This window comes from Mucilaginibacter roseus, assembly GCF_021215455.1.
GTDB classification, from domain to species: Bacteria; Bacteroidota; Bacteroidia; order Sphingobacteriales; family Sphingobacteriaceae; genus Mucilaginibacter; species Mucilaginibacter roseus.
The window spans coordinates 1-57671 of the sequence record NZ_JAJPWV010000006.1 but is presented as its reverse complement, the minus strand read 5'-3'; the positions used below and the strand labels follow the sequence as shown (position 1 = coordinate 57671).

At 44.2% G+C, this 57671-nt stretch carries 45 protein-coding genes, 2 tRNA genes and 1 pseudogene (1 of these 48 running past the window's edge); 19 read left to right on the top strand and 29 right to left on the bottom strand.

Annotation, left to right across the window (positions count from 1 at the left end; translation table 11 throughout):
• Positions 1-223 carry the 3' portion of a gliding motility lipoprotein GldB gene (gene gldB, locus LT679_RS16880; RefSeq protein ID WP_449560089.1) on the top strand. Its footprint begins 812 nt before the window's first position, so the window shows 223 of its 1035 coding nt (coding positions 813-1035); the start codon falls outside the window, past its left edge; it ends in the stop codon at positions 221-223.
• Positions 224-290: 67 nt separating this feature from the next.
• Here gldB and LT679_RS16875 read toward each other — a convergent pair whose 3' ends face one another.
• Positions 291-1430: a PQQ-dependent sugar dehydrogenase gene (locus tag LT679_RS16875; protein WP_232178844.1), complete on the bottom strand. Its 1140-nt coding sequence runs from the start codon at positions 1428-1430 to the stop codon at positions 291-293.
• A 265-nt stretch (positions 1431-1695) separates the two neighbouring features.
• On the opposite strand from LT679_RS16875, the gene LT679_RS16870 reads away from it, so the two are divergent.
• Complete coding sequence (locus LT679_RS16870) at positions 1696-3918, top strand: ATP-binding protein (protein WP_232178843.1); 2223 nt, start codon at positions 1696-1698, stop codon at positions 3916-3918.
• Here LT679_RS16870 and LT679_RS16865 read toward each other — a convergent pair.
• The 3 genes from LT679_RS16865 to LT679_RS16855 are packed head-to-tail and all read right to left on the bottom strand — an operon-like array spanning position 3915 to position 5802.
• Positions 3915-4481: a biliverdin-producing heme oxygenase gene (locus LT679_RS16865; RefSeq protein ID WP_232178842.1), complete on the bottom strand. Its 567-nt coding sequence runs from the start codon at positions 4479-4481 to the stop codon at positions 3915-3917. The genes LT679_RS16870 and LT679_RS16865 overlap by 4 nt on opposite strands.
• Positions 4482-4531: 50 nt before the next feature.
• Positions 4532-4987, bottom strand: a complete 456-nt coding sequence (locus LT679_RS16860; protein WP_232178841.1) for a phosphatidylglycerophosphatase A family protein — start codon at positions 4985-4987, stop codon at positions 4532-4534.
• The gene (locus LT679_RS16855) at positions 4987-5802 is read right to left on the bottom strand and encodes a TerC family protein (RefSeq protein WP_232178840.1); all 816 of its coding nucleotides are present in this window, start codon (positions 5800-5802) and stop codon (positions 4987-4989) included. Before LT679_RS16855 ends, LT679_RS16860 begins: the two co-directional genes overlap by 1 nt.
• A gap of 167 nt (positions 5803-5969) precedes the next feature.
• Between LT679_RS16855 and LT679_RS16850 the strand changes: the two genes are divergently transcribed.
• Both LT679_RS16850 and LT679_RS16845 read left to right on the top strand, forming a co-directional pair.
• The gene (locus LT679_RS16850; protein ID WP_232178839.1) at positions 5970-6302 is read left to right on the top strand and encodes a hypothetical protein; all 333 of its coding nucleotides are present in this window, start codon (positions 5970-5972) and stop codon (positions 6300-6302) included.
• An 88-nt stretch (positions 6303-6390) separates the two neighbouring features.
• Positions 6391-6819 (top strand): tail fiber domain-containing protein, encoded by a 429-nt coding sequence (locus LT679_RS16845; RefSeq protein WP_232178838.1) that lies wholly within the window; start codon positions 6391-6393, stop codon positions 6817-6819.
• Between the two features lie 133 nt (positions 6820-6952).
• Here the strand turns inward: LT679_RS16845 and LT679_RS16840 are convergent, their stop codons facing one another.
• The 9 genes from LT679_RS16840 to LT679_RS16800 all read right to left on the bottom strand — a co-directional run bounded on the left by LT679_RS16840 (position 6953) and on the right by LT679_RS16800 (position 25492).
• Positions 6953-8836: an alpha-amylase family glycosyl hydrolase gene (locus tag LT679_RS16840; protein WP_232178837.1), complete on the bottom strand. Its 1884-nt coding sequence runs from the start codon at positions 8834-8836 to the stop codon at positions 6953-6955.
• Between the two features lie 14 nt (positions 8837-8850).
• Positions 8851-11304 (bottom strand): glycoside hydrolase family 31 protein, encoded by a 2454-nt coding sequence (locus LT679_RS16835; RefSeq protein WP_232178836.1) that lies wholly within the window; start codon positions 11302-11304, stop codon positions 8851-8853.
• Positions 11305-11392: 88 nt separating this feature from the next.
• Complete coding sequence (locus LT679_RS16830) at positions 11393-12484, bottom strand: SusE domain-containing protein (RefSeq protein ID WP_232178835.1); 1092 nt, start codon at positions 12482-12484, stop codon at positions 11393-11395.
• Positions 12485-12509: 25 nt separating this feature from the next.
• Positions 12510-14084: a RagB/SusD family nutrient uptake outer membrane protein gene (locus LT679_RS16825; protein WP_232178834.1), complete on the bottom strand. Its 1575-nt coding sequence runs from the start codon at positions 14082-14084 to the stop codon at positions 12510-12512.
• A 22-nt stretch (positions 14085-14106) separates the two neighbouring features.
• Positions 14107-17073, bottom strand: a complete 2967-nt coding sequence (locus LT679_RS16820) for a SusC/RagA family TonB-linked outer membrane protein (RefSeq protein ID WP_232178833.1) — start codon at positions 17071-17073, stop codon at positions 14107-14109.
• A 153-nt stretch (positions 17074-17226) separates the two neighbouring features.
• The gene (locus tag LT679_RS16815; protein ID WP_232178832.1) at positions 17227-19089 is read right to left on the bottom strand and encodes a glycoside hydrolase family 13 protein; all 1863 of its coding nucleotides are present in this window, start codon (positions 19087-19089) and stop codon (positions 17227-17229) included.
• Between the two features lie 307 nt (positions 19090-19396).
• Complete coding sequence (locus LT679_RS16810) at positions 19397-21037, bottom strand: DUF6377 domain-containing protein (protein ID WP_232178831.1); 1641 nt, start codon at positions 21035-21037, stop codon at positions 19397-19399.
• A gap of 126 nt (positions 21038-21163) precedes the next feature.
• Positions 21164-22717, bottom strand: a complete 1554-nt coding sequence (locus tag LT679_RS16805; protein ID WP_232178830.1) for an MFS transporter — start codon at positions 22715-22717, stop codon at positions 21164-21166.
• 264 nt (positions 22718-22981) lie between these two features.
• Positions 22982-25492 (bottom strand): M14 metallopeptidase family protein, encoded by a 2511-nt coding sequence (locus LT679_RS16800; protein ID WP_232178829.1) that lies wholly within the window; start codon positions 25490-25492, stop codon positions 22982-22984.
• Positions 25493-25653: 161 nt separating this feature from the next.
• Between LT679_RS16800 and recQ the strand changes: the two genes are divergently transcribed.
• The 4 genes from recQ (at position 25654) to LT679_RS16780 (ending at position 30963) form a co-directional block, all read left to right on the top strand.
• Positions 25654-27798 (top strand): DNA helicase RecQ, encoded by a 2145-nt coding sequence (gene recQ / locus LT679_RS16795; protein ID WP_232178828.1) that lies wholly within the window; start codon positions 25654-25656, stop codon positions 27796-27798.
• A 132-nt stretch (positions 27799-27930) separates the two neighbouring features.
• Positions 27931-29355 (top strand): glycogen synthase, encoded by a 1425-nt coding sequence (locus LT679_RS16790; RefSeq protein WP_232178827.1) that lies wholly within the window; start codon positions 27931-27933, stop codon positions 29353-29355.
• Positions 29352-30617 (top strand): glucose-1-phosphate adenylyltransferase, encoded by a 1266-nt coding sequence (locus tag LT679_RS16785; protein WP_232178826.1) that lies wholly within the window; start codon positions 29352-29354, stop codon positions 30615-30617. The genes LT679_RS16790 and LT679_RS16785 overlap by 4 nt, the downstream gene beginning before the upstream one ends.
• 163 nt (positions 30618-30780) lie before the next feature.
• Positions 30781-30963, top strand: coding sequence for a hypothetical protein (locus tag LT679_RS16780; RefSeq protein ID WP_232178825.1), 183 nt, complete (start codon positions 30781-30783; stop codon positions 30961-30963).
• A gap of 60 nt (positions 30964-31023) precedes the next feature.
• Here LT679_RS16780 and LT679_RS16775 read toward each other — a convergent pair whose 3' ends face one another.
• From LT679_RS16775 to LT679_RS16745, 7 genes and pseudogenes are all read right to left on the bottom strand, one after another.
• Positions 31024-31476 carry a low molecular weight protein-tyrosine-phosphatase gene (locus LT679_RS16775; RefSeq protein ID WP_232178824.1) on the bottom strand — a complete coding sequence of 151 codons (453 nt, stop codon included), beginning with the start codon at positions 31474-31476 and terminating at the stop codon, positions 31024-31026.
• Positions 31477-31565: 89 nt separating this feature from the next.
• On the bottom strand, positions 31566-32360 hold the full coding sequence (locus tag LT679_RS16770) for a S1/P1 nuclease (RefSeq protein WP_232178823.1): 795 nt from the start codon (positions 32358-32360) through the stop codon (positions 31566-31568).
• A gap of 67 nt (positions 32361-32427) precedes the next feature.
• Positions 32428-32940, bottom strand: a complete 513-nt coding sequence (locus LT679_RS16765) for a fumarate hydratase (protein ID WP_232178822.1) — start codon at positions 32938-32940, stop codon at positions 32428-32430.
• 70 nt (positions 32941-33010) lie between these two features.
• Positions 33011-34408, bottom strand: coding sequence for a class II fumarate hydratase (gene fumC / locus LT679_RS16760; protein WP_232178821.1), 1398 nt, complete (start codon positions 34406-34408; stop codon positions 33011-33013).
• 60 nt (positions 34409-34468) lie between these two features.
• Entirely contained in the window at positions 34469-35305 is an 837-nt protein-coding gene (locus LT679_RS16755) for a tetratricopeptide repeat protein (protein WP_317206555.1), read from the bottom strand.
• A gap of 558 nt (positions 35306-35863) precedes the next feature.
• A pseudogene (locus LT679_RS18740) lies at positions 35864-36334 on the bottom strand (tetratricopeptide repeat protein); the annotation flags it as partial.
• A 19-nt stretch (positions 36335-36353) separates the two neighbouring features.
• On the bottom strand, positions 36354-37367 hold the full coding sequence (locus LT679_RS16745) for a tetratricopeptide repeat protein (RefSeq protein ID WP_232178818.1): 1014 nt from the start codon (positions 37365-37367) through the stop codon (positions 36354-36356).
• Positions 37368-37489: 122 nt separating this feature from the next.
• On the opposite strand from LT679_RS16745, the gene LT679_RS16740 reads away from it, so the two are divergent.
• A complete protein-coding gene (locus LT679_RS16740) occupies positions 37490-38089 on the top strand; it encodes a hypothetical protein (RefSeq protein WP_232178817.1) in 600 nt (199 codons plus the stop codon).
• Between the two features lie 4 nt (positions 38090-38093).
• Here LT679_RS16740 and LT679_RS16735 read toward each other — a convergent pair whose 3' ends face one another.
• The gene (locus tag LT679_RS16735) at positions 38094-39029 is read right to left on the bottom strand and encodes a hypothetical protein (RefSeq protein WP_232178816.1); all 936 of its coding nucleotides are present in this window, start codon (positions 39027-39029) and stop codon (positions 38094-38096) included.
• Positions 39030-39230: 201 nt separating this feature from the next.
• Here LT679_RS16735 and LT679_RS16730 point away from each other — a divergent pair, with 201 nt between their 5' ends.
• Positions 39231-40439, top strand: coding sequence for a serine hydrolase domain-containing protein (locus LT679_RS16730; RefSeq protein WP_232178815.1), 1209 nt, complete (start codon positions 39231-39233; stop codon positions 40437-40439).
• Positions 40440-40588: 149 nt separating this feature from the next.
• A complete protein-coding gene (locus LT679_RS16725) occupies positions 40589-40894 on the top strand; it encodes a YbaB/EbfC family nucleoid-associated protein (RefSeq protein WP_232178814.1) in 306 nt (101 codons plus the stop codon).
• 92 nt (positions 40895-40986) lie between these two features.
• Here the strand turns inward: LT679_RS16725 and LT679_RS16720 are convergent, their stop codons facing one another.
• Positions 40987-41898 (bottom strand): DUF6607 family protein, encoded by a 912-nt coding sequence (locus LT679_RS16720; RefSeq protein ID WP_232178813.1) that lies wholly within the window; start codon positions 41896-41898, stop codon positions 40987-40989.
• A gap of 195 nt (positions 41899-42093) precedes the next feature.
• Between LT679_RS16720 and LT679_RS16715 the strand changes: the two genes are divergently transcribed.
• The 3 genes from LT679_RS16715 (at position 42094) to LT679_RS16705 (ending at position 47370) form a co-directional block, all read left to right on the top strand.
• Complete coding sequence (locus tag LT679_RS16715; RefSeq protein WP_232178812.1) at positions 42094-43119, top strand: LacI family DNA-binding transcriptional regulator; 1026 nt, start codon at positions 42094-42096, stop codon at positions 43117-43119.
• 319 nt (positions 43120-43438) lie between these two features.
• The gene (locus LT679_RS16710) at positions 43439-46567 is read left to right on the top strand and encodes a ligand-binding sensor domain-containing protein (RefSeq protein ID WP_232178811.1); all 3129 of its coding nucleotides are present in this window, start codon (positions 43439-43441) and stop codon (positions 46565-46567) included.
• A complete protein-coding gene (locus LT679_RS16705) occupies positions 46552-47370 on the top strand; it encodes a response regulator transcription factor (protein WP_232178810.1) in 819 nt (272 codons plus the stop codon). The genes LT679_RS16710 and LT679_RS16705 overlap by 16 nt, the downstream gene beginning before the upstream one ends.
• A gap of 42 nt (positions 47371-47412) precedes the next feature.
• Here the strand turns inward: LT679_RS16705 and egtD are convergent, their stop codons facing one another.
• Genes egtD through LT679_RS16670 form a run of 7 tightly spaced genes read right to left on the bottom strand, consistent with a single transcriptional unit; the run spans position 47413 to position 54295 of the window.
• Positions 47413-48396, bottom strand: coding sequence for an L-histidine N(alpha)-methyltransferase (gene egtD / locus LT679_RS16700; protein WP_232178809.1), 984 nt, complete (start codon positions 48394-48396; stop codon positions 47413-47415).
• A gap of 20 nt (positions 48397-48416) precedes the next feature.
• Entirely contained in the window at positions 48417-49568 is a 1152-nt protein-coding gene (gene egtB, locus LT679_RS16695) for an ergothioneine biosynthesis protein EgtB (protein ID WP_232178808.1), read from the bottom strand.
• Between the two features lie 4 nt (positions 49569-49572).
• Complete coding sequence (locus LT679_RS16690; protein WP_232178807.1) at positions 49573-51144, bottom strand: ABC transporter permease/substrate-binding protein; 1572 nt, start codon at positions 51142-51144, stop codon at positions 49573-49575.
• Positions 51137-52102 carry an ABC transporter ATP-binding protein gene (locus LT679_RS16685; protein ID WP_232178806.1) on the bottom strand — a complete coding sequence of 322 codons (966 nt, stop codon included), beginning with the start codon at positions 52100-52102 and terminating at the stop codon, positions 51137-51139. Before LT679_RS16685 ends, LT679_RS16690 begins: the two co-directional genes overlap by 8 nt.
• Before the next feature lie 5 nt (positions 52103-52107).
• A complete protein-coding gene (gene lpdA, locus LT679_RS16680) occupies positions 52108-53490 on the bottom strand; it encodes a dihydrolipoyl dehydrogenase (protein ID WP_232178805.1) in 1383 nt (460 codons plus the stop codon).
• Positions 53487-53768 carry a DUF427 domain-containing protein gene (locus tag LT679_RS16675; RefSeq protein ID WP_232178804.1) on the bottom strand — a complete coding sequence of 94 codons (282 nt, stop codon included), beginning with the start codon at positions 53766-53768 and terminating at the stop codon, positions 53487-53489. The genes lpdA and LT679_RS16675 overlap by 4 nt, the downstream gene beginning before the upstream one ends.
• A 14-nt stretch (positions 53769-53782) precedes the next feature.
• On the bottom strand, positions 53783-54295 hold the full coding sequence (locus LT679_RS16670; RefSeq protein ID WP_232178803.1) for a nucleoside deaminase: 513 nt from the start codon (positions 54293-54295) through the stop codon (positions 53783-53785).
• Between the two features lie 171 nt (positions 54296-54466).
• Here LT679_RS16670 and LT679_RS16665 point away from each other — a divergent pair.
• The 5 genes from LT679_RS16665 to LT679_RS16645 all read left to right on the top strand — a co-directional run bounded on the left by LT679_RS16665 (position 54467) and on the right by LT679_RS16645 (position 57558).
• Positions 54467-54538 (top strand) — tRNA-Glu (locus LT679_RS16665).
• A 65-nt stretch (positions 54539-54603) separates the two neighbouring features.
• A tRNA-Glu gene (locus LT679_RS16660) sits at positions 54604-54678 on the top strand.
• 147 nt (positions 54679-54825) lie between these two features.
• Positions 54826-56124: a DNA methyltransferase gene (locus LT679_RS16655; RefSeq protein ID WP_232178802.1), complete on the top strand. Its 1299-nt coding sequence runs from the start codon at positions 54826-54828 to the stop codon at positions 56122-56124.
• 2 nt (positions 56125-56126) lie between these two features.
• Positions 56127-56921 carry a hypothetical protein gene (locus tag LT679_RS16650; protein WP_232178801.1) on the top strand — a complete coding sequence of 265 codons (795 nt, stop codon included), beginning with the start codon at positions 56127-56129 and terminating at the stop codon, positions 56919-56921.
• Between the two features lie 73 nt (positions 56922-56994).
• Entirely contained in the window at positions 56995-57558 is a 564-nt protein-coding gene (locus LT679_RS16645) for a DUF4256 domain-containing protein (protein ID WP_232178800.1), read from the top strand.
• The last annotated feature ends 113 nt before the right edge of the window (positions 57559-57671 follow it).

The window sequence follows — 57671 nt, the reverse complement described above, 5'->3', positions numbered from 1 at the left end:
GCTTTATAATGCCGACTATCTGCAAATACAAAAGTATTTAACGGAGGCGCCTTTCACGCCGGGGCTGGGAGAACAAAATGAGTCGGCACCTAAACTGGCTGTTTGGACGGGCTGGCAGATTGTACGCCAGTATATGGACAAACACACTGACCTAAGCCTGCAACAACTCATGGCCGAGCGCGACGCTCAGAAAATATTGAACGAGTCGAAATACCGCCCGTAAAATATCGGAAAACAAAAGCGGCTGCCCGATGATCGAGCAGCCGCTTTGTTTTCAATCTTTTAAATGATTATTTCTTGTTCGGTATTAGCTTTAACAAAGCGCCGGGACCTTCGGTAACGGCATAAATGTAACCGTCAGGGCTTTCAGTAACGTAACGGAAACGGCCTTTGTTCTGCAACAGGCGCTGCTCTGATTTATACTCGGTACCGTTAAGCGTAACGCGGTTAATATGCATCAAAGCAAGTGCACCTACCAACAGGTTGCCCTTCCAGCCCGGATATCTATCGCCCGTTACGATGCTCAAACCACAGGTAGCAATTGAAGGTACCCAATAATGTTTGGGGTTCTCTATACCAGGTAACTCTTTATTAGGTGTTAAAACGGTGCCATCGTAATTAATACCGTATGAAGTTTTTGGCCAGCCATAGTTTTTACCTTTTTCTATCAGGTTAAGCTCATCGCCACCTTTAGGGCCATGTTCAACTTCCCATATACGATTGTTAACCGCGTCGTAAACCATACCTTGCGGGTTACGGTGCCCAAGCGTCCAGATGGAGCCATGTGCACCTGGTTGCCCCACAAAAGGGTTATCCTGCGGTATGCGGCCATCATCAAACAAGCGGTGAATTTTACCATGGTCGTTATCCAATTCCTGAACTTTTGGCTGGGTGCCTCGTTCGCCGGAGCTTACATACAGGTAACCATCCTTATCAAACACCACGCGGCTGCCAAAGTGAAAATCGGCTGATATGTATGGCTTTGCTGTATAAATATCGGTCAGGTCCGTAATGGTATTGCCGTTTAATTTGAAACGTGCAAGCGCTGTTGTTGCGCCCCCCTCAACCGGCTTGGCATAGGTAATGTATATCCAACCATTCTTTTTATAATCGGGATGCAGCTTAATGTCCATTAAACCGCCCTGACCTTTGTTGAATACCGCCGGAACGCCTTTAAGCTTTTCGCCGGTAAATTTATCATTCTTAAAAACTAATATCTCGCCAGCGCGCTCGGTAACCAGCAGGCGGCCGTCCGGCAGCCACACCATCCCCCATGGGTTGCTTAGTTCACTGTAAATGGTTTTTACGGTAAAACCGGTGCTGTCGGCCACAACAGGCTTTTCTTTCGCTACGCTATCAGCAGGATTGGTGCTGCATGATAGTAATATGATTGCCGACGCAATCAATGCCGGCAAAAAGGCTCTTTTCATAACTGATTTTAAAAGGTGATGATTCATGACTATAAAGCTACAGCATATATTTATACTTAGTATGTACTTTTTTGGCAAAAGCACAAATTGTATCAACCAAATTACCTGTTATACAATCTATTTGTTTATTGCCGCTTTAAGAATTCATTCATTATAGTTGAGATTACTTTAGGTGCATTGCAAAAACATTTTGAATTTATTTCGCTTTATTGTTTCAGTTATTTTTTCATATTTGTTATAATACTTTACTTATAAATAATTCCCTATGCCGTTTAACGTTGATCTGACCAATTGTGATAGAGAACCTATTCACATTCCCGGCCAAATTCAGCCATATGGTTTTCTGATCGCAATTGATAATGACTTCATTATACGTTATCATAGCGAAAATGTGAGCGACCTGATACCAGGCTTACCTTCGCTTTTATTAGGTAAAGAATTAAGTGAAGTAGAGTATGCCTTAAGCCCTAACGAGCCGATGGGCTTCATCAGCCAGCTAATAACATTTGGCAAAACAACCAAAAGCTTTGAGCAGATCAACCCTTTTCAACTGGAGCTGGATGGTAAAAGCTATTACATGATCATTCATCATAGCGACGGTTTATTTGTGCTGGAGTTTGAGCCCGCTACTGCCGAAACTACCACCGACATGCAAAGGATGATCGGGCGGTCGATCTCTGAAATGCTGGCCGACAAAAACCTGCAAAACCTGTTGAATAATTCAGCCGAGCAGGTAAAAAAGGTGATTGGATATGATCGTGTAATGGTTTACCGCTTTGCTGCCGACGGACACGGCGAGGTGGTAGCCGAAGCCAGGAACGAGGATCTGGAATCGTGGTTGGGTTTGCACTATCCCGCGTCAGATATTCCTAAGCAGGCACGTGAGCTTTACAAAATTAACCGTACACGTATTATAGCGGACGTAAACAGTAACCCGTCAAAAATAGTAACCCTGGCCAGCGGCGAACCGCAACCATTGGATCTTACCTGCTCACAGTTACGCGCTGTATCGCCCATACATATACAATACCTTAAAAACATGGGTGTTGCATCAAGCTTTAGTATATCGCTGATGTATAAAAATGAGCTTTGGGGACTGATTGCCTGCCATAATTACACCCCACGATACATTGACTACAAAGCACGTGAATCATCAAAACTGATCGGCCAGATACTGTCGTCGGCACTTGAATTCAGGCAGGATGAAGAAAACCAGCAGCTACAGGACCAACTGTTTGCCAGCGTTGAAAAACTATCCAAACAGATGCAGCGCAGCAACAGCCTGGAAGATGCGCTTACCGGCGACGAGGTGAGCATACTTGATGTTACTTATGCCGATGGCGCTATACTAACATACGAGGGCAATACCTTTAAATTTGGCAAAGTACCAAATGACGACCAGTTGGCCGGACTGCTGCAATGGATAAAAACCGATGTTACAGATACTTTTTTTTGCACCGATCACCTTTCAGACAAATATGCGCCGGCGCTAACCTATAAGGATGTAGCGAGCGGCATTATCGTGTCGGCTATATCAAAGGAAATGGGCGAATACATGATCTGGTTTAAGCCCGAGCAACTAAAGCAGATTACCTGGGCCGGCAACCCCGACAAACCGGCTGAGATTGATAATAATGGACTGTTGACCTTATCGCCACGTACATCATTTGAAGCATGGGCCGAAACAGTTACCGGGCGTTCGGCCACATGGAGTAATGAGGAAATTAAAGCCGTTATTCGTTTAAAGGAAGAGCTTACTTACGCCATCAACCAAAAGGCGAGTGCCATCCGCCAGCTTAACGAAAAGCTTAAACAAGCATACGAGGAACTGGATACCTTTAGCTTCACGATATCGCACGACTTGAAAAATCCGATATCGGTGATCAAAAGCTACGCCCAGTTACTTACCCGCGATGCATCCATCCGCCCCGAAGCATTACGTGTAATTGACCGTATTGTGGACCGCGCCGACAAGATGAATCACATGATAAATGAGGTGTTAGATTACTCACGCATCGGCCGTTCAGAGATCGACTTTATGGACGTGAAAATAGGGCCGATGGTGAATGATATTATCAAGGACCTATCATTAGTGTATGATACCACTAAATTGAATGTAACAATAGGCGAAACTCCCGTGGTAAAAGGCGACCCAGTTATGCTGCTGCAGGTTTTTGCTAACCTGTTGAGTAACGCTATAAAATATTCTCAACGCGCCGATCCGCAACAGATAAGCATTGAGGGTAAGGCTACCGAAACCGGCATACTTTACCAGATAAAGGATAACGGGTTGGGTATCGATATTAAGCAACTACCCCGCATTTTTGAGCTGTTTAACCGCACCGATAATGTAAAGGACATTGAAGGCAGCGGTGTTGGCCTCGCTATAGTAAAGCGCATAGTTGAGAAACACCGCGGCAAAATATGGGTGGACAGCGAGTTGGGCAAAGGCTCAACCTTTTACGTAGAATTTAGCAATCCGGCTTAATTGTAGCGTGCAATCCAATCTGCAAAGTGCCTGAAGGTGTTGTTGGCTGATTCGGTTACCGTAGCTTTTTCAGCTTCGGTTTGTGCCTGGTTATTCATTTTTTCTTTAAAGCTGTTCCACATCTTCATGGTATCATCACCATAACTATTGAAAAACGAAAGAGCTTCGCCGTGCAATGGATCAAGCTTCTGCGCGATCATCTTACTGATAATTTTACCGCCAAGGGTTGAGCCTTCAATAACATACAAAGCGCCTAAAGCCTGTAAATGGCTGGTTATTTCAGGCAGATCACCGCCCTCAGCAACAGCCGGCACATCGGCGTTTAACGCTTCCAGGTCTTCAGCTATAGCTGAAGTTTTGCGGCGTTGGTGATAATCGTCCATCAGCGAGGTGTCAATAGCGTTATCGATATGCTTTTCAAGCCCGCCGAAATAGCCGTAAAACATCTTTAATAATGAGGCATAATCCTCTTTATCGCTTATAGCCTTTATACGGCCAATTAAGGCCACTTCTGTTTGGTGGTGGTATGTTTTGGTTTCTTCTTTTAGTTTTTCCGACAGCATCTTTTCTTTTTGGGGGATATTTGTTTAATAACAACTGTAAAAGCAAAAGTTTATTTCAACAGGCCAGAAAATACAATAACCTGCAGAACGATGTTAGCATAAACACCCGCAAGCACGTCGTCCATCATTACGCCCAGGCCACCTTTCAGGTTTTCCATGCGGCGCACGCCCAGGGGTTTTACCATATCAAAAAAACGAAACAGGATCAATCCAGCTATGAGTAATTTGATGTTGTTGATAGGCACAAACAACATGGTTATCCACATGCCGGCTACTTCGTCAATCACTACACGGTAGCTGTCCTTGCCCCAAAATGGTTCCACCTTATTACCGGTGTATATGCCAATAAGCAGTATGGCCAAACCAATCAGTACGTTGGGTAAAGGCATCAACACTGCCGGAACCTGCCATAAAAAATAAAGCACAACACAAGTAACTATAGAGGCATAAGTACCGCCCCCTTTAAGGTAACCTATGCCGAATATGGATGCTATCAGTTTATTCATCAGCTTTTTTTAAGCACATCTTCGGCATTCTCAGCCACCTCAGGCTCAATGGTGTGCCTTTTAGGAAAATTGAATAATATGGACGTAACTACCGGTATAACAAATATGGCCACGGTGAATATGGATACGAACAGATCAGTTTGCTCGCCTTCAATGGCGTGCGCCAATGGCGTTTCCGGGTAAAAATGGGTGTATAATGATGATGACAATTTAATACCCAAAACACCGATCACGATAAAGGCGATGGTTTCCAGAAAGGTGAACTTTTCCATCAGCTTAACAAACGCCTGTGCCACAAAACGCATAGCCAGTATACCGATGAATACACCGGTGTAGATTAAAAAAACATGATCAGTAAAGGCCACAGCCGCGAATACGTTATCTATAGAAAAAGCAAGGTCCATCACCTCAACCAGCGCTACAGTTGCCCAAAAGTTACCTATTAAACCAACGGTTGATTTATATATCCAGCTTTCGCTTTTATTTACAGATTCGTCTTCATCCTTATCTCCGCCGGCTTTTCCTTTAAAATAATTAAAAGCCAGGTATAGCAGGTATAAACCGCCAAGTGGTTTTAACCACCATATTTTAACCAGCCAGGCCGCTAAAAACAAGCATATGCCTCTGAATACGTAAGCGCCGATGATGCCGTAGCGCAGGGCTTTATTACGCTGCTCTTTCGGCAGATCGAGCACCATGGTGGCCAGTACGGCAGCATTATCTACAGATAATAAGCTTTCAATAACAATCAGGTTTAAAATAATGAGTAAACCTGCTTTAATATCTTCACCCAAAAGGGTATGTAAAAAATCCATTTATTTATGCCGGTAAATCCGGTGCGTAAAGGTCGTAAATATTTACTTAACTTTTTGGCATTAGCCGGGTTAAGGCTAATATTACATTCGTAATACTATAAACGTAAAAGTTTTAAAAACCAAACCGTTTTTGCTATGTTTGCATAGTAAATACAGTCATCTGATAAATGAGAGTAAGCCTGTTAAGATATCTGATCACCTTTGTGCTCGTTTTTTCTGTAATGGAAAAAACAGGTATCTCCCTGCTCTCTTTGATTAGCCAAACCGGTACCGAGCTTTCTGAAAAAATTTACGCTGATGATGAAGAAAACTCATCGTCGCGCACTGAAAGCAAAGAAACCGTTATGAACGAATTTTGGCTGCACCACCCTGAATGGCTGTTGCCTGCACCGCATTTTAACGCGCGTGCAAATACCTATTTACGTGCCGGTAGCGACGAACTACCTACTTATTTTCCGTCGGTACCTACTCCCCCGCCTAACGGTCGTATTACAGCGTAACCGCTTTTTTAATTTTTACCCCTTGAACTAAACGCGTGCGGCAGCGGTTGTCGCCAACGTTTATTTAACCTTTAATTTTCAATATATCATGACTATCAATAAAATTGGTGTTGCCCTGGCAACCATTGCAAGTGCTTTTGTATTAAATACTGCTTCGGCGCAAACCGTAAGCGATAAACAATTGAAAAAGAATAGCGAACCCATACGCAATTCGCTTAGCTACGTAAATCAGCTTGAACCGCTAAAGTTTGAGTTCGACAAAGACAAATACAAACAACTAAACCTGCCATCAGGTACACAATACGGTTTCTCGGCAGACGATGTAAAGCTGGTACTGCCTGAACTGGTAAAGCAGGATAACAAATGGTACAGTGCCGGTAAAAACAACCAACGCACCGTAACTACCGGCACCGTTGATTACGAAAAGCTGATACCTATACTGGTAGGCGCCATTAAAGAGCAGCAAGCCGAAATAAACGAGCTGCGCAGCCATATACAGCAGTTAAAAAGCAAGTAAACAGTTGAGTTTAGTTATATAGTGCGAGCGCCTTCGGCTAAAGCCGGGGCGCTTTTTTATGCAAAAAAGCCGCTCCCTTACGGAGTGGCTTTTTAACTAATTAAACCAAAGCATTTATCCAAATGCTTATGCTTTATTGCAGCTTGGCTGAGCTGTATATGTGGTACTCGCCCGGTTGCAGGGTGAGGCTCATGCTTGTGCTGGTTACGTTAAGGGTGTTGCCGGTAACATAATCATACCAGGTGCCGGTTTTGGTAAACGCTATTGTAGCGGTTTGGGCCGTTACATCATAGTTACCTACCACCTGTACATCAACACCACTGCCGCTGAGTGCCATATTTTTTACCGCGCCGGTAAGTGTATAGGTAGCGGTATTAGCGCCGAATACCGGGTTTTTTAACTTCATTTTTATGTATTTGGCGTAGGCATTGTACAGCGCTTTGCGCTCGGGCACGTTTTGGTAAGTCCATAGGATAGGCTTGTTGCCGGTACGGCCGTTTTGGTCAATGCTGATATCATAACCCAGCTCGCCAAACTGCCAAATCATTTTAGGCCCCTGTGCAGCCATCAGGAAGGCGGCTGTCATGGCGCCACGTTTAAGTCCGTTGTTCAACAGGCGGGCGTTGTAGCCATCCTGATTGCCATAAGTAACGTTTTTAAACATTACGCGCTCCTCGTCATGGCTTTCGGCATAACCAACCAATGCATCAGATACGGTAAAGGTATGTGCAGCAGGCATCAACCACGAAAGGTCTGACGAATTCATCCATCCCATATTAGCTTCCTGGAAACCATAGGCCACATTATTCCACAGCATCATGCCATCAGCGGCCAGTTCCTTTTCTTCCTGCGCGGCGGCAAAATGCTCCAGTATTACATAAGCATTCGGATCAACGGTTTTAATGAAATTGTTGTAATCCTTCCAGATGGCGATACGGCTGGCATCATAAGCTGACCACGCGTTTACATCATTCGGGTTATTTGTTTGCGTAAACCCTTTCGAAAGGTCAAAACGGTAACCATCTATCTTGTACTCCTTAAGCCAATGGCGCATTACATTTTTTGAGAAATACCTGGTGGCCGCGCTTTCGTGGTTAAAATCGTACCCAACGTTAAAAGGGTGCTTGGCATCCACATTAAACCAGGGATTGCTTGCGGTTGGTTTGCCGGTTGATTGGTCAAAGTACATACGTACCATGGGCGATGAGCCGAAAGCATGGTTAAGCACAATATCCATAATAACGGCTATACCACGCTGGTGGCAGGCATCAACCAGGGCTTTCAGATCGTTCTTGGTACCGTAATATTTATCGGGCGCGAAGAAGAACGAATCATTATATCCCCATGATTCATTGCCTTCAAACTCGGCAACCGGCATCAGCTCAATGGCGTTAACGCCTAAACGACTAATATAATCCAGCGTATCAATAATGGTTTTGTAGCTATGATCGCTCACAAAATCGCGCACCAGTAATTCATATACCACGAGGTCCTTTTTAGCCGGACGGGTAAAGTTGTTCACCTTCCAGGAGTATGCTGGCTGGTTGGCTTGCATAACACTTACTATCGAAGTGGTTTTTCCGGTTGGATACGCTTTCAAATTAGGATATACCGAAGACGGAATATACTTGTCGTTATCCGGGTCAAGTATCTTTTCGGTGTACGGATCAGCTACGCGCAGATTTCCGTTGATGAGGTACTGATAAGCATATTCAGTATTGGCATCCAGGCCATCCACTTGTATCCACCAGCGGGTTCCATCAGTAGTGGTTTTCATTTTGGCAGGTTGCCAATCATTAAAATCGCCGATAACGGATACTGAGATTTTACCAGGCGCGTACAGGTTAAATATTGCCGATTTGCCATCGTTAATAAAGGTAACGCCATCGCCCGCGTTGGCCGGAATTTCCGTATTATTTGGTGTAGGTTCCGGTTTGTTCGTCACCGGGTCACTCTTTTTACACGCCACCCCGGCAAGTAAAAAAGCAACCAGAAATATTTTATATACAGCTTTCATATTCATAGTTGGTTTTAATAGTTTATGATGAACTCACTGCTTTTATTGGGCAATGTTATAGTTTGCGTATTGCTGCCTTCGGCCACGTTAGCCACCCCCTGCGGATCAAACTTTGATACCGGGTTGATAAATGATATGAATTCCGTTTTGGATTGTACCTTTTGTCCGCCCGCCTTTATTTCTGCATTGCCAAACCCGTGCATATACAGGCGCACATATTTGAATTTTGATGCTAACGAGCCATCGGCCTTACCAAAGGTGACTGTTTTTTTAGCGGAGTTATAGCTTATGTTACGTTTGTAAAAGCTGCCTTTTTCGTAATCGTATGTTTCGCCGTCATCCTCGTAATAAACAAAACTGTTGTTTACATCGCCTTTGTAAATGTGTACGTTAAGGGTATCGGTAGGCTTTTCGGTAGTGTTTTGTATCAGCGATTGCATTGGTATGATAGCGCTTTCCTTTACAAAAACCGGTATCGAGGTGTTAACAAGTTTTACAATGGTTTCGCTATTACCGTTGCTTACCGCATCAGAGTATAAGTAATACCATTTGCCTTTGGGCAGATAAATTGTTCCGTAAGCATCGGTACCGGCAAAGGGTGCCACCAAAAACGCATTACCAAACAGGTACTGATTTTGATATTGGTAAACCTTCGCATCATGCGTATAATTAATAGCCAGGGAACGTACTACCGGCAAACCATCCTGCGTGGCCTCATAAAATGTGGAGTACAGGTATGGCAACAATTTATAGCGCAGGTTAATGTAGTTACGGGCAATCTCTAACGCTTCTTCGCCAAACGCCCACGGTTCGGCCGATTTGGTATTTACGCCGGTATGGTTACGAAAGTAAGGACTGAAAGCCCCTATCTGCACCCATTTGGTATAGAGCGCTACGCTGGCATTGCCGGTAAAACCACCAATATCCATACCGGTAAACGGCACGCCACTTAGGCCTAAACTGCTTATTAAACGCACGCCCTGTAACATATGGTCATCTTCGGCACGGTTATCGCCTGTCCATAGCGCAGCGTAACGCTGCAAACCCGCATACCCTGAACGGCTTAAAATAAACGGGCGTTTATTCAAAGCCTTGCGAAAGCCCTCGTAGCTGGCACGCGCCATTTGCATACCATATGCATTACGTGCTTCGGGGTGAGCAGCCTTACGGCCTTCCCAATTAAAGATCACGTTATCGGGCATTTTTTGTCCCCAAGTAGCAATCTCGTTCATATCATTCCATATACCGCTAACGCCGTCGGCAGCGTACTGCTTTATTTCGCCCTGCCACCAATCGCGCCCTTTGGCACTGGTAAAATCCGGGAAATGGCACCAGCCCGGCCATACTTCGCCGGTATAGTTGGTGTTATCGGCATATTTTATAAAGATGTCGTCCTTCAGTCCGCGTTCGTAAACGCCGTAACCAGCCTCGGTTTTTACACCCGGATCAACAATAACCGTGGTTTTAAAACCCATTTCTTTCAGGCGGTTGTTCATTTTTACCGGATCAGGAAAACGGTTCTTATCCCAGGTAAACACTTTGTATTTATCCATATAATGGATGTCGAGCGTAATCCCATCCGCCGGAATTTTCTTTTCACGCAGCGTTTGGGCAATACGGTATACCTCGGTATCAGGGTAATAACTGTAGCGATTTTGCTGGTAGCCCAGGCTCCACAGCGGCGGCAAATTCATGCGACCGGTAAGCGCTGTGTACGAGGAGATGATATCCGCCAGATTTTTATGGTAGATGAAATAATAGTTCATCTCGCCACCACGTGCACCGAATGATGAAAAGCGGTTGTTGCTGGCGCCAAAGTTAAAATCGCTTTGCCAGGTATTATCTAAAAATATACCGTAATTAAGACCGTGGTGTATGCCGATATAGAACGGAATAGTAGAGTACAATGGATCCTGATCAACACGGTAGCCAAATACGTCCGAGTTCCAGTGTGTATAGCCCGAACCGCGGCGATCAAGCCCGCCGGTTTTTTCGCCTAAACCCACAAAACGTTCGCCATCCTGCATTTTTTTGTAGGTGGTTACGTTTTCGTTTACCCATGAAGTGGTTAAACCACTTTCGTCCTGACTGATGATTTTTCCATCAGGCGTATAAAAAGTTACTGCGAATGGTTTTTTACTGATTACAAGTTTAAGCGAATCGGTAATTATACTTACCTCATTATCATTTTGAGTAATGGCCGCCTTTACCTGTTGCGGCCTGGCAACTACCGCGTACGAAAAATCGGGCGCGAGTTCTTTTTTATCAATACGCACCCGTACAACCGATGGCGTATAAACCGTTACCTCGGCGTGGGCATTTTGGGTGGTAAAGTTTACCTGCTGCCCGTTAATCTCAGCCCCGGTAACATCGCCAATGTTTTTTACCGGTGAATTTTGAGCTACCGAGGCAAAATTCAGGGCAAAGCATAGCCCTAAAGTACCAAGTACCTTAAACTGCATCTTCATAAATACGTTAGATTACGATGTTTGAATTGCCCGGATTGATCCGGAAAAAAACAGGGCGAGGCAGTAAGCCACGCCCTGTTTAATCTTTTTATTTTTTGATGAAGACGTATTCAGCGGTCATATCGTTAAAGATGATTGTGTATGAACCAGCTTTAACTTTAAAGTTACCACCGCCGTTACCGCCAACGCCGTAAACATCGCTTGCGGTACCATCGTTAGCTGGCCCCCAGTTTACACTCCAACCTTCGGCTATCCTGAATTTCATTTCGGTGTCACTGTCAAAGGTATGGTCAATAGTCCAAATGTGCGGGTTAAGCGTAGTATTAGTCATTGGTATTATACTACCCCAATCTGTAAACGGACCAATTATACCTATTGAAGCATAAGTTGTTTTTCCGCTGGCATCATAAGGTACATCGGTGTATGTATTGCTGCGCAGGTTCAGCGTCACTTTATGATAACCTGAAGTTATCGGGAAGTTTGCCGGATCAGGATCTGCATCCTTTTCGCGGAACATTACACCGCCACTGCCGTTGCTGCCCCATGATGGATACCACTGCCCAAGTTTGCCCAAAAACTTGAAGGCTCCGTTTGAAAAATTACCGGTGAAGGTAAACACAAAGGCATTTGCCGGATCACGGAAAACAGGGGTAGCTTTATTGTTGTCCCATTGGCCAAATGTGCCGTCGCCTACCAGGTAAAGTGTTTGATAGGCAGGTTTGTCCAGGTATGGGCTAACTACCAGCGGTATACTTTTTGAGTAAACCGGGGCTACACCGCCGCCAATTTCAGATTTTACCCTTACCTCTACATCATTTTGAGCAAAGCCCACCAGGTTAAGCTGGTTAAGCAGGCTATTAAATGCACCTACAGTTAATACCAGCTGAGAATTAGCGCCTGCCGAAACGCTTTTGGCATTAACAAAATTGCTGTCCTTTTTAGCAACCTCAACCGTGTAGCTAATGGCCGCGCTATAACCGTAATCCGCTTTGCTCCATTTAAACATAATGGCTTCAGCGGCAGCGTCCGCTTCATTAAGCACCAAATTTTCGTAAGTAGCGGTGAGTGCCGGCGCTGTAGCGTCGCTCTTAGCTACAACCCGTGTTTCGTCCTTTTTACAGGCTGCAAGCATCAGTACAACCGAGCCAAGCAGTAATATATTTTTTATTAAATTTTTCATGATGAAAATCTATAATTGGTAATGATCAATAGCCTGGGTTTTGTTTCAAGTTAGGGTTAGCTATCACATCTGTTGATGGCAGCGGGAACAGGTTGCGGTACGATTCAACACCACGGCCTGCTTTAACACCGCCTTTATATGGCCATAGGTATGATGCATCAGTATATTTACCAAAACGCACCAAATCAGTACGGCGATGGCCTTCCCAGTAAAACTCACGGCTATACTCATCTAACAGGTCATTTAATACCAAAGAGCTAACGTTACCGGATGAATTGCCATAAGCGCGTGTACGCAGGTTATTTAGGTAGGTAATAGCCGTTGCCTGATTACCTCCGTTACCACCACGTGCGGTAGCTTCAGCATAAATCATATACATCTCAGCCAAACGGAATAATGGAATATCCATCGAGCAAAAAGTACCGCCTACAGATGGGGCTGCAGCACCGGCCTGGGTAATGTTTTTGAATTTAGTTACCGCTAATCCGTCAGTAAACGTAGCGAGATCATCCACCTCGCGCTTCTCACCAAAAAACATGGAGCGCTTATCATTAGCGTTAGTAAACTTGTTAGGCAGGTTTTGGCGGGTACGGTTACCACCCCAGCCACCGTTTGGCACGCCAAACTCGGCCGGTTTCATATCAGCGTTGATAGCGGCATTGATCAGGTAAGTTGAGCCGCCGTAATTTTGTGTTTTAACACCATCGTACGCAATAGCAAATATGGTTTCGGGATTGTTTAAATCGTTATCAGCCAAGAACAGGTTTTTATATTGGCTGTGCAGTGTATAACCCGCTCCAATAACTTTGTTGGCGTAAGTAATAGCATCGCCGTTATGCTCTGTACCGGTATAAACCTGCGCGTTAAGGTACAAGCGTGCAAGTAATGCCCAGGCAGCGGCTTTATCAGCACGGCCATACTCATTGGTACGCGGGTCCTTAAGCAATGTTTCAACCGCTTTCAGTTCTGACTCTACGTAGCTAAACAGCGCAGCCCTTGTTGTTTGCTTCGGTAAATCTTTACCAATGTTATCAGCTTCGGTTATAAACGGTGGATTGCCGTAAAGGTCTAACAACACCCAGTATTGAAAAGCACGTAAAAAACGGGCTTCGGCAACATAATATTTAATCTCGGTGGCGTCATTACCGCTAATGTTACGGCTGGCTAATTTAGCATCGGTACTTTCGCGGATAAACTCGTTAGCCAGGGTTATTTGGTAGATAGAACGGGTATAAAGCCCCTGCAGCATCAGGTTGGTTGATGACCAGGTCATTTGGTCAATTTCGGATACGCCCGGGTCACCCAACCAGGCGCATACGGCCTCGTCTGTCGACAATTCCTGCGCGCCAAAATAGAGACGGAAAAAATCCGACGTACCGGCATCGATACCGCCCAAATCGCCGCTACCGGCACCGCTGTTACCGGTTTGCGCAAAGCTGCCATATACCTTGGCTAAAGCGCCCTTATAGCCTGCCGGCGTGGCGTAAACCACATCGGCGGTTACGTCATTAGTCGGCTTCAGGTTCAGATCTTTAGCACATGATGTTACAGCCACAGCAATTACCATCAGGGCTGCATATATTTTTAGTCTATTTTTCATAAAATAATCTCTTTATAAAAGGTTAAAAACCTACGTTTAAGCCCAATGTGTAAATACGCGGCCTTGGGTAAAGGTTGTAATCTATACCGGTAAACACTTCCGGATCAAGCCCTTTGTACTTGCTTACTACAAATACATTTTGAACGTTGGCTGATACGCTAAGGTTAAATGAATTAGCTACGCGGCCCGCATTGTAGCTTAGGCTCAGGTTATCCATTTTCAGGAACGATGCATTTTTAACATAGTAATCACTGTTATACTGGTTTACTGTAAAGCCCGTATTTAAGAAGTCAACCGGCGCGTTGTTAATGCTTCCGCCTGAATTAAGGATATTTGAACGTGTTGCCAGGTTTGATGAAATATTATCATACATATAGTTGCCTATGCTGGCACGTAACACAGTAGCCACAGTCCATTTTTGATAATTTACCGAGGTAGTAAAACCCATCAAGAACTTAGGTGCCGGGTTTTTGTAGAAGTACCTGTCACTTGCCGTAATGCTGCCATCGCCATCCAGATCTTCATAAACACCTTCTAACGGTTTACCATTATCGCCATATACCTGTTTGTAAACATAAAAGCTGTTTGGTGCCCTGTTAATGGTATGATATTGTATATAGTTACCCGTTGCACCGGTTATAGTTGTTGCCGGAACAAAGTAATCATCATCAGGTACAAGGGTAAGGTTAGTCACCTTATTTTCAAGATAAGTGAAGTTAAAGCCTAAATCCCAGTTAAATGATTTTGATTTAATGGCTGCGCCGTTAATACTGAACTCCACACCCTTGTTTTCCATATTACCCACGTTGGTGAGTAACTGGTTGCTAAAGTTTGAGCCTACCGGAATGTTAACCACCGCTAACAGATCTTTAGTTTTTTTATAAAAAACATCTACAGCACCTGATATACGTCCGTTCAGGAAACCGTAATCAATACCGATGTTTGTAGTTGCTGTGCTTTCCCATCTCAAATCCTTGTCATAAGCGGTTGGGGCATACATGTAGTAAAACTGATTACCAAATTGGTATTGCGATTCATTGGCGCTCAAGCCATATATAGGCTGGTAAGTGTAATTGCCTATTCCATCCTGCTGACCGGTTACACCGTAGCTTACACGCAGTTTAAGATCAGACAAGGTATTGCTGCTTTTCAGCATGGGCTCTTCGCTGATTCTCCAGGTAAACGCGCCTGAAGGGAACACGCCCCAACGATGCCTGTCTTCCGGACTGAACCTTGATGAACCATCGGTACGGATAGTACCAGAAAGGATGTATTTACCGGCGTAAGTATAAATAGCACGGCCGTAGTACGAAAGCAACCTGCTTTGTTGTATATCAAACGGAAATACCGGGTTAGATATGGCCGTAGTACCATCAAAGCGATAACTTGAATAATTATTGGTAGTACGTTTGTTATCATAATAACCGTAACCGGCAATCGCGTCCAGGTTACTGTTTATTGATTTGAAATCCTTTTTATACGCCAGGTAAAACTCAAGCACTTTGTTGGATACATCGTTCATATAACGAGATCTTAAACCCTGGGTTGAGTAGTTTTGTGCAGCAAAATCAGGTACAACGGTTGTACCCTGGCCACGCGAAACATCATAACCAACGTTTAAGTTAGCACGCATTTCGGGTAAAAAGTGGAAGGTATAATCTAACTGCAGGTTACCAAAACTACGGGCGGCACGGCCTTTATCATCTTTTAAATTAATTAAAGCAACCGGGTTACGCGGGGTATTTGGATTTGGGTTTGCGCCGCTTTGCCACTCAAAATAATCGCCATACTTGCTTGAGGTATCGCGCACGGTTTGAGTTGGATCAAACATAATGGCCGAGCCAATAGCGCCTTGGTTAGCAAAGGTTGATTTTGAATAGGTACCCTTTATGTTCAGATCAACTTTTAGGTGCTTATCAAAAAACTTAGGTGATATGCCAATAGCGCCTGATACGCGGTTCATGTTGTCACGCATCAGTATACCATCCTGGTTGAGGTAGCCAATATTTACACGGTAAGGTGTATTTTTAGCAGAGCCTGAAACGCTGAGGTTATTATCAGTAGTATAAGCATTACGAAATATCTCGTTCTGCCAGTTGGTACTTGCATCACCCAGCAAACCTTTTTGCGTTGCATTGCCGTTAGTATTTACATAATCGCGAAGCTGATTTGTTGAAAGTACATTAACTTTGCGGTTAGCTGTAGATAGTGAATTATTGGTGCTGAAGTTGATTTGCGGTTTGCCGCTGGCGCCTTTTTTAGTAGTGATCAAAATTACACCGTTTGATGCACGCGAGCCATATATGGCTGTAGCGTTAGCATCTTTTAAAACAGTGAAAGTTTCAATATCATTCGGGTTAATGAGTGTTAAAGGGTTAGCCACACCTGATATTAAATCAGCATTTAAAGGCACATTATCAACTACGATTAACGGAGATTTACTCGCGTTAAGCGATGCACCCGCACGGATGCGGATTTCGCTGCCTGCGCCCGGCTGTCCGCCGCCTGACACGATCTGTACGCCTGCCACTTTACCGTTAATTAATTGCTCCGGTGAGGTAATAGTACCTTTCTGAAAATCCTTTGAGCTTACGGTGGCAATTGAACCGGTAAGTTCCTTTTTTTGTTGTGTACCGTAGCCAATAACCACCACCTCATTCAGTGATTGTGATTCGGCAGTTAGCAGAAATTCAACGTTTGTGGTTTGGCCTGCTGTAACGGTAACCGTTTTGGTAAGCGTTGTATAGCCAATATACTTGGCTGTAATGGTGTGTGTACCGGCACTTACGCTGTTCAGCTTAAAAGCGCCGTTCATATCAGTAGCCGTGCCAACGGTTGTACCGTCAACAGTAACTGATACGCCAGGCAGGCTCTCGCGCTTGGTATCAAGCACAGTACCGCTTATACTGCCTGATTGCGCAAATGCAAAGCCTGATACAAGCATCAGGGCCAGCAAGAGCACATAGTTTTTTAGATAAAATCTTCTCATACAAATTAAGGTTTTAATGCGTAAAGCTTTATTCAATGGTTACTTAGTTGGTTATAATTGTGTGGTTGAAAAAGTGCCTGAAATTATGAGCCCGTCAGGCGGGGGCGCCTTTTGCTGTTGTCCTCATCATGTTTATTTGGTTTATTTAGTCAGTTAATTAAGCTCGAGTATATATTGGCCCCGGGCGGGTACCGTAAAATTTTTGCTGATGCTGATTACCTTACCCGTTATTACATCGGTACCGCTTGCATGTTTTCCGGCAACATCTGTAAAGCGTGCCATATCCAGCGTTTGATCCTTACCTGAGGCGTTGAGCATTACCAGCACGGTTTTATCGCCATAAATGCGGGCATATACATACACATTGTCATAAGGAGCATAATGTATCAGCTTGCCAACCGTAACCGGTTTATTAGTTTTGCGCCAGTTGAGTAGCTTGCGCAGGTAATTAAATGCTTCATTCTGCTTATCGCTACGGCCTTCAGCGCTAAAGGCATCGGTTTTGTCGCCAGGCCAACCGCCCGGGAAATCCTTACGGATTTGTCCATCGCCCTCGCTTTTGGCGCCTTCCATTAAAATTTCGGTACCATAATATATTTGCGGTATGCCGCGCGTGGTTAGCAGGAAAGCGAAGGCCTGTTTAAAGCGGTCAAGGCTTTTGTCATCCTTACGGGTAAAGCGGCCCAGGTCGTGGTTATCCAAAAACGTGAGGATGTTATTGGGGTCGGGATATAAAAAGTCCTGAGCTATAACTTCAAAAACCTGGTATATGCCTGATTGCTCGCCGCCGTTCTTGTTGGCATCTTCATTAAAGCCCCAGTCAGCCGTAAAGGTCAACGGGAAATCCATCACCGTTTTTAGGTAAGTGTTATTAGGATTGATGGCTGAATTACGCTGCCACCAGGCAATCTCACCCGGTTTACCATACCATGATTCGCCTACAATGTTAAAGTTAGGGTACTCGGCAATCACTTCTTTGCACCAGCGCGCCATAAAGGCATAATCCGGGTAAGGGTAAGTATCCTGGCGGATGCCATCAATACGGGCATACTCTATCCACCAGATGCTGTTTTGTATTAGGTAGGTAGCCAGGTGGCGGTTACGCTGGTTCAAATCGGGCATATCGGGCACAAACCAGCCGTCAAGCAAAATATCTTTTTCAGTTTTTGCTGCATGCGGATCCATAGCCGTAAGCTTGGCGTGGTTGGTTTGAACATATTTTTTCTGATTGTTTATCCAATCAGCAGCAGGTTTGTCCTTCATCCAGGGATGCGCCAGGCCGCAATGATTAAAAATCATATCCATCACTACCTTCATGCCTTTGCTGTGCATGTCGGCGGTAAGTTGTTTAAACTCGGCATTTGAGCCAAAGCGGGGATCGATCTTGTAAAAATCGGTTATAGCGTACCCATGGTACGAGCCATTAGGCATACGGTTTTCCTGAACAGGGTTAAACCAAACGGTAGTAAAGCCTAAATCCTTAATGTAATTCAGGTGATCGGCTACGCCCTTCAGGTCGCCGCCGTGGCGGGCATCCGGGTTTTTGCGGTCAATGCCTACGGCCTCAAGCGCGTCATTCTCCGTACTGCCGTTAGCAAAGCGATCGGGAGTAAGCAGGTAGAGCACATCAGCGCTGTTAAAGCCTTGGGCGCCGCTACGGTCGGTACGGGCTTTAAGCTCGTAGTTAATGGACTTTGCCTCGCCATTAGCGCCTGTGAATTTTATACGCATCAATCCCGGCTTTGCAGATGCAGCAATATCCAGGTAAATAAATAAATAGTTTGGATTATCAGTTTTAGCAACCTCGGTAATCTTAACACCCGGATAGGTAATTACCGGTTTAGCCTTGGCTACACCCGGGCCGTTAACCATAAGCTGTAGCTGCTTATTTTTCATACCGGCCCACCAAAAAGCAGGCTCAACACGGTTTATGCTTACCTGGCCAAATACATTGCCCAATGCGGTAAAGCATAACAGTACTACGAATACAAAACTTTTAGTATAGGTTTTATACATGTGCAGCTCGTTTCAAAAAAATGTTATCGGTTACTCGGATTAAATTGGTTTACACTATTTGCCACAGTGTTTCGATAGATTAATTTTTACGAAACAAGGGCGCTTAGTGTTTTAACTGATACAAATTTGATGAGCTTGCAAGCGTTTAGCTATTTGTTTAGTTAAAATTTAAGCAAAAATCAGAATATTTAAAAATAAAATACTGATTTTCAATGTTTTAATTTTTAATAGAATTTGAAAAATTTAAACAAATTTAGGCTTGTTTATACTGGTAAGGATGTGGAATAATTGCCAAACGGGATATAAATTACACAGTTTCGGTAATTTTTTTACCGCCCCGTGTGTTCTCAACCGCTTTAATGTCCATTATACGTTTATCAAATTCATCCCCCGGAAAAAGCGACTTTGCCTTTAAACGCATCTTGTAAACGTATATGGTTTTTTCGGAATACTCCAGGATTTTTGAGATGGTTTCCGTGTCATTTATGCCCAGCCTGATCAAAGCGAATATACGCAGGTCGGTAGTTAAAACCTCATCGCTCTTTGGCCAAATCTGGTCTTCTTTTTTAAACAGGGCATTAAAGGATGACACGAAATTCGGGAAGATCTTGATGAACACATGATCAAACGTATGGAACAAAGTCTCCCGTTCCTTTTTGATCTGGATATTATCTACAATGAGCTGGATATGGTCATAGCGTTTTTGCGAGAGCTTAAGGTCGACAGAGCGCTTGAGCTTTTCGAGCTTGAGGATATAGCCCGATATCACGTTAAAAAAGTAGCCGATATATTCTTCCTTAATGTGCGTATCTTCCTCAAGTTTATCGTTTATAGCTTCAAGCTCGGCATTGGTTTCCTCGATTATCTTTTCTTTAGCCTTAAGGTTTTTTAGTTGCCTGAACAGCATTACCGATATTACTATAACCAGGGCGGCGAGCACGGATAACGATACAATGAATATCAGGAAACGCGTTTTCTCACGCTCGCTGTACTTCAGCTTTTCAGCGGCGATGATGGGTAATATTGAACTGATCTGCGCGCGACGCTGGCGTGCGCCATAAAAATCAGCGTCGGCCATAGCCTGCTGTATATACTTATATGCGTTCTTGATATCGCCCTGCTTATAAAATATCTCTGCAAGCCAAAAAATGGCCAGCGTTTCTTTGGTTGATGACCGTATGTCGCTGGTAACTGCCTGTATGAGCAGCTCAATTCCTTTTTCCCGCTGCTTGTTTTTTAAGTAAATATCACCAAGTGTTGAGGCCACTATGGCGTGTTGGTGCGCGGTAAGCTTTTGCGTATTTAGCAGGGTCAAAAAATCAGCCTCGGCGGCGGTCGGGTCTCCCTGCTTCAGCTTTTTATAACCAATAAGGTATATATTGTTGTATGAATTGGGTACGCTGATTGCTATGGCCGAATCAATATACTGATTGGCCTTCTCTACGTACTGCGGCGAATACTGATTATCGTTATCGTAATTGGCCAAATCGAAGTTAGCGCGCATCATCAGCCGGTAATACTCGTATCGCATGGTATCGGGCAACTTGCGCGCGTCAATTCCGGAGAGGTTATCAAATGCCTCTTTAAACATGCCCGATGACAGCAGGATAAAGCCAACTTTTACCTTGCTGGTATATTCCCGGCCAACATCGTTAAGCTTTTGGCTTAGCTGCAGCAGTTTGTGCGCGTAAACGTAAGCCGAATCGTATTTGTATGATTTATATTCCTCGTAAAGCTGCGTACAAACATCAAAACTCCGCGCAGGATTGTTGCGTACACGGGCAAATTGTGTTTTAAGCTGTTTCAGCCGTTGCTCCTTTAGGTTATCGTACTCACTCTTGCGGTTAAGTTCGGCATCGAGCTTGTTCAGCAATTCGTCGGTTTTGCCCGGCGCAGCAAAAACAGCATTACCAATTAAAAGCAGCAGAATTAGCAAGGCAGCGCGCATAAACAGGTTTAATTGTTCGCAAAGTAAGCAATAAAAAAGCAAATTGCCTTATTGCTGTTTATGCTATTAATGCTGCCAACTACTATTAATTCAGTTGCTTCAGAAATTAATTTCTTGCCGATATATTTAAGCCGGCGAGGGCCCCTGAGCGCTAACCTCAGTATTAGCTTCAGGTAGATGCACTGCCTTATAACCACCTTTTGACCGGAAGTACAATAACAGCAAAGTATAACAAACCATCAGCCCAAGCGGAAATAAAGCCACCGTTTTCAGCGCTTCTTTTTTAGCGGTCTCCTGCACACCGGTTACGGTAGCTTTTTCAGCTACTGGCGCGGCAGCGAGCTTATCAGCGTCGATAGCCTGGTAGGTGCCAAACATGCTCGACCGTGGTGTTGTAGCGTATGTGCTGTGCAACTCTGTTTTATTTTGGTTGTCGTAAGCCTGTAGTTTATTATCGATGGTTTTATCCTGCACAAATCCTAAAATTACCGCCCCAAGTACACCGGCGCCAATCATACCCACACCGCCGGTAACATTCATGGTAAGTGCGCCGCCTTTAGGGAAACGCTCGGCAACAACACCGAGCATTGTTGGCCAGAAAAAACTTTTGCCGATACCGAAGATCGTAGCGGCCACCAATATCATTACACCGTCTGCTCCGGACAAGAAAAACAAACCCAAAGCCGCTACGCCCGAACATACCGCCAGCAAACCCAATGGTGATATACGATGGATAATGTTTCCTGCGCAAAAACGTAGTATCACCATTATTGCCGAAGTGTAAATAAGTATCCAGCCGCCCTGCAAGCCTATTTTTGACATGGCAGGCGCCATCAAATCTGAGATCCAGCTATCGGTACCTAATTCGGTTATCGCCATCGGCAACATAATCAGCAACATCAGCACAAACAATGGCTTGCCGAAACTGCGTACAAACAAGCCAAACAAACCCACAATGGCTAAAGTGACAATTACGTTTACGGTGGTAGCCCATCCGAATACCGAACCTATCTGGAAAACGATCAAACCTACAATGATAAGTGCACCGCCAATGCCCACTTCTTTCAGCATATCCAGGTAAGATATACCGGCCTTTACCCGCTCATTGATCGGGAATTTATGCGGCAACATTAACAGGCCATAACCAAGGGCTGGGATCAGTACCAGTAATATCTTGAGCTTCCAGTTTGTTTCAGGGCCCATCAACAAGGCCATTACACCACCTAATATTAAACCGGTTGGCCAGCCCGCATGTAAAAAGTTGAGCCATTTGGTTTTTTCCTTAGGGAACATACTCGCTACCGCCGGATTGGTAACCGCCTCAACGGTACCATTACCAAGCGCCATAATAAAGGTACCTATATACAGCATGGTGTACCCTGTAGCAAACCACGTAATAGCTGCTGATAGAATATGACAGATAAAAGCGAAGATCATGGAGTTTTTATAACCTACCTTATCAATTATCAAACTGAACAAAACAATACTGATAGCAAATGGCCAAAGCCCCACGCCTGCAATTTCACCGGTTTGGGTGTTACTGAGGTTAAACTCGGCACTCCATTGCGGCAGTGTTAACGCCCGTAAAATAAACCCGAACGAGGTGGTTACAATAGCCACAAAACAGGCCAGGAACAGCATTTTGTTAGGCGCTTCGGCCGTTTGAGTTGTTGTGCTCATAATTGGTATTTAAGGTTTGTATAATCTGTAGCAATAGCAGGCATAAGCAGCGTAATAAATAAGTCCGCCTGTTAAGCCAAAAATTAATAAGAATGCTAAAATGTTATAATTGGTAAGCCATTCGTTTATGGCTTTGATTGTTTGACTATAACAATCGATTGCATATTTAATACAAAATATTTGTATTTGCAAACAGATCAGTATATAACATAAAACGCCCGGCCAAAATATCAGCCGGGCGTTTTATGTTATATTCATTTGTAATTACTGCACCATAAATACCGCATTACCGAACAGCAGTTTGCCATTTTCCCAAAAGCTGCGGAATAGCGGATCATCAGCCAGGAAAACAACACTGCCCCGGCCAACTGATTGTACGCCGATCAGCATACCGTCAACCAGTTTGGCTTTGCTGTTCTGGCCCACAAAGCCAGAGGTATAACCGTCTTTTTTTAATACGCCTACATTCCAGCCACTGCCCGAGTCCAGGTAATCGTAAACCTCGTCGTTCATTTTAAGGGTATAATAATCAGCAGGCATGCCAAAACCTAAGGGATGCGTATTATCCAGGTGCAGGCGGTAAACCGCGCCGGGTACATTACTCTTTAAAGCCTCTTTGTCACGGTCGGCATAAGCAATTACTTTATCTGCGACTTTGCTTTTATCATCCTTTTTATCTGCTGCAGCCTCTTTTTCGCGTATGCCAAAAAGCTTTTTATCCGCCAGCTGTGCCACAGCATTTTGCATAGCTATCAATTTACCGCCGCTACTAAGCCAACCCTGCATTTTGTCGGTCGGGAAATCGCCGCCGTAATTACCGTCTGCAAATATCATTGCGTCCACATCATTCCAGCGCATACGGCTCAAATCGCTGTAGTTTACCAGCGTAACCGGATAATTTATTTGCTGCTCAAAGTAATGCCAAACCTCGCCAATAGCTTCTGATGAGGTTACATTACCGGCTACTAAAACCACTTTTAACGGACGGATATATTTGATATAGTCCGACCCCATATCGGCGCCTTTATCCACAAAGCCCGAATTTAGCTGCACCAGCGGATGGCTGGTTTCGGCAGCGATGGCTTGTATGGTTTTATCAAAATCCTTTTCCTTATTACCTGACCGGGTGATGAGCAGCGAGCCGGCCGAAAACTTTTTTCCACCGGCTTCAAAAGGCTTTTCTGAATAACGCACCTTTATATTTTTTTGGAGCAAAGCAGCCAAAAACTTAACATCATTTACGGATTGCCATGCCGACACATAAGCATAAGCTGGATTACTACTGTAGGTAGGTGTAGCTACAGCGGGGGCCGACTGCCGTTGCGGTTTGTACGATTCCTTAACCGCCCAGGCTTTTAAGCCGTATGCGTAGGGTAGCGCCCAGCCTGTAATATCATAGGTATTGCTGTCGGCAATAAAGGTTTTGGGCTCGAGCAGCACATTAAGTAACACCGCTTTAGGCTGGTAGGCATTAATCACCAGGTCATTTGCCGCTGGCTTGTAATCTTCAACTTTGCCGGAAACATAGTTCAATCCACGTACCGATCGGTCGAGCCCGTAGCCATACTCAATACCGTTACGTTTAAGCAGGGCGGCGAGGGCGGTTATTTTATCGTTGTTGCTGTTCTGTATCACAAAGGTTTTATACGTTCCCGGCGGATTAGTACGGCCGGCATCGAAATACTTTTTGTATTCTGTTAAAGCCTTTTGCGCATTGGCTGATGCCGCCTCGATAGTACTTAAGCTGTTGGAGTGATGGTGCGCTATACGATCAGCCAGGGTAAGGGTGTCACCGGTGCGGGTTTGCACGGCTAAACCAGCCGCTATACCCCCCTGCTCATACGTCATGCCGATGGAGCCATTGTATAGCGGGTAGGTATCACCATAGGATGGATATAGCAAATCAAAAATCTCCTTGGTAAAATAAGCCCAACCATTTTGGTCAAAATACTTTGCGTTGTTTTTACCGATAATGACCTGGAACTCCCGTTGCCATGGCGTAATGTCCTGATGCACCGGCTCGGCAGCGGGCGCAAAATAGTAAGGCGCGTTATATCCCTGCTCATGGAAATCGACATGTATTTGTGGCAGCCACTGGTTGTACAATGCTACCCTGCCCTGCGTTTCTTTTTGTACCTGCCATGCCCAATCACGGTTCAAATCAAAAAAATAATGGTTGGTACGCCCGGCAGGCCAGGGCTCAAAGTGCTCGCGGGCTGATGGGTTGGCATCCGGCTTTTCACCTTTGGCCGAATTGTAAAAGTTAACGTACCGCTCCCGCCCGTCCGGGTTAAGACATGGGTCAATCACTACGACTGTATTTTTCAGCCAGGCTTTAGTTCGGGTGTTCGCCGGGTCGACCAGATCATACAACGTTTGCATAGATACTTCGCTCGAACTGGGCTCGTTACCGTGTACGTTAAAGCTTAACCATACAATTACCGGTGTATTAGTATTGATGCTGCCTGCGGATTTTTCTATCCCTGCCAAACCCATATTGTTTTGACGAATCTCCTCTAACCGGCCTATGTTATCTGCCGAAGCGATGAACATGGCCATCAGCGGACGCCCTTCATTGGTGGTACCATAAGGCACCAGCTTTACGTTGGTCGCTGTTTTAGCGATGTAATCAAAATATTCGGCAATGCGGGAGTGATGTGTAAACTGTGAACCCAGGCTATATCCCAGAAACTCGTCGGGAGATTGTATTTTTTGTGCCCGGACGTTTATGAATAGACTAAGGCTTAATAACAGAACAAATATTTTTTTCAGCATATAACCGTGTAGAAAATTTTTACGCAATGTGCAGATGTTAAATGTCGATAAATTACAGGTAAAATAGACAAATTTTTGTGTAATTATCCTGAAACAGGTATCGCCACGCAAGCAATAATCCGCACATTTGCACATCAGCATATCCGCACATCTTTATACTTATGACCCCAATCCAGGCCCTGCAAAAATATTTTGGTTACAGCGCGTTCCGGCACCAACAGGAAGCTATTATAGGGCAGGTACTTTCCGGGCATGATGTTATGGCGCTAATGCCCACCGGCGGCGGTAAATCTCTTTGCTACCAATTGCCGGCCGTGCTGTTGCCGGGCTTAACTATTGTTATCTCGCCCCTCATCGCGCTGATGAAGGACCAGGTAGATAGCCTGAACCTTAACGGTATCCCGGCGGCCTATTTAAATTCGGCGCAAACACCCGACGAGCAGCGCGACATCATATCCCGCTTAACAAATAATCAAATAAAGCTGCTTTATATAGCACCGGAACGCTTATTCGGTATAGAAAACAAGCTGATTGATTTTTTAAAATCGTTGCCGGTATCGCTGTTCGCTATTGATGAGGCACATTGTATATCGCACTGGGGACATGATTTTAGGCCCGAATACCTGATGCTGGCCCACCTGAAAGGTCATTTCAACAACATTCCCGTTATAGCCCTTACCGCTACAGCAGATAAACTGACGCAAAAGGACATACTGGAAAAGCTTGCGCTGCACGAGCCTGCCGTTTATGTTTCATCATTTAACCGGGCCAACATCACTTACAGGGTGTTACCTAAAAATAAAAGCTTTAACCAACTGCTTAGCTTTTTGGTCGACAGGAACGATGATTCAGGCATCATCTATTGCTTGTCACGCAAATCAACCGAAGCCCTGGCTGCCGATCTGAAAGATGAGGGTTACAGCGCCGAAGCCTATCATGCCGGACTTGACCACGCGACCAAGGCCCGTAACCAAGAAGCTTTTTTACGCGACGAGGTGAAGATCATGGTGGCAACCATCGCCTTTGGTATGGGCATCAATAAATCAAACGTACGCTATGTGGTGCACATGGATATGCCTAAAAACATTGAGGGCTACTACCAGGAAACCGGTCGTGCCGGGCGCGACGGCTTACCATCAGATGCCATGCTATATTACTCGCCTGGAGATGTTATCAAGCTAAAGAACTTTGTAACACTTGAAAATAACCCAGAGCAAAGCCAGATATTGTTAGAAAAGCTGAATGATATGGCGGCCTATTCCGAACTGCATACCTGTCGCCGCAAATACCTGCTCAACTATTTTGATGAAGAAGCGGCCGACAACTGCGGCTCATGCGATATATGCCTCAGCGAGTTTAAAAAGTTTGACGGTACGCTCATCGCCCAAAAGGCACTATCGGCAGTATACAGGCTGAACCAGCGCTTTGGGTTAGGTTATGTAGTTGATTTTTTACGCGGATCAAAAAGCGAGAAGATCCGCGATGAGCATAAACAGCTAAAAACATACGGCGTAGGTGCCGACATCAGCAAGGCGCAGTGGCAACGTTACCTGCGCGAACTGAATGCCCACGGCTACCTGCAAATAACAGATGATGCCTACCCCACTATTAAGCTGACCCATAAAAGCGAGGCGGTACTTAAAGGCCTTGAAAAAGTTGAGCTGACCGAAGCGCAGATCATTGAAGAAAAAGTTGAAGAGGCTTTACCATTTGAAGCTGTATTGCTGGAACAGCTTAAAACGGTGCGGTTGCACTTCGCAACGCTCGAAAATGTGCCGGCATACATCATCCTGTCTGACGCAACCTTACTGGAAATGGCCACCTACCTGCCACAAAGTATGGATGAACTGCGCCATATCTCCGGTTTTGGCGATGTTAAACTGGCCAAGTATGGCCGCGAGTTCCTGGAAGTGATCAAGCCTTATTGCATTGCCAACGGGCTGTCGTCAAAAGTAAAGCAGCGTGCGCCAAAGCGTCAGTCAAAGCCACGCAGCGAAAAGGTGAACAACACCCAAAAGGAAAGCCTTAACCTTTTTAAGGCGGGTAAAAGCATAACCGAAATAGCTACCGAACGCGGCCTCTCGCCGATGACGGTTGAGGGCCACCTTACCCAATTTATACAAACCGGCGATCTTGAAGTTACTGAATTTGTGAACGAGGATAAAATACCGGCCATACAAAACGCCATTGAGAGTTACGGCGCTGAACGCCTTGCACCGCTAAAGGAAGTTTTAGGCGATGAGTACAGTTACACGGAGATTAAAGCGGTTGTAAGCTGGCTCAAGCGCGAAATCGCATCGAGCTGATGTATTGCTAAACAGTTTTTAATGCTTGGTCAGCAAAGCGTATTTTTTAAAAAATATCACACATTTTTGTGCTTACCGGGTTTGTTTGTTACGGCTTAATGTTAGTAACTTGAAGCCCATTTATAACCTGTGATGAGAATATACCATTTAAGCGCCGAGTGCTTTCCGGTTGCCAAAGTTGGCGGCCTTGCCGATGTTGTAGGCGCGTTGCCTAAATACCAGGTAGCAGCCGGCTTGAAAGCCGCCGTTGTACTGCCTTATTACGACCGCAAGTTTACCCGTGAGCATGAGTTCGATATTGTTTTCCAAGGACTTACCTTACTTGGTACAAGGCGCTTATATTTTGAAATACTGAAAGAAAAAACAAACGCCCTCGGCTTTGAGCTTTATTTGGTAAAGATACCCGGACTGATAGACCGCCAGGAAGTTTATTGTTACCCGGATGAAACCGACCAGTTCATCGCTTACCAGATCGCTTTTCTGGATTGGATAAACTGGAGCGGCCAAACGCCTGACGTTATTCATTGCCATGATCATCATTCAGGGTTGGTGCCTTTTCTGCTGCAGCACTCCAACGCTTACAAGCGGTTGGCGAATATCCCCACAGTATTTACCATACATAATGGCCAATACCATGGCGCTACCGGCTGGGAAAAACTAAGTTACCTGCCCGATATAGACATGACCAAAACCGGCTTGTTAGACTGGGCCGGAGCTTTAAACCCTTTGGCTACCGCGGTTAAATGCTGCTCGGCTTATACCACGGTTTCGCCGAGTTATCTGCACGAGCTTACCATCAACTCCAACGGGTTAGAATACCTGTTTTACATCGAAGGCTACAAAGGCCAGGGTATATTAAATGGTATTGACACCGATGTTTGGAATCCGGCTGTCGATAAGCTGATCGCCTCTAAATATTCAACAACCCGCATTACCCAGGGAAAAAATAAAAACAAGGCCACCCTTTGCCAGCGCTTTGGTTTAAGCACCGAATTACCACTGGTAGTTTTTATAGGCCGCCTGGTGGGCGAAAAAGGTGCCGACTTGCTGGCTCCGGCCATTGAACGCAGCCTGCAGGAAAACTATGGCCACGTTAATTTTTTAATGCTGGGCGCAGGCGATAAAAACACCGAGGCCGAACTGCTTTCCTTAAAAGAAAAATATACCGAACATTACAACGTATTTATTGGTTACGATGAAGCGCTGGCTCATTTATTTTATGCCGGGGCCGACTTTTTGCTGATGCCATCGCGGGTAGAGCCTTGTGGCCTTAACCAAATGTACTCGTTACGGTATGGCACTTTGCCAATTGTACGCAGCACAGGTGGATTAAAAGATACCGTAATTGATTTTGGCGAGCAGGGCGGTTACGGCATCCGCTTTAACCAAGCCAATGTTGATGATATATGTTACTCTGTAAACCGCGCTATTGTACTGTATAATGATATGCCGCGTTTACAAAAATTACGCAAAACAATGATGGCGCTCGATCACTCTTGGGATCGTTCGGCCGCTGAATATGTAACCCTTTATAACCGAATAATAACAGCATCATGAGTTCAAATGTAATAGCAATTGTGCTTGGAGGCGGCCAGGGCAGCCGTTTATCGCCGCTTACAGCTACGCGCTCTAAACCGGCAGTGCCTATAGCGGGTAAATACCGTTTGGTTGATATACCCATCTCCAACTGCTTACACTCAGGCATTGAGCGTATGTATGTGCTTACCCAGTTTAACTCGGCATCGCTAAACAAGCACATTAAAAACACCTACCACTTCAGCAGCTTCAGCGAGGCATTTGTTGACATACTGGCGGCGGAGCAAACCCCGTCGAGCGTATCATGGTTTCAAGGTACGGCTGACGCAGTGAGGCAAAGCTTACACCACCTGATTGTACACGAGTTTGATTATGTGCTTATCCTATCGGGCGACCAGCTTTACCAGATGGATTTTCAGGATATGATCAATAAACATATTGAGCAGGAAGCCGAAATATCCATTGCTACCATACCCGTACACGCCAATGATGTACCAGGCTTTGGCATCCTTAAAACTGATGAGAACAGTATGATCACTTCCTTTATCGAGAAACCGAAGAAGGACTTTGAGAGCTGGGCGGCAGAAGTAAGCGAGGAAATGCAGGCCCAAGGCCGTGTGTATCTGGCCTCAATGGGTATATACCTGTTTAACCGCAAGTTGCTGTTTGATCTGCTGCAATCAAATGATCACCCGGACTTTGGTAAGGAGATCATTCCGCAGGCTATCACAGAACACCGTGTGGCCAGCTACCAGTACGAAGGCTACTGGACCGATATTGGTACCATCCCATCATTTTTTGATGCCAACCTGGGTTTAACGGACGACATACCGCAGTTTAACCTTTTTGATAAGAACCATATATTTACCCGTGCACGCATGTTGCCGCCATCAAAAATATCAGGCACGCTGATGGAAAAGGCTATCGTGGCTGATGGTTGCATCATCAATGCTAAACACATCAAGCGCTCTATTATTGGCATACGTACCCGAGTTGGTTTTGATACCACTATTGAGAACTGCTATGTAATGGGCAGCGATATGTATCAAACCCTTGAGCAGATCGAAGACTCGCGCGTGAACGATCGCCCGATAATGGGCATTGGCGACCGGTGCTGCATTAAAAATGCTATCATCGACAAGAACTGTTATATTGGTAATGACGTGACCATCAACTGCGAAGCCAGCAAACCAGACGGCGATTATGGCACCTACACCATTCAGGATGGCATTGTAGTAGTAAAAAAGCTATCCGTTATACCTAACGGAACTGTAATTCAATAAATTATATTTTTTATAATACTGATGCCGAAGTGGTTAACACTTCGGCATTTTTGTTTCACCTTCGCGCTAACATGTTATTAAATTAATAATTTTAACCACAAGTAAAACTAATTGCTTTCCGAATTGCTGTTTTTATAAATAAAACAACAAAAGAACTACCACCATGAAAAAAGTAATTACAATGGTAGCCTTAGCGGCTATCTCATTCGGAAGCGTTTACGCTGCAGATGTTAACGTAAAATCAGCTACTATGCAGCAGGACAGCACTAAGAAAATGAAAAAGAAAATGAAGAAGATGAAAAAAGACAGCACCAAAGCTGCTCAAGACACCATGAAAATGAGATAAGCTACTGCTTTTTAACAAACAAAACGGCCGACTGAAAATCCAGTCGGCCGTTTTGTTTTGTTATTTTTTGAGATCGATGCCGGTAAATTCTTTTATTATATCGCGACAGCCTTGCTCAACCATATCATAAACGGTTTCAAATTTGGAGTCGTCGTAATACGGGTCGGGCACTTCGGCGTTACCAAGCAGCAGGCGTACCTTGTCGCGGTCCGACTGGTTGCGGGCCTTAGCCAGTACATCACGCAGGTTGAATTTATCCATCACCATGATGAGGTCAAATTCATCAAAATCGTGCACGGTAAATTGTTTGCATACCTGTTTGCTGATGTCAACCCCGCGGTTAAGGGCCGTGCGGATGGAGCGATGATCGGGTGCTTCGCCCACATGCCAATTACCTGTACCGGCTGAATCAACCGTCCAGTCTAATCCATTCTTATCGGCCAGGTGTTGCATTACGCCCTCCGCCAGCGGCGAACGGCAGATGTTACCCAGGCATACCATGAGTATCTTCATATTAAATGCGGATTGCGGAAGGTGATTTCGGAATACAACCACTAAAAGAAAGAGATTCCAAAATCGGAATTCCGAATTTCAAAATGCTATTATCCAAATATCTGGTTTAACAAACCCGCCAGGCGAACGCCACCTTTTACCAGTTGCTGGTTCAGCGTGTCAATGTATTTAAAGTTGTAACGATAGCCCAGCTTTTCATCCGGCTTAACATCGGCATATAATTTTTGCGCTATCTGGTTAGACTCAAATACCCATTGCGACACAGATGCCTGCTGCCATTTAGTGCGTTGAGCGGCTGTGGTATGATTGATTGCTGCAACATATTCAGTATAGCTCAATTGCTGAAAATCTATCAGCTGCGAATCCCATACCGAATGCAGGTTACTTGGGTTATTCATCCAAAGCACCTTGATATCGTTACCACCCTTATCGCTCAAGTGGCCGGTATGCATGGGCTGATGAATATCTTCAACAATATGGATCAGCATACGCAGATACAAGAGCTTATTATTAGCGCTTAGGTTCTTCTTTTTCAGCTCAATAGTCAAAAAATTGATTTTGGTATATGCGTCAGCAATGGTGTCAACCTTAAGGTAAGCTTCCATTTCAGGCTGAGTTAAAGCCTTGTCGAAGTTTACAAAATGCCAGTTGTATAGGTAATTGTAGGTCGAGTCCGACTTAATAAAATCAGCCCAGTTACTTGCCATAGCAATGCTTTCGTTCCCCAAGATAGCTTTTATGGCTTTGCGCGCTTTGGGATTAAGGTAGCTGTCGGCAATCTGTCCGCTAATGCGGTGGCCCTGCTGCCCCCAGGCCATTACCTGCGCCGGAATATAAATTACCGCTACCAGCGCGATAATCATTTTCATAACTCTATTTCTCATGCAATTATTTTTTGGCAAAGATAGTAGCCTTATCAGCTAACTAATTGTTAATTTTTTGTTACGATGCTTAGTATTGCAGCGGCTTGGGTGTGCAGGTAATGCGTTTGGTAAGCCTTGCTTCAATGGGCAATACGGTTGTCGAGCTGTTCAGCATAATCAGGGAATCGCCATGCGCTTTTACTTTGTAATACGTTTCGTAAGGCCCGAAACGAAAACAGGTTTTATTGTCCTTCAGCGATCCATCGGCATTAACAAAAACACCGCGCAGGTGCAGGGTATCGCCGGTTTGCTCATACCGACCTTTAATATATTCTGTCCAGCGGCCTTTGTTCATGCAGCTATCAGCACCGCTGTTAACGCGGCTTATAGTGTTAATGGCGATGTAGAACGAATCGCAAGTGAACTTAAATTTCGACAGCGAGTAATTGAGCAGCTTTTTTTCGCCGGGAATGCTGTTCTGCTGCCACTCACCCTGCAAATAGGCCTGCCCCCTACCCTGTATCGGTGGGTTCATGGTGCAACCGGCCGCCAATAATGCAACAAACGGATAAATAACCAGCAGCGTTTTTTTATTCAACATCACAAACATCGGGGTATAAACAAAAATCCTCTCGTGCTGTGCGCAGGAGAGGATTGATACTTGCGGCAGCTTATTTTAAACTGCCGATCATATTTTCGGGGCGAACCCATTGGTCAAACTGTTCGCTGGTTAACAGCTCCAGTTCAATGGCCGCTTCGCGCAACGATTTGTTTTCTTTCAATGCTTTCTTGGCAATTTTAGCCGCGTTCTCATAACCAATATGCGGGTTAAGCGCGGTTACAAGCATCAGTGAATTTTCCAGGTGTTTTTTGATGCCATCGTAATTAGGCTCAATACCCACCGCGCAATGATCGTTAAATGATACGCAGGCATCACCAATTAAACGGGCCGATTGCAGGAAGTTGGCTGCCATAACCGGCTTAAATACATTCAGTTCGTAATGGCCGTTTGATCCACCAACCGCGATGGCCACATCATTACCCATTACCTGTGCCGCAACCATGGTTACCGCCTCGTTTTGGGTAGGGTTAACCTTGCCCGGCATGATTGATGAGCCCGGCTCATTATCAGGAATGTGAATTTCGCCTATACCTGAACGCGGACCCGAAGCCAGCATACGGATGTCGTTCGCGATTTTCATCAATGCAACAGCGATTTGCTTTAAGGCGCCGTGGCTTTCCACAATAGCGTCATGCGCTGCCAATGCTTCAAATTTATTTTCGGCCGTAATAAATGGCAGGTTAGTGAACTGCGCGATATAATCGGCCACCTTAACATCATAACCTTGCGGAGTGTTTATACCAGTACCTACGGCAGTACCGCCCAGGGCAAGTTCGCTCAGGTGAGCAAGGGTATTGCGCAACGCACGCAAACCATGATCCAATTGCGATACATAGCCCGAAAATTCCTGACCGAGTGTAATCGGCGTAGCATCCATCAGGTGGGTACGGCCAATCTTAACCACATTCATAAAAGCCTGCGATTTGGCTTTCAGCGTGTCCCGAAGCTTTTCAATACCCGGAATGGTAACGTCGATCAGTATTTTGTATGCAGCAATGTGCATGGCGGTAGGGTAAGTATCGTTTGAGGATTGCGATTTGTTTACATCATCATTCGGATGGATAAACGTTTTGCCCTCGCCCAGCTTGTTGCCCTGCAACACGTGCGCGCGGTTGGCCACCACCTCGTTAACATTCATGTTTGATTGCGTGCCCGAACCCGTTTGCCAGATCACCAGCGGAAACTCGCTGTCCAGCTTGCCTTCCAGTATCTCATCGCATACCTGTGCTATCAGGTCGCGCTTTTCGGCAGGCAGCACGTTCAGGTCGGTATTGGTATAGGCGGCGGCCTTTTTCAGGTAAGCGAACGCCTCAATAATTTCCTTCGGCATTGATGCTTCCGGACCAATTTTAAAGTTATTGCGTGAGCGTTCGGTTTGCGCTCCCCAGTATTTATCGGCAGGCACCTTTACCTCGCCCATGGTATCATGTTCAATTCTGAAACTCATAAGGATGTATTTTTTGCTGGGCAAAGTTAACCCTTATACAAACTAAGCGGCAATATATTTTCAGAATTTTCGGGGAGTTTTGCGCATCCAGTTATAAAAGGCTTCTGTTTTTGTTTTGTTAGCGCCCGCCCATTTTGTTAGTTGTTCCGGAGTATTGGCTAATGCCATGAGCCTACTAAACACCGGCATCTGGTTTGATTTTGAAAGGTTATAGAAATAATCGACATAATAATTACGAAAAAAATCATTGGGATCGGGCTTAACCTTTTTAAAATCATCATATATTTCCGTAAATATTTGTTTGAGTTGAACTTCGGCATTCTCCGGGCTTAGGGCAGCGTAATGTAAATCAACCATCAGCTTGCGCATTTCAGCCGAAACCTCAACTGACCTTTCCGTATTAGGCTCAAGCAGCAAAAAATTACACGCCGCATAAAAACCCTTCTCATCTTCAGCCTGCATATTTGCTATTCGCATGTAAAGCATATAAATGTTCGGATCATAGTTATTTCTTTTAAGCGCTTCAATGGCCCATTTTTCAGCCTCTTCATCATTGTACTTTGCTAAGTACAATAACGAGATATTGTAGTAGTTTCGCTCGTAGTCAGGGTTAGCTTTTACACCTGCCCTGTAACATTCGTTTGCCTTATCAACCTGTTTATCCTGTTCATATAATTCTCCCAAAAACGCATATTTTTGGCTCAGGTTAACTTTGTAGGTATTTATAAAATACTCTAATAATGTTATCGCCTTTTTAGTATTACCGGCATTAATGTAATTAAGGCAGATTTGATATTGCGCGGCGTCATTTTTGGGGTCCAATTTTAGCGCGGCCTCAAATTTTGCAATGGCATTAATATATTGACCTGATTTGCTGAGCTTAGCCCCCTCTTCAATTAATGCGCTTACAGAGGATGCTGTGCGTTACTTAGATATGGTATTATTAATAAGCCTACAAATAATAACGGATAGAATAATCTCTTCATTTATAATGTATTGTGGTTAAAGTTTTCGGGGATTGTTACGTACCCATGTCCTAAATGCTTGTACCTTGGCCGTATTATCACTGGCCCACTGCTCAGCGGCTTGAGGATTGATGGACATTAAAACTATTTTGCAAACAACCGGCAAATGCCCGGATTGATACATGCTATAGAAATAATCAACATAAAATTTCTTGAAAAAATCGTTTGGTGGTGCTGATTTGTTAACCTGGCTGTTTATAGCGGTAATTATGTATTTGAACTGCTCTTCAGCCTTTTGAACATCCGGATCAGCCTTATCCTTGTTAAGTTGTTTCATAGCAGCGGCTAATATTTCCAATACCTCCTTGGATGTTTCTGTATCTGGTTCAATCAGCAAAAAGTTGCAAGCCGCCAAAAAAGCGTTGCTAAATTTATTTTGGCTATAAACGGCGTGCATATAGATCAGGCTTGCATCCGCGTTATTACTGGCTCTTTTAATACTTTCTTTAGCCCACTTTTCCGCATTCGCATATTCACCTTTACTTTGGCAAAGCATGGCAAGGTTATAATAATTAAGGTCATAATCAGGTTCGGCTTTTATCCCGGCCATGTAACTTTCATCCGCCTTTTTAGGCTGGCCTTCGTCTTCATACATCGTTCCGAGTAAAGCGTACTTTTTGCCAAGATAATTTTTTGATGACCGCAGATTATTTTCCATTATATCGATCGCTTTTTTCCGGCTGCCTGCTTTAAAATAGTTATATGACAACTGATACTGCCATATATCATTTTTAGGATCTATTTTAAGCGCGGCCTCAAACTTGGCAATAGCATCGAGATATTGACCTGATTTGCTGAGCTTGGCCCCCTCTTCAATTATAGCGTTTACATCCTTTTGCTGCGCCTTGCTAAAAAGCGTTATAAAAACCAAGGCAATCAATATAAGTATACTTTTATTCATCTTATGTAAGTGTTTAGATTTAATACTTTCTGGCTGTGCTGATATACCAGGTGTTAAAAGCCTTTACCTTGTCCTGATTATCTTTAAACCAACTTAGTTCTTTCGCCGTTAGGTTACGCTGACTAATGTATTGTATAAAAACCGGGAGATGGCCTGCCTGCTCAAGCGAATAAAAATAATCCGCATAAAAACTCCAGAAGAAATCCTTTGGCGCTTTAATGCTCTGAGAGATAGCGCCCACCCCTTTAAAAATCTCGCCGAGGCGAAGTTCAAAAACAAAAGCCTTACTCACATTTTCACTATAATTAGATGTGTTTACCACCGTCTTTTTTAAAAACTGTTCCGCCTGCGCATATTTCCCACTTTGATAGGTGGTTTGCGCAGCCGCCGCATCTGCGAATCCTGTGTTAATATGGTTCAAAACGTATTTCGCGTTTTCTGAATTAGGCTCAAGTAATAATACGTTGCACGATGCCATAATACCCTGAACATACTTATGCTGACCGTACATAATGGTAGCGTACATACGGTGCAGGCCAACATCCTTATAATCCTTTTTTAAACCCTCAGCAGCATATTTTTCTGCTTCTGCATTGTTGCTCTCGTTATAATATAGTGATGCCAAACTTAAATACAGCGCAGCGTTGCCCGGATCGTTTTTTATACCTGCCTTATACGTTTCTATAGCTTTTTGCGATTGTTTATTCCTCACATATAGTAAAGCCCGTAAGTTATAAGCATCTCCTATTGGTTGCTTTGCGCTAATAATAAGCTTATCTAAAATAGAGGCCGCTTGGGTATAATCGCCTGAACTGATATAGCTATTAGCCAACTCTATCGGGGCATCTGTATTGCCCGGTTCAATTTTTAACGCTTCGGTATATTTTTGGATCGCCTGTTTGTACTGGCCTTTGTCATGAAGGTCCATCCCCTCATCAATTAACGCCTTGGCTGTTACATTTTGAGCATTAGCAGTAAGGTTAAATACCAATAAAACCGCAAATGCGGCCACAATGTGAGAAAGCTTAGTCATGCTACTAACGTATATATCATTCAATATATTTACAATAGTGCTTAAACTTATTTTTAAAATACTATCATAAGCTTTGCAACCTTTTCTAATCAGCTATCATCTTCACTCTAAAATACTTTATCATGAAAAAGCCAGCCGTATTATTAGCCGTATTATCATTTATTATCCTAAGTGGCTTTACACCACAAACGGGTATTAAGCCATGCTACCTTTCCCTTAAAAAAGCCGGCGACCTGAAAGCCGGAACGGCAGACCGTTTACTGGCGGACGCTGACAAAACCCGCATGCTGGTTACTGAAGCAGGCGAAGTGCCGATTACTGTGACTGAAGGTTACCGCATCATCTACAACAATAAAAAGAAAGCGCCCTTTGTAAACCTGATAGTTGAGCTGAGCAAGCCAGAAAATTATGAGCAGGATAAAAAGAATGTGCTGGCCAACCTGAGTTACCTCAACGCGCAAACAACCGGCATGGAAACCACCGGAAAATTATTGGAGCTTGACTATAACGGCTACAAGGCGTACGGCCTGAGTCGTGCCGGTATTAGTGAGGGCGAAACGTTAGGTACGTTCGTCATCTTCCCGGGCGATAACATGATTATCTATATTTACTTTAACAACATTGAACCCGCAAAAGGCCACTTTAAAAACGCAGCCGAGTATCAGGGCTATCGTAATGATTTTATTGGCCAGTACACCGCCCACCTTGCTAAATGCAAATAAGTAATTAACCTTTTATACCCTTTACCCTCAGGGTTACACGGCTGGTATGAGGTATGCCTAACGTGGTACCGGGCAGGGTGGTGAGGTATAGTTTAAGGTAGCCATCCATTACACCCTTCATTACCTTCACCTTTTGCTCGTAATCATCGGGCATAATGGCGATTAAGGGCTTATCAAAATGAAGTCCGCCGCTGGCGTCGACAAAGGCGGCAAAGGTAAATTTAAAGTCGCTGTAAGCCTTTTTTATGGTGATATTGTATTCTGGATACATATAGGCATCCTCGGGGTCAACATTATCATACCGGATGGCCTGGGCATGTACCTCAACTTTTTCGACGGTTATATTGGGAGATTTACTGATGAACTGTACCGGCTCACGGGCCGCAAAGGCGGTATCCGGGTGGGTGTTTACATATTCCGCGCGTTTCATAATGAAAGCTGTATCTGCTTTTGAAGGCCGCATCAGCGTTTTGGCATCGGTTTTTAATACATTTTTGATGTAATCATTTGCATAAAGGGTCATAAATACCTTCGATTCCTCCAGGTAAATGGTTGTTCCCTCGACTTTTAATATCTGAAATACGAGGCTATCCTTAGTAACCTTTTTTACCCGCAGCCAGGCACGCGCCATGTTCACAATTGAATCATGATCATAAGTAACCGGGAAATTATAGAAAACCTTACGCTCAGGGCTGAAGATGTTGGCAGAATCATCAGAAGGAAATGAAAGCTTCCACTCCGGCTCCAACTGGTAACCGCTTTTGTCAAAAGTTAATCCGTTTTCAAGCCAGCGCTTAATTTCGGTGTATTTTATGCCCAAAACATTTTTAAAGGATGGTTTTACGTCAACCTTCTTTTTCGGCTTTTTATTACACCCGCTAAAGGCGATCAATATGGCCAGTAAATAAAAGTATACCGTTCGGGGGCGCGTAAGCTTCATAGTGCAATTGTACAAAAAACAGTTTTAACTTGGTTTTACGGGCATTCATTTAACAAACAATATTTTAAATCGCGGCGCAAAACATCAGGCAGAACCAGCCGCAGTTTACCTTAATGTTAATAATATTTAAAAACAATTATTATTTAGGTGCTGTATAATTTCTATTTTTCGCCCTCGTTTTATCGACTGGATATATTGTATATGAGATCTGTGATCAAGTGTGTTTCAACCTCTGCCCTGTGCTTAATATTATTTGCTTCGTGCTCATCCGACAAAAAGAAAGCCACCACCCGCGACGGTGAAAAGGTGAACTTTGATACCGTGGCGCTTTTAAAATACGACCCCAAGAAAGAGGATAAAAAAATAGACGAATTTATGCAGGCTCTGCATAAAAAACGTGGTTTTAACGGCAATGTGCTGGTAGCAAAAAAAGGGAAGATCATCTACGAAAAATCATTCGGCTGGGCTAATTACCTGATACGAGACAGCCTGAAGCTGGGCTCAAAATTTGAGTTGGCATCAGTCACCAAAACCATGACGGGAACCGCCATTATGATGCTGGTTGAGCAGGGCAAATTAAAGCTCGACCAGAATGTTAAAGAGTTTTTTCCCAACTTTCCGTACGATGGCATTACGGTTAAACTGCTGCTTACGCACCGCTCCGGTATGATGAACTATGTTTATTTTACCGACGACCTTTACCGCAAGGAGCACCGCGACCAGCGCAAGGGCATGACGAACATGGACGTAATGAACCTCATAGCGCAATACAAGCCCAACCCGTTTACCAAACCCGATAAGCATTTTCATTACAACAACTCCAACTACATGGTGCTGGGCGCTATTATTGAAAAGGTGAGCGGTAAAAGCTATGCCGAGTTTATGAAAGAAAATGTTTTTGGCCCTGCCGGGATGCACCATACCGCCGTGTACTCAAAAGCCGTATATGAAAAAATCCCGGTTGATGTTGTTGGCCACGATCGCGGCCAGTGGCGATACTCGGTGGCACAAAACTTTTTGGACGGCCCAGTGGGCGATAAAGGCATTTATAGTACCGTGGGCGACCTGTTTTTGTTTGACCGCGCCCTGCGCGCCGGCATCCTGCTGAAAAAGCAAACGCAGGATTCGGCATACACAGCCCACAACCCATTGCTACGCGGGCATTTTAGCTACGGCTATGGCTGGCGCATATTTGATGGCCCGAACCAAAAGGTGGTGTACCATACCGGCTGGTGGCATGGTTTCAGGCATATTTATTTGCGCGACCTAAAAAACGATGTTACCATTGTATTGTTATCTAATTTAGCCAACGGTAGCCTGCTACAGTTGGATGATCTGTTTAAAATAACAGGCATGCCTATTGTACGTAAAAATGCCTACACCGGACAGGGCGACGCGGCTGAAGATTAGGAGCCCCACACCCCCTAAAGGGGTATATTAACGAAAACAACCACGTCATTGCGAGGTACGAAGCAATCTCTGAAGCGACATATGCGCTGTAAAATATTCTTAAAGAGATTGCTTCGTACCTCGCAATGACGGCATAAAACTGAGGACATATGTTTGATAAATTATTTGAAGCACAGCAAAAAGCTGGCGAAGTAAAAAAGAGGTTAGACGGCATCACCGTAACCGGCACTGCCGAGGGTGGTAAAATAACCGTAACAGCCAACGGCAATAAGGTGATACAATCCGTTACCATTGACGAAGCCTTTTATGCTGATGCCGACAGGGAAGAAATTGAGGAATTGCTGGTTGTAGCCCTCAACAAAGCCCTTGAGCAGGCAGATAACGTAAGCCAGGCCGAAACCGCAGCCATCGCCAAAGATATGTTCGGCGGTCTGGGCGGTATGTTCGGGCAGTAGCTATTTTTGAATTGCATTATTTTTAAAGTGGCAATAGCAGTTGCAGTATATATTTAGTGCATACTAAACTGCTACTGCAACCGCCACTGCTACTAAAGCACGTGCGCTTTAATCGCTTTTTCAACTTCCTGCTTATTTTTGGCTGACTCCCATTTTTCTTTTACGGATTGATCGCCCAGCTCAAACAGCTTTTCAAACAGCAACTTTCCGCCGGCTTTCTGATTTATCTTAACTACGCTATTCTTGGCGTATAAGTCATCCCATACTTTGCGTACATCAGCCCAGTAGCTTTTTTGGCTGGCCCACCATTTTTTGGCATAGGCAAACTCTTTTTCATCAGCCTTGGTAAATTCTTCGTAGCCTTTCTCCTGCGCCAATAATTTATTGCCCGCGGCCGAGCGGATGATTTTCTGATTGTCCTGCTCAAACATCCAGCCCTCCGGTGTCAGGTAAACGCGGTTGCCGCGGCGCAATACATTATAATCGCTGCGCTTGGTAAACTCCCGGCGTGGCAATGGTGAGTCCGTTTCACTTTGCCATTGGTGGCGCCCGTCAACATGCACCCAGGTACCAATACTCTCGTATCGCGGACTGTCATCAACCTGGAAAACTTTTTGCACCCAACGTCCTTTTACCTCAGCTGGTTTTAATTTAACCTTCTTCCAGGTATTATCCTTGTCAAACGCCAGCATAGTTGGCTCCTCATATTGCCAATCCTCACGCCAGTGTTTTATTACCGTGCTATCGCCTACAACCAGCAAATGCTGTATCACTATTTTCTTTGGTGAGTCTTCTTCAATAACCGCCCATTCGTAACCCCACGAATTATAGCGTGGATGAAATTTGTATGCCGTATCGGGCGCAAATGTTTCGGCGTAGTTGAAGGTAACTTTATAAAAACCCTCTAATGCGCGGATGGCCTGCCTGTCTTGCTCGAGCTTAGATTGTCCAAAGGTTACAGAGCCGGTCAATTGGATGAATAAAAGTAAAAAAAGCTTTTTCATTTACATTTATTTAGATTGAATAAACAAAGTAAACAAAAAATTGACCTTCGGCGCAAAAAGATTTAGCTATTGTGTGAGTGATAATAAAAGTTATTTTTACACTTAACATCATAAGTTCGCACTATAACCGTTAAAAGCTATCTTGCGTATTATTTTTATAACCAGCAGACCCAACGATTACAGTTTTTAAACAAGATGGCCGATAATAAAAAGAAGATATCCATTAAGGATATTGCCAAGCTCACCAATACGTCAATAACAACGGTTTCTTTTGTAATAAACGGCAAGGGCCGTATCAGTAACGAAATAAAGAAAAAGGTACTTGACGTGGCCACCAAAAACGGGTACGAGCCCAACCGTATGGCGGTAGGCTTGCGCACCGGGGTATCAAAAGTTATCGGGCTTATTGTAGAAACCATAGGTGGGCCTTTTTTTGGCGCCATGGCCAAGGTGATTGAGGAAGAAGCGGAAAAGGCCGGATATGGTGTTATTTATTGCAGCACAAACAACAACGTGCAAACCGGCAAAAACGTGATCAAAATGCTATCGAACCAATTGGTTGACGGTTACATTGTAACACCAATGAAGGGACTGGAAAGCGACATTGAAAACATTGTTAATAACGGCAAACCGGTGGTGCTGATTGATGGTTATTTTCCGGATCTTAACATTCCGCATGTTTTGGTTGATAACTATAACAGCGTTTTTAACGCGATTAAATCACTCATTACATCGGGTTATAAAAGCATTGCCTACGTTACCCCCGATCTGGACCTTGTGCAACTGGAGGAGCGTATTACCGGTTACCGCGACGCCGTTAAGGCCGGCGGACTAAAAGAAGACAACAAGCTTATATTTAAAGTACCGTTTGGTAGCGACAAAGAGAACGCCATTGCATCGATAAAAGACTTTTTAAAGAAAAATAAAAAAGTTGAAGCGGTATTTTTCAGCACTAACTATCTCGGATCAATGGGTTTGCAGGCCATTAACGAGTTAAAGCTTGGCATACCTGATGACATAGCCATGGTGAGCTTTGATGATAACGAGTTGTTTGAGCTATATCCGCCGGGTATTACGGCTGTTAAACAGCCAACTTATCAAATAGCCAAATCGGCTATTGACCTTTTGTTATCCCGCCTGCATGATGATAAGCTGGATATATCCGAGATCAAAATGCAAATACCGGCCGACCTGGTTGTGCGCGGCTCCACAAAAAATTAAGGGGCTAATAACACAAAAGCCCGATAACGCACAACAAGCGTGCTATCGGGACTATTTTTTTACATACCTGCGTATGCCTTAATTGAGCAAAAGTTTAATTTAACGGTTACCCGCTTGTAGTAATGGTTATTTCAAAGATGGGCAAATAACGCTTTGATGGCCTATCGCTTTTGTATCAATAATTCTGCAAATCGTCTCAATCTCAAACCTATTCTGCGCGCTCATCATTCTTCTAAATAAGCGTGTTTAACTATATTTGGTACAGCCATCCATTTAATTGCCATTGAAAGTTAAACTATTAATGCTCTTCGTGTTACTAATGTCCGGTTTCAACGGCATTGCACAATCGTACTATTTTACGCATTACCAGGTTGAGCAGGGCCTATCAAACAACGCTGTTATTTGCAGCATAATGGATAGCCGCGGCTTTATGTGGTTTGGCACAAAGGATGGGCTTAACCGCTTTGATGGCTACACCTTTAAAACCTTCCGCAACGACCCAAACGACAAGAATACGCTGGGGAGCAACTTTATTTCGACACTTTACGAAGATGATCAAGGCATCTTATGGGTCGGCACTGAAAACGGCTTGTATCGTTACGATGGAGAAAGCGAACATTTTATTTTTATAAACGGTATTCAGCAGCAGGCTATTGAAAGTGTAATAAAACAAGGCAGCTATTTATGGATCGTGTCGGGGCAATCATTATTTCGTTACAATATTGCTGACCATTCCGTAGCATCCTATCGTGAAAACTTTGCCGCGACATACGTATGTAAATCTTACGAGGGTGATATATGGGTGTCAACCGCCGATGGTTATTTACAAAGATATAACCCTGGCAACAATACTTTCACTCCTTTTAAAGCATTATCCAACCTTAACAACAGGTCTGTTTCAAACTGGATAGAGAATATAACCAGCGATGGCCCGGGCCGGTTGCTAATAGGTGCGTCTAACCAGGGGGTCAAAATATTTAATACCATTACGCATAAATCTGCAGACCTTGTTACCCGGAATGAAAACGGCACTGACATCTTCGCACGAAATTTTCTCCGCGTTTCATCTGATGAGCTTTGGATAGCTACCGAATCGGGTATATTTATTTATCACGATAAAACCAATAAACTGGTAAACCTGCGCAAGCAGTATAACAACCCCTACTCACTGGCCGACAATGCTGTTTATACCTTGTTTAAGGATACTGAAGGCGGCATTTGGGCGGGCACCTATTTTGGAGGTGTAAACTATTATCAGCCACGGTATACTTTTTTTGAAAAGTTTTTTCCACGTATCGGCGAAAATTCCATTAGCGGAAATGCGGTACGTGAAATTTGCCGTGATTACGACGGAAATCTTTGGATTGGTACCGAGGATGCCGGGCTGAATAAGTTTAACTTAAAAACCAAGCAGTTTAGCAACTATCGCCCTGGCGATGGCCGGTCGGGCATTGCTAATACCAACCTGCACGGTTTGCTTATTAACGGTAATGAATTATGGGTGGGCACCTTTGAGCATGGCCTTGATGTTATGGATTTACATACAGCAAAGGTAATCAGGCATTACAACGCCGGACCGGGACAACACCAGCTCAAAAGCAATTTTATTTTTTGTATGCTCAAAACCCGTGCGGGCGATATATTGGTGGGAACACCTGTAGGCTTATACAAATACAACCGGCAGACGGACGATTTTACGTTACTTCCACATTTGCCGGCATCAGCTTTTATAACCGCTATAACGCAGGATAGCAAAGGCACACTATGGACGGGCACGTTCAGGCATGGCATATTTTACCTGAATGCCGATGGGAGTAGCGGTACCCTTAACCATTTGCTGAATGTCGACATGTCAAAAGTGCGGATAACCGACATATTTGAAGACTCAGAAAACCAAATGTGGTTTGCAACTGAGTCGGGGTTATTTAAGTACAACAGACAGACAAAAAAAGCCGAGCAATATACGGTTAACTGGGGCCTGCCAAGCAACCTTATATACAGCATTTTAGAGGATGCCCGGAAACAACTCTGGATAAGCACTTCAAAGGGACTGGTAAGCTTTGATCTGGCTACCGAAAAAATACGGGTGTTTACGAAAGCCAATGGCTTACTTACTGATCAGTTTAATTATAACTCCGCTTACCGGGATGAAACCGGGCACATGTTTTTTGGCAGTGTAAAAGGCATGGTATGCTTTAACCCCGATGAATTTATAACCAATACCGTTGCGCCGCCCATATATATAACAGGTTTCCAGGTAAACAACCGCGAGCTTGCCGTAGCGCAAAAAGGCTCGCCGCTTAAACGCTCCATATTGGTTACCCGCAAAATTGTGCTCGATTATAAAAGCTCATCTTTCAGTATCGATTTCTCCGCCTTGAGCTACAACTCTCCCGGCACGCTTGAATACGCTTACCGGATGGACGGGCTGGATAACCAATGGACCTATATAAAAACTAACCGAAAAGTTTATTTTACAGAGTTACCTGCCGGAGTTTATACATTCAGGGTTAAAGCGGCCAACAGCAGCGGCATCTGGAATAACAAGGAAGCGCGCCTTGTTATTAAAATACTACCGCCTTTTTGGAAGAGCAATACCGCTTATTTAATTTATACCCTGCTACTGATGACTGCAGTTATTGTGCTGATAAACCGTTATAACCGGAAATTACAAGCCAAGCACCGCAGGCAGATGGAGATTTTTGAAAACGAAAAGGAGCGCGAGATATACGAAGCCAAAATAGAATTTTTTACTAACGTAGCCCACGAGATACGCACCCCGCTAACGCTTATTAAAGGGCCGATGGAAAAGGTGATGAAAAAAGCGGGTGAAGTGCCTGATATTGAAAAAAACTTGAGGATAATTGACCGTAATACCGGCCGGCTGCTCACACTTACCAACCAACTGCTTGATTTCCGTAAGACGGAAGCGAAGGGCTTTTCGCTCAACTTTGTGAACGTTGATATACCGGAACTGCTTACTGATATTCATAGCCGCTTTCAACTGGCTGCCGAGCATCGTAACCTGGCTTATAAACTACTGTTGCCTGAAGCGCAGCTGCAAGCTTACGTTGATGCGGAAGGGTTCACTAAAATAATCAGCAACCTGCTGGATAACGCCATTAAATATAGTGACAACCACGTTGAGGTTGAGCTGATGCCATTAGCCGGTAGCGATGAAAACTTTACTATTGAAGTGCGTAACGACGGTAAACCCATGCCGACCGAGCTTAGCGCTAAAATATTTGAGCCCTTTTTCCGCATAAATGAACAAGGACCGCAGCCCGGCACGGGCATAGGCTTATCTATCTCAAAATCATTGGCTGAGCTACACAAGGGAAGGTTAGAATTAGTTGGATATGTAAATCGATTTACTATATTTGCTTTAACACTGCCTGTACACCAATTAATAGAATTTAACCTAAGCGGTAAATGGAAAAAGTATTAAGCTTGGCTGCTTATCAAGCCGGCGATGCCGATCTTGATAAACCGGTTGTTTTACTCGTGGATGATAACGAGGAAATTCTGGAATTCGTTTCTGAAGATCTGAGTGATAAATACCGGGTTATAACAGCGCCTGATGGTATTGCGGCACTTAACATTTTGCGCGAGCAGATAGTTCACCTGATTATAAGTGATGTGATGATGCCGGGGATGGACGGTTTTGCCCTTTGTGAAGCTGTGAAGGCCGACTTTGAACTTGGACATATACCTGTGCTACTGCTTACGGCAAAAAACACCCTGCAATCAAAAATTGAGGGGCTTGAACTGGGGGCTGATGCCTACATAGAAAAACCTTTTTCGCCTGAATATTTGCAGGTACAGGTGGCCTGCCTGCTGCGTAACCGCAATAAAGTAAAGCAGTATTTTGCTAAATCACCATTGGCGCATATTAAAACCATTGCCCATAACCGTGCCGACGAAGTTTTTCTGGAAAAGCTGAATGAGCTTATCCTTAAAAACCTGGACAATAAGGAGCTTGATGTGGAACACCTGGCGGATATGATGAACATGAGCCGCCCGACTTTATACCGTAAAATCAAATCAATATCTGACCTTACGCCTAACGAGCTGATCAATCTTGGCCGGTTAAAACGTGCCGCTGAATTGCTGAGCGAGGGAGAGTTTAAAATCTACGAGATATCAGACATGGTGGGCTACAGCTCACAAACCCAGTTCGGGCGTAACTTTTTAAAACAGTTTGGTATGTCGCCCTCTGATTATCTTTATAGTCTCAACGGCGATAAATAATATTGATCCCGGCAGTTTATTGCTGCCGGGATAACAAAATCTTTATACAGCTACCAACATAGCATCTACAAACCAGTGCTTACTGTCGAATATATGATCGGCAGGAGTAAATCCGGCGCGTTGAGCCATTTCATCCACCTGGTCAATCGTATATTTTTGTGATATCTCCATCCAGATGTATTCATCCTTTTCGAAACGAATACTTTTGCCTTGTATTTTTACCACCTGCTCGCTCAGGCTGATCAGGTAACTTTTACAAGCACCGTTCTCCGGGTCATAACTGCAAAAGTGATCAAACTGCGACAGGTCAAAATCCGCACCCAGTTCACGGTTAATGCGGGTAAGCAGGTTTAAGTTAAAAGCTTTGGTAATACCACCCTTGTCATCATAAGCGGCGCGGATGGTATTCGGGTTTTTCTTAAGGTCTACGCCCATCAGCAGCATATCGCCTGCTGAAAGGTGTTGCCTCAAACTATTGCAGAACTCCTGCGCATCTTCAACCGGCATATTGCCAATATTGGAGCCTAAAAACATAACCACCTTACGGCGATCAGATATAGCCGAGGCTTTGGCCAGCATCTCAAAGTATTCGCCTTTGAGGCCGGTAAGCTTTAGCCCGGGTACGCTTATTGGCAGTGTTGCCTCTAATTCGCTGATAACATGGCCTGAAATATCAATCGGCATGTACTCAAAATGCGCGCCCATTTCCACCAGTTTACGCAACAGGTGGATGGATTTTGTAGCATCGCCCGCGCCCAGTTCGATCAGGTCAAACGGCTCGCCACCTTTGCGGATGGTGTGTGCCAGCAAATCAGTTTGTTGGGTAAATATTTCCATCTCGAGGCCGGTGAGGTAGTATTCAGGACAATTCATAATATCCTGAAACAGCTTGTCGCCCTGCTCATCATAAAAATATTTTGATTGCAGGTGCTTCGGTGTGGCGCTCAGTCCATCCAATACATCATGCAAAAACTGGCTATAATGGTTTTCGGGTTGTTTTTCTGGTGCAGTAGGTGTGAGTATCATGGTGGTTGATATTTTATAGGTTATTTTGCAAGGCGTATGCCGGTAAATTGCCAGCGTAAACCGGTTTGGAAAAAATTACGGTAGGTGGCGCGGCTATGCCCCGGCGGCGTTACTTCTGATGCGCCGCGCAAAACTTTCTGGTTTACCATAAACTTACCGTTGTATTCGCCTATGGCTCCGGGTGCTTTTGAAAATCCGGGATAAGGCAGGTACGCGCTTTCGGTCCACTCCCAGCGCTGGCCCCAATTAAACTTAGATGCCGCCGCTTCCCATTCAAACTCGGTAGGCAAACGCATGCCTTTCCAGGCGGCGTAAGCATAAGCCTCGTAATAGCTTATGTGCGTAACCGGGCCATGAATATCCAGCGGTTGTAGACCATGGTAGGTGTAGTGGTGCCAATGGCCATCTATCAGGTACCAATACAATGGCGACTCTATCTTATTCGCGTTTACCCAGGCCCAACCCTCAGAGTGCCAGTGCCTGAAATCGTGATAACCGCCGCTGTTTATAAACTCCAGGTATTCGGCATTGGTTACCAGGCTTGGGCTTATCTGGTATGCATTCAGGTAAACCTTATGGCGATTCAGTTCATTGTCAAAACAAAAGCCTTCGCCTTCAAAGCCTATCTCGTAAATACTTTCGGGCATTTGTATAAACTCTGCGCCAACAGCTCTCTCAAAATGCGTCGCCTTATACTCGTGCGAATAGGCCGGAAACAAGGGGTTATGGCCAAGTATATATTTAATATCCGTATACAACAACTCCTGGTGCTGCTCTTCGTGATTAAACCCGAGGATCACTAACTCCTGAATTTCCGCCGGTATATCCCCACATAAAAAATGATACATGGCTTCGTCAACATATTTGCGGTAACTGTAAATATCAATCACTGTAGGGCGGCTTAAATTACCGCGGTCTGTACGAATAACCCTGCTGCCTACGCTCTCGTAGTAGCTGTTAAAAACGTAATTATATTCGGTATTATATTCTTTGTAGGCAGATACGTAGGGCTTGAGTATAAAGGTTTCGAAAAACCAGGTGGTATGCCCCAGGTGCCACTTAGGCGGGCTTACATCCTCAATAGGCTGAACAACGTAATCCTCAGTTTGTAGCGGACTGCAAATATGTTCGGAGCGTTGCCGCACCTGTTGGTAACGTTCTGCTAAATTCATTTATTTAATTGGTATTAGTGTGGTTCTTCAGCTCGGATATGGTTCTAACGTTTAACTCCTGAGCTTGTTTTCGGCGCATCATTAATGCGTAGGCATTGTTAAAACCTATGGGGGTAAGCCATTTAATGTTGTATCGCTTGTTAAATTCCGCCTTTACAAAGTTATAAGTTCGTTCTTTATCACTCATCAGTTTATTTACCGTTTGCGGTTGCGCTTGCAAAATTGCCAGCAAGCCGGTACCCGTATATTCCGGGTAAAAATCAATCTGGTTGTTGGTAAGGGCGTCAAAGCAAATTTTTGTTCCGCCCAATCCGGTTTTTGTGGACACATCATAATTTGTGTAACCCCGTATCAGCATCGCATACATATTGGCTAAAATGTACTGCTCGCCAAATATTTTTGAGCCGATGCGTACAATACCGGCCTTACCGTTACGTGCGGGCTTATATAGGTTTTTTGATTCCAAAAACTCCTTTGCCACCCTTTCCGGACTTTGGTGTAGATAATCGGTACGGTAGTTTAACTCCGTCATGATAGAATCTGTAATAGTGCCCGACAACATATTAAGCGTACGCTCCAGTTCAGGGAATTTCTTCAAGGCCACCTCACTCACAATAGGCGCTGCATAATATGGCGGAAAAATATGCTTATCATCATCCAGCACCACCAGATCGTAAGCTTTTAATCGCCCATCGGTAGAGTAACCGCTGATCACGTCCAGCTCTTTTTCATAGGCTGCCTTATACATCACCGCATCGCTGATTACGATGGTGTGAATTTTTAAACCATACCTATCACGCAGGCCCAAGTTGCCATCCTGCCGTCCCATAAACTCGGGGGTAAAGCCGGCGGTAAGTTTGCCGCCATAGGCCGATGGAATGAAGTAAAAGGAAGCCAGCAGCAGGGTAATTACGGGCAGCGCATACACGCCCAAACGCACTTTCCGGAAATTCATTTTCTGAATTAACGATAATAAGAAATCAAACACGATGGCCAGCAGCGCTGCCGGTATAGCGCCGGCCAGTATCATATTGGTGTTATTAAGCGATATGCCGCCAAAAATAAACTCGCCCAGGCCACCAGCTGCTATGTACGATGCCAATGTGGCAACGCCAACATTAATTACCGTTGCCGTACGTATACCGGCTAAAATAACCGGCATGGCCAGCGGCAGCTCAACCTGCTTCAGTATTTGCCACTTGCTCATGCCCATGGCAACGGCGGCTTCCTTTATCGATACGTCAACCCCGGTTATTCCGGTGTATGTATTGCGGATGATGGGCAGCAAGGCGTATAGCAGCAAAGCCACGATAGCCGGTTTAGGGCCAATACCCAAAAGCGGAATCATGAAACCGAGCAAAGCAATGCTGGGAATGGTTTGCAACACCCCGGCAAAACCCAGCACACTGCCGGATAATTGCTTTTTGCGCGCGATCAATATCCCGAGCGGTAGCCCGATCATCACCGCGAGAAGCAGCGAAATAAAGGTAAGGCCAATATGTTCAAGCGTTTGAGAGAGTAATTTATCTGATTGCTGGCGCATGAAATCCAGCAGCGACTGTTGCTGTTCATTCATGGTGCGGTTGCTTTTTATATTGATAATAGGCGCTCATCAAGGCCTCAAAGCCAACGCTTTTTATCTCGCGTGTGTGTTGGTTAATGATGTTGATATTATCGTGCTGCGTAAATTTAAAACCCTCTAAGGCTGTCCACATGTTTTCATCGGCTGATAGCAGATCAGTATGTGTTTTACGGCCGGTATCTGTAAGCCCCGGCCAGATATCCGTTAGCTTAACAGAGCGTAGCTCTAATTGCAGATGCTGCTCTTTCAAAAAGTCTTTTACAAAATCATTCGCCGGAGTAAAAAGCAACTCTTGCGGAGTGCCCTGCTGCACAATGCGCCCCTTGTCCATAATTACAATGCGGTCGCCAAGGGCAAAAGCTTCCTGAACATCATGGGTAACCATAATAATGGTTTTGCGCTTCAATTCATCAAGCGCTTTAAATTCGGCATGTATTTTAGTGCGCGTAACATTATCCAGCGCGCCGAATGGCTCATCCATTAACAACACCGGCGCATCGGCAACCAAGGCACGGGCCAACCCCACGCGCTGCTGCTGCCCGCCGCTTAACTCGTTAGGATAGGCATTAAGGTATTGTACCGACAGATGCAGTTTTTCCATCAACTCCGTAGTGCGCTTCTGGGTTTTCGCTCTATCCCATTTGAGCAGGTTGGGCACTACGGCAATATTCTGAGCCACGGTGTAATGCGGAAACAAACCATTATTTTGTAACACATAGCCTATACCCCGCCGAAGCTCTTCGGGTTGCCGGCTTGCCACATCCCTGCCGTTTATACTGATGGTGCCGCTTGTAGGCTCAATAAGCCGGTTAAGCATTTTAAGCGTGGTGGTTTTTCCGCAGCCGCTGGTACCCAGTAAAACCATGGTTTCGCCCTCAGTAACCTCAAAAGATACCTTATCAACCGCCTTTATAGCGCCAAAATGTTTGCTCAGGTTATCGGCCTTTATCATGCAGTTTACTTCTCTAACGACATGAAGAGGTTATTCAGCGATTCTGAATACGTAGGGTGCGCGAACACACAATAACGTATCCGGTCATACGTAATGCCGCCTTCCATAGCCATTTGCAGTACCGACATAATTTCGCCGCCCTGCTCGCCTAAAATGGCGGCACCCAAAATCTTTTTACTTTCCGGGTCGACAATGGCCTTCATCATACCGCGTGTATCGCCCACCTCAATAGCACGGGCAACGTGCTCCATAGGCAGCGTAGCCACCTGGTAGTTGATGCCCTGCTTTTTCGCCTCCATCTCGCTCAAACCAATGCGGCCAAGCTGCGGATCAGTAAACATGCAGTACGGTACCGGCCTGTCGTCTGTAGTAAAACTCTCTCCCTCAAAAAGGTTGCGGTATACAATAGTATAATCGTTATAGGAAATATGGGTAAATGCGGGGCCGGGTTTTACATCACCTAAGGCATAAATGCCTTCCACGTTAGTCTCCAATTTATTATTTACCTTGATAAAGCCTTTATCATCCAGCTCTACCCCGGTTTTATCAAGCGAAAGCCTTTCGGTTTGCGGCTTACGGCCTGCCGCCACCAATACATGTGTGCAACTGATGCTTTCGGTTTCGCCCCCTCGCTCAACAGCAGCGGTTATTTCGTACCCGGTTTTATCAAAGCTTTTGGCCTGTGCGTTGCATAATATGGTGATGTTTTCTTTTTGCAGAATTTTAGTCAGCTCCTGCGCGACGTCCTCATCCTCGCGGGGTAATAACCGTTCTGACCGTTCCAGGATGGTAACCTTACTGCCAAACCGGCTGAACATTTGCCCAAACTCCAGCCCGATGTAATTACCGCCGATAATCAGCAGATGCTGTGGCACCTCTTCCAGGTCAAGTATGGTAGTTGACGTAAGGTACCCCACATCATGCAACCCGTCAATGACCGGTATCATGGGTGACGCGCCCGTGTTAACAAAAAACAGCTCAGCACTTAATTGCTCCTCTCCCCCCTCGTTGAGTTTTACGATCACGGATTTATCACCGATAAAGCTGGCCTCTCCAAAAATGAGATCGAGCCCTTCAGTTTTCTCCACAGCGCTTTGGCCGCCCGTGCGCGATTTCATCACGATCTTATCCTTACGCTCCTTTATCGCTTTCAGGTCAACCGAGTAACCATTAACCGTAACACCCACTTCGGCAGCATGTATCGCGTTATACGCCGCCTTTGCCGAGGCAATCATGGCTTTGGTAGGCGTACAGCCGTCATTAACACACGTACCGCCAACAAAACGTTTTTCAATTAGTGCCGTCTTCTTTCCGGCCTTAGCCAGTTTTTTAGCCAGGGGAACACCGGCCTGCCCGGCGCCTATAACTATCGCATCATATTGCTTCATTCGCTTACCTTAACCCCTTTCCAAAAAGCTATATAGCCTTTAATTTCGGCGGCGGCATCCTTGGGTTCCGGGTAGTACCAGGCAGCATCTTTATTCTCCTTACCATCAACGGTAAGGGTATAATATGATGCCAGCCCTTTCCAGGGGCAAGTGGTATGTGTTTCGCTGCTTTGCAGGTACTCCTGCTTTACACTCGCCGGCGGAAAATAATGGTTATTCTCTATTACGATGGTGTCGTCGCTCTCAGCAATCACCGTGTTGTTCCAGGTAGCTTTCATTGGATATAAATTTACTAAAGAGTTCCGTTTTTTACCTCACTTTTTTCAGCCTCGCTCAGCTCCACCCACTGCTCAAAACTGCGTATGGCATCACTCGCCCCAATGCGCTTAAATTGTACGCTACGCTCGTTGAGCGGCTTAACTAACTCTGCCGATATTTGCGTATCGCCAAAGCCAGCCCATTCAGCATCGGTTTTGGTATTGCCATAATAAACCACACCAATGCGAGCCCAGTAAATTGCGCTGGTACACATAGGGCAGGGCTCGCAACTGGTATACATAATGCAGCCTTCAAGGTCGGGCGTTTTAAGTTTTTTGCAAGCTTCGCGAATGGCATTTACCTCGGCATGAGCTGTAGGGTCATTAGTAGCGGTTACCGAGTTAGGCGTGCAGGCCACCACTTCACCATTTTTTACTATAACGGCGCCGAAAGGCCCGCCGTTGCCTGTGTGTATGTTATCGTCGGCACATTTAACGGCCATCCGCATAAAGCCGAGGTGACTGTCGTCAATCTTTTTTTTGTTCATAAGCTGATGTAGGTATACAATACGTTGGTGCAGCTTTTTGTTTTTTTGATAACGCGCCGATTACCACACCGTTTAAGAATTTTAAAATGTTGCAAATAATATTTTAATTTTATTTGGAAAGATATATCTTTGCAGACCCAAAATAAGGGGATTTGTTCTTTTACAAATAATGGTCCATTCGTCTAGGGGTTAGGACGCCAGATTTTCATTCTGGAAACAGGGGTTCGATTCCCCTATGGACTACCGCGTTGAAATTGAGAATTGTGAATGATCATTTTCAGCTTTATTTTTTACGTATTCACTAACCCGGTCCATTCGTCTAGGGGTTAGGACGCCAGATTTTCATTCTGGAAACAGGGGTTCGATTCCCCTATGGACTACCAAAGCCGCTTTACGAAAGTTTAGTGGCTTTTTTTTTGTTAATAAAGGCATTTTTAGACTAATTAGCTGCAAAACTTTAAATTTATAATTAGCCAATTATGTTAAGTTTTATTTAATCAAAAAATTAAATTTGTTCAGGTAAAAACATCATGGATACTGTTTCAATAGAGCCGAGATATAGAAATTCAGTTATTAATAAAATCAATAGCTCAGATAAGGAAATTCATGACTGGTACAGGTTCGTTTTATCTTATCCACCGCATATAGTTCGAAAATATATAAAAGAATTTAATCTAAATTCTGAAGATATATTATTGGACCCTTTTTGTGGCACTGGGACAACAATCGTTGAAGCCAAATTAAACAACATACCATCCATCGGTATCGAAGCAAATGGTTTTGCCCATTTTGCAAGCTCTGTTAAAACCAGCTGGGATGTTGATGTTGACCAAATGAAATGCTACGTTGACAAAATAAAAAATTCTGCAAACAAAGAAATAAGCAAAGTTGATGTTGACACTTCGGGCAAACAAGTACTTAAATCGTTAAAACCGGATCAGGAAAAAATAATCTTAAAAAATTCAATAAGTGCTATTCCTCTACATAAATCTATTATATTGTTAGAGGAAATAGAAAAGTACAAGCATACTAAATTTTATATATATTTTAAACTTGCTTACGGAACAGCTTTAGTTTATAAAAACAGCAATTTACGTTTTGGGCCTGAAGTGGGAATTGGCAAAATCAAGACAGATGCAGATGTGGTAAACAATTGGTATCAGCAAATAACTAACATTTGTAATGATTTGAAGATACTGGGTAAACACAATTATCCTTCCGCCGAAGTTATCTTATCTGATGCTCGAGATATTAAAAGGGTTTTAAACGGACGAAAGGTTACCGCAGTCATAACTTCTCCACCATATCCTAATGAAAAAGATTATACTAGGACAACCCGCTTAGAATCTGTATTACTCGGATTTATAAATAATCGCGAAGAGCTAAGATCTATGAAAAAGACCTTACTAAGATCTAATACAAAAGGCGTATACAAAGATGATTCTGACGACCAATTCGTAGCTGATTTTTCAGAAATTCAAAACATAGCCGAGGAGATTGAAAGCAAAAGAATTGAACTTGGTAAAACCTCCGGCTTTGAAAAGCTATACGCTAAAGTAACCAAACTTTACTTTGGAGGCATTGCCAGGCATTTAAAAGAATTACGTGGTGTTTTGGCACCAAATGCTTATTTAGCTTATGTGGTAGGAGACCAAGCCTCTTTTCTTAGAGTGATGATTCCAACGGGGAAGATATTGGCAGATATCGCCCAGTCTTTAGGCTATGAGTTAATAAGAATTGATTTATTTAGAACGAGATTCTCTACAACAACAAAATCGGTTTTAAATGAAGAAGTAGTTATATTAAAATGGAATGGTTTTAATCAATAATCATGTCAAAAGCCAACCGATATTCCCAGATTATTGAAGCTGTCTTCTTCAATTCCTATAAAGAAGGATTAACAGAAATTGATTTTACTAGAATTGACATCGAAAATATTGCGGCCCTTTTAAAAGTAAAATTACCAAAAAACATAGGTGATATATTATACTCTTTCCGTTATCGCAATTCGCTACCTAAAAATATTATTGATATTACACCTAAGGGGTTTGAATGGATAATAAGGCCTGCAGGAAGAGGCATGTACAAATTAGCGTTAACTAAAACAACCTTTTTTAAACCAACAGACCATTTTTCTATAACAAAAATTCCGAATGCTACTCCGGGTATAATTGCTAAATATGCAATGAGTGATGAGCAAGCTCTTTTAGCTATTATAAGATATAATAGACTGCTTGATATATTTACTGGTTTAACGTGTTATTCTCTACAAAATCATCTGAGAACCACTGTTCCTAGTATGGGGCAAGTTGAAACAGACGAAATTTATATCGGCATTGATAAGCGCGGAATTCATTATGTAATCCCGGTTCAGGCAAAAGGCAAATCAGATAAGCTTGGTGTTGTACAAATTGAACAGGACTTTGCCATTGGTGCTTCAAAATTCCCTAATTTAATCTGCAAACCTATAGCAGCACAATTTATGGTGAATGGGGATATTGCTCTGTTTGAATTTGAACGAATAGAAGAGGAAATATTGGTATCTTCTGAAAAACACTATAGATTGGTTGATCATAAAGAATTAAGCTTTGACGAATTAAATGTATATAAGACAAGAAACATTTAATATAAGATTTTCTTATATTTTATTAAATAAAGCGTTTAAATAATTCAATTAGTATCGGTCATTCTACGTCTAAATGAATCTTAAAAATCACCTCCGCCCCAATGATCAAATCGAATTGCTCAAAACCTTAAAAGCCCGTTTTGAAAAGAACAAAAATCGCCACCCGGGTATTGCCTGGGCTGATGTTGAAGAAAAGCTACTTATTAATACCTCAAAACTATGGTCGTTAAACGAAATGGAACGCACCGGCGGCGAGCCTGATGTGGTGGGTTTTGATATTGAAACCGGCAAATACATTTTTTACGATTGCGCACCCGAAAGTCCCAAAGGCAGGCGCAGCCTGTGTTATGATAGCCAGGCATTAGAAGCCCGCAAGGAATTTAAACCGGAAAGCACCGCAATGGATATGGCTGCTGAAATGGGTATTGAAATGCTTACCAAAGCACAATACCGTGAGCTGCAACAACTGGGTAAATTTGATTTAAAGACATCCAGCTGGATACAAACCCCGGCCAGCATCCGCAAACTCGGTGGCGCCATTTTTTGCGACCGTCGATACGATACTGTTTTTACTTACCATAACGGTGCTTCATCCTACTACGCTGCTCGTGGTTTCAGGGGCATGATTAAAGTTTAATACTTAGCGCTTAAACCATTAACACAATAACAGGCAGCAAAGCCGGTCAACTACAATTGACCGGCTTTTTTGTTTTGGGGGCCATTTGCCTTTACTACTTATTTACACCCCAA

What these genes read in the sequence shown, in the direction of transcription:
- LT679_RS16875 (WP_232178844.1), bottom strand. Translation starts at nt 1,430, where the DNA reads ATGAAAAGAGCCTTTTTGCCGGCATTGATTGCGTCGGCAATCATATTA.
- LT679_RS16870 (WP_232178843.1), top strand. Translation starts at nt 1,696, where the DNA reads ATGCCGTTTAACGTTGATCTGACCAATTGTGATAGAGAACCTATTCAC.
- LT679_RS16865 (WP_232178842.1), bottom strand. Translation starts at nt 4,481, where the DNA reads ATGCTGTCGGAAAAACTAAAAGAAGAAACCAAAACATACCACCACCAA.
- LT679_RS16860 (WP_232178841.1), bottom strand. Translation starts at nt 4,987, where the DNA reads ATGAATAAACTGATAGCATCCATATTCGGCATAGGTTACCTTAAAGGG.
- LT679_RS16855 (WP_232178840.1), bottom strand. Translation starts at nt 5,802, where the DNA reads ATGGATTTTTTACATACCCTTTTGGGTGAAGATATTAAAGCAGGTTTA.
- LT679_RS16850 (WP_232178839.1), top strand. Translation starts at nt 5,970, where the DNA reads ATGAGAGTAAGCCTGTTAAGATATCTGATCACCTTTGTGCTCGTTTTT.
- LT679_RS16845 (WP_232178838.1), top strand. Translation starts at nt 6,391, where the DNA reads ATGACTATCAATAAAATTGGTGTTGCCCTGGCAACCATTGCAAGTGCT.
- LT679_RS16840 (WP_232178837.1), bottom strand. Translation starts at nt 8,836, where the DNA reads ATGAAAGCTGTATATAAAATATTTCTGGTTGCTTTTTTACTTGCCGGG.
- LT679_RS16835 (WP_232178836.1), bottom strand. Translation starts at nt 11,304, where the DNA reads ATGAAGATGCAGTTTAAGGTACTTGGTACTTTAGGGCTATGCTTTGCC.
- LT679_RS16830 (WP_232178835.1), bottom strand. Translation starts at nt 12,484, where the DNA reads ATGAAAAATTTAATAAAAAATATATTACTGCTTGGCTCGGTTGTACTG.
- LT679_RS16825 (WP_232178834.1), bottom strand. Translation starts at nt 14,084, where the DNA reads ATGAAAAATAGACTAAAAATATATGCAGCCCTGATGGTAATTGCTGTG.
- LT679_RS16820 (WP_232178833.1), bottom strand. Translation starts at nt 17,073, where the DNA reads ATGAGAAGATTTTATCTAAAAAACTATGTGCTCTTGCTGGCCCTGATG.
- LT679_RS16815 (WP_232178832.1), bottom strand. Translation starts at nt 19,089, where the DNA reads ATGTATAAAACCTATACTAAAAGTTTTGTATTCGTAGTACTGTTATGC.
- LT679_RS16810 (WP_232178831.1), bottom strand. Translation starts at nt 21,037, where the DNA reads ATGCGCGCTGCCTTGCTAATTCTGCTGCTTTTAATTGGTAATGCTGTT.
- LT679_RS16805 (WP_232178830.1), bottom strand. Translation starts at nt 22,717, where the DNA reads ATGAGCACAACAACTCAAACGGCCGAAGCGCCTAACAAAATGCTGTTC.
- LT679_RS16800 (WP_232178829.1), bottom strand. Translation starts at nt 25,492, where the DNA reads ATGCTGAAAAAAATATTTGTTCTGTTATTAAGCCTTAGTCTATTCATA.
- recQ (WP_232178828.1), top strand. Translation starts at nt 25,654, where the DNA reads ATGACCCCAATCCAGGCCCTGCAAAAATATTTTGGTTACAGCGCGTTC.
- LT679_RS16790 (WP_232178827.1), top strand. Translation starts at nt 27,931, where the DNA reads ATGAGAATATACCATTTAAGCGCCGAGTGCTTTCCGGTTGCCAAAGTT.
- LT679_RS16785 (WP_232178826.1), top strand. Translation starts at nt 29,352, where the DNA reads ATGAGTTCAAATGTAATAGCAATTGTGCTTGGAGGCGGCCAGGGCAGC.
- LT679_RS16780 (WP_232178825.1), top strand. Translation starts at nt 30,781, where the DNA reads ATGAAAAAAGTAATTACAATGGTAGCCTTAGCGGCTATCTCATTCGGA.
- LT679_RS16775 (WP_232178824.1), bottom strand. Translation starts at nt 31,476, where the DNA reads ATGAAGATACTCATGGTATGCCTGGGTAACATCTGCCGTTCGCCGCTG.
- LT679_RS16770 (WP_232178823.1), bottom strand. Translation starts at nt 32,360, where the DNA reads ATGAGAAATAGAGTTATGAAAATGATTATCGCGCTGGTAGCGGTAATT.
- LT679_RS16765 (WP_232178822.1), bottom strand. Translation starts at nt 32,940, where the DNA reads ATGTTGAATAAAAAAACGCTGCTGGTTATTTATCCGTTTGTTGCATTA.
- fumC (WP_232178821.1), bottom strand. Translation starts at nt 34,408, where the DNA reads ATGAGTTTCAGAATTGAACATGATACCATGGGCGAGGTAAAGGTGCCT.
- LT679_RS16745 (WP_232178818.1), bottom strand. Translation starts at nt 37,367, where the DNA reads ATGACTAAGCTTTCTCACATTGTGGCCGCATTTGCGGTTTTATTGGTA.
- LT679_RS16740 (WP_232178817.1), top strand. Translation starts at nt 37,490, where the DNA reads ATGAAAAAGCCAGCCGTATTATTAGCCGTATTATCATTTATTATCCTA.
- LT679_RS16735 (WP_232178816.1), bottom strand. Translation starts at nt 39,029, where the DNA reads ATGAAGCTTACGCGCCCCCGAACGGTATACTTTTATTTACTGGCCATA.
- LT679_RS16730 (WP_232178815.1), top strand. Translation starts at nt 39,231, where the DNA reads ATGAGATCTGTGATCAAGTGTGTTTCAACCTCTGCCCTGTGCTTAATA.
- LT679_RS16725 (WP_232178814.1), top strand. Translation starts at nt 40,589, where the DNA reads ATGTTTGATAAATTATTTGAAGCACAGCAAAAAGCTGGCGAAGTAAAA.
- LT679_RS16720 (WP_232178813.1), bottom strand. Translation starts at nt 41,898, where the DNA reads ATGAAAAAGCTTTTTTTACTTTTATTCATCCAATTGACCGGCTCTGTA.
- LT679_RS16715 (WP_232178812.1), top strand. Translation starts at nt 42,094, where the DNA reads ATGGCCGATAATAAAAAGAAGATATCCATTAAGGATATTGCCAAGCTC.
- LT679_RS16710 (WP_232178811.1), top strand. Translation starts at nt 43,439, where the DNA reads ATGTCCGGTTTCAACGGCATTGCACAATCGTACTATTTTACGCATTAC.
- LT679_RS16705 (WP_232178810.1), top strand. Translation starts at nt 46,552, where the DNA reads ATGGAAAAAGTATTAAGCTTGGCTGCTTATCAAGCCGGCGATGCCGAT.
- egtD (WP_232178809.1), bottom strand. Translation starts at nt 48,396, where the DNA reads ATGATACTCACACCTACTGCACCAGAAAAACAACCCGAAAACCATTAT.
- egtB (WP_232178808.1), bottom strand. Translation starts at nt 49,568, where the DNA reads ATGAATTTAGCAGAACGTTACCAACAGGTGCGGCAACGCTCCGAACAT.
- LT679_RS16690 (WP_232178807.1), bottom strand. Translation starts at nt 51,144, where the DNA reads ATGAATGAACAGCAACAGTCGCTGCTGGATTTCATGCGCCAGCAATCA.
- LT679_RS16685 (WP_232178806.1), bottom strand. Translation starts at nt 52,102, where the DNA reads ATGATAAAGGCCGATAACCTGAGCAAACATTTTGGCGCTATAAAGGCG.
- lpdA (WP_232178805.1), bottom strand. Translation starts at nt 53,490, where the DNA reads ATGAAGCAATATGATGCGATAGTTATAGGCGCCGGGCAGGCCGGTGTT.
- LT679_RS16675 (WP_232178804.1), bottom strand. Translation starts at nt 53,768, where the DNA reads ATGAAAGCTACCTGGAACAACACGGTGATTGCTGAGAGCGACGACACC.
- LT679_RS16670 (WP_232178803.1), bottom strand. Translation starts at nt 54,295, where the DNA reads ATGAACAAAAAAAAGATTGACGACAGTCACCTCGGCTTTATGCGGATG.
- LT679_RS16655 (WP_232178802.1), top strand. Translation starts at nt 54,826, where the DNA reads ATGGATACTGTTTCAATAGAGCCGAGATATAGAAATTCAGTTATTAAT.
- LT679_RS16650 (WP_232178801.1), top strand. Translation starts at nt 56,127, where the DNA reads ATGTCAAAAGCCAACCGATATTCCCAGATTATTGAAGCTGTCTTCTTC.
- LT679_RS16645 (WP_232178800.1), top strand. Translation starts at nt 56,995, where the DNA reads ATGAATCTTAAAAATCACCTCCGCCCCAATGATCAAATCGAATTGCTC.